Source organism: Bacillus sp. FSL M8-0256, assembly GCF_038005765.1.
Taxonomy (GTDB): Bacteria; Bacillota; Bacilli; order Bacillales; family Bacillaceae; genus Bacillus; species Bacillus safensis.
Map to the genome: position 1 here is coordinate 1,495,703 of NZ_JBBOTU010000001.1, position 57,328 is coordinate 1,553,030.

Consider the following 57,328-nt stretch of genomic DNA (forward strand, 5'->3'; position numbering starts at 1 on the left):
CTATGAGGGCACATATCGTCCAGCTTTTGTCGATGTCAAAATAGGTGATCAAATATATGCAGACTGTTTAACCTTTCTAGTTCTTCAAAAGAGCGATGAAATTGCTCCGCCAGGTCATTACCGCAGTGAAATTGAAAAAGGAGCAGATCTTTACTTAAGTGAAGCGTTCCGCAAAAAAATTCGCTCGCATATGGATTCGTTAATCAAACCGTAGTAAAATGCATGGTAAGTGAGATAAAAGGAGTCTGAACATGAAAAAGGAATATGCAGTCATTGGTCTTGGACGCTTTGGCGGAAGTATTTGCAAGGCGCTGAGCGAAGAAGGACTTGAAGTCATGGCCATGGATATGAATGAAGATCGAGTGAACGAATACGCGAAAATTGCGTCACATGCGGTCATTGGTGATTCGACGGATGAATCTGTTTTAAAAAATCTCGGCATTCGCAATTTTGATCATGTCATCGTTGCGATTGGTGAAAACATTCAGGCCAGTATTTTAACGACGATCATGCTGAAAGAGCTTGGCGTTAAAATGGTCACAGTAAAGGCGCAAAACGACTATCACGAAAAGGTACTAAATAAAATTGGGGCTGATCGCATCGTTCATCCAGAGCGGGACATGGGCAGACGAATTGCACATAAAATCATCTCCAATAACGTATTAGATTATCTTGAGCTGTCAGATGAGTACAGCCTCATTGAAATCGTTGCCAACAGCAGGCTTGCAGGGCATTCTCTTCTAGATCTCGATATTCGAGCGAGATATGGCATTAATATTGTGGCGATTAAGCGTGGAAAAGAAGTGATTGTTTCACCGCTCGCAGATGAAATGATTCAAAAAGAAGATATTCTGATTGTCATTGGGGCAGTAGCCGATATTGGACGCTTTGAAAAACGAGAAATGCAGAACGATTATTAAACACCCTGGGCGGGGTGTTTTTTTATATGATTGTGTACACATGAGGTGGACAGTGAAGAGGGAAGAAGACATTTAAAAGGGCTGTTTTGTTCTGCATAAACAGCTAAAGTCAATCATCATATTATTCATGCAATTATCACTATTCAGAAATAAAAATCAGTCTTTTTATCTGGATGATTTTCTCTAAATGTCATTGACTGGGCAAACAGATTCGTTTACGATAAGAAACATTATATTGTTTACTTGGAGGAGGCAGTGTCGTTGGATAAGGAGCTTTTCAGACATCAAATTGAAGTAGCTGCAAAGAGAAAAAAAGCAGCCCTAGTGATTAAACATGCGAAGGTTATGGACGTGTTTAACCAGGAATGGCTAGACGCTGATGTCGCTGTTGAAAATGGACAAATAGTAGGGATTGGAGAGTACGAGGGAGAACAGGAGCTGGATGCAGCAGGTCAAATGCTTGTACCCGGTTTTATTGATGGCCACGTTCATATCGAGTCCTCTATGGTGACCCCTGCTGAATTCTCCAAAGCTGTCGTCCCGCGCGGTGTGACAACTGTCGTAACAGACCCGCATGAAATTGCCAATGTGTCAGGGATCACAGGCATCCGTTTTATGCTGGAAGAAGCGAGAAAAGCTGCCTTAAATATTTATTTCATGCTGCCATCCTGCGTACCGGCAGTTAGTTTTGAACGATCAGGTGCTGTTTTAAAAGCGAAAGATTTAAAGCCTTTGTATCAAGAGAAAGAGGTACTTGGTCTTGCCGAGGTGATGGATTACGTCGGTGTGGAGCAGGCTGAAGAAGATATGCTTCAAAAACTGCTTGATGCTCAAAATGAGAATAAATTGATTGATGGCCATTTAGCAGGCTTAACGGACCGATTAATAAACGTTTACCGCACAGCTAGTGTCCAAACCGATCACGAGGTAACAACAGCCGGCGAAGCCCTTGAACGTGTAAAACGAGGCATGTATGTCATGCTGAGAGAAGGCTCTGTTGCCAAAAACGTGAAAAACGTTTTACCAGCTGTGAATGAAAAGAATGCGAGACGTTTTTTCTTTTGTACCGATGATAAACATTTAGATGATTTAATGGCTGAAGGAAGTATTGATGAACAAGTACGTATGTCTATAAAAGAAGGGTTAGACCCATTTTTAGCGTATCAAATGGGAAGTTTAAACGCAGCGGAGTGTTTTGGCCTCAAAACAAAGGGAGCCATTGCGCCAGGCTTTGATGCTGATTTTATGCTTGTCTCTGATCTTCATCAAGTAGACATCACCAGCGTATTTATTGCAGGAGAATTGGTGGCGCAGCATGGAGAGTACAAGCCAAGTGTCGAAAAAATTGCACCAAGTCCAGCCTTATTACAATCTGTTCATGCTATAGACGTTCAAGAGCAAGATCTGTCTCTGCCTATCACAGCTCATCAAAAAATGAATGTCATCCGCATTATTCCAAATCAGCTAGAAACAAAATTAGAACGCATCTCTCCATCAGAAACGAACGGACAATTCACTAGTGATACAGAAAGAGATGTATTAAAAATGGTGCTTGTTGAACGCCATCAAGGCTTATCTGAAATGGGGATAGGGGTTGTCAGCGGCTTTGGATTAGAAAAGGGCGCAATTGCAACAACGGTTGCGCATGATTCTCACAATTTAATTGCGGTTGGCACAAATGATGCTGATATCGTGAAAGCCATTGACGCATTAAAAGAAGCAGGGGGCGGTTTGACGGTTGTCAAAGAGGGTCAGTCTCTTCATACGCTGCCATTACCGATCTCTGGTTTACTTTCAGATCAGCCGGCACATCTTGTAAATGAAAGCCTTCATGCACTCCATGAAGCGTTGAAAGAAACAGGCTTTACATTAGATTTTAATCCATTTTTGACGCTGTCCTTCTTGGCACTCCCAGTCATTCCTGATGTGAAAATGACGACAAAGGGTTTGTTTGATGTCAGAAGCTTTCAGCATCTCCCAATTCAATAAAAAATGAGAAACCGCATGTGTACCTTGTATATATGCGCTTTTTTCAATGAATAGTGAAAAAAAGAGACACAGCCAAGCGGCTTGTGTCTCTTTTTATGATTACACTTCCATAATAATCGGTAAGATCATTGGACGGCGTCTTGTTTTTTCATAAAGGAAAGGTGCAAGGGTGTCAGTAATTTCGTTCTTAATTTCAGACCACTGAGTTGTCTTACGTTCCATTACTTTTTCAAGATGCTTTGAAATTAAATCCTGTGCATCGTTGATCAGGTCTCCAGATTCTCTCATGTAGACAAAACCTCTTGAGATCAAATCAGGACCAGCAGAGATTTTGAATTCTTTCATGTCCATGCTCACGACGACAATGACAAGACCTTCTTCAGAAAGAATGCGGCGGTCTCTTAAAACGATGTTTCCGATATCGCCAATACCGCTTCCGTCGATATACACGTTGCCTGATGGAATTTTGCCAGCGACACTTGCTTCGTCACCTTTCAGTGCAAGAACTTCACCGTTATCCATGATAAAGCAGTTTTCCTCAGGGATGCCGCAATCATTCGCAAGCTTGATATGCGTTTTTTGCATGCGGTATTCACCGTGAATCGGCATAAAGAATTTTGGTTTAATTAAACGGAGCATGAGTTTTTGTTCTTCTTGTCCGCCGTGACCAGATGTATGAATATTATTAAGTGAGCCATGAATGACCTCAGCACCTGCACGATAAAGCTGGTTAATGGTGCGGCTTACACTAATATTGTTACCTGGGATCGGTGAAGATGAGAAGACAACAGTGTCTCCAGGGTTAATAGAAATCTGGCGGTGAGTACCGTTGGCAATACGAGAAAGAGCTGCCATCGGTTCACCCTGGCTTCCAGTACAAAGAATGGTCACTTTGTTTGCCGGAAGGCGGTTGATTTCATTATGTTCAATAAACGTGTTTTTTGGACATTTAATATAGCCAAGATCTTGACCAATATCAATGGCAGATTCCATACTGCGTCCAAATACAGCGACTTTTCTGCCGTTGGCAACAGCAGACTCAATCACTTGCTGAAGTCTGTGAATGTTGGAAGCAAACGTGGCAAAGATGATGCGTCCATCGACTTTTCTAAAGATGTCATCAATGCTTTCACCTACGCGTCTTTCAGACATCGTAAATTCTGGGATTTCACTATTTGTACTATCAGATAAAAGACAAAGGACGCCTTCTTTTCCGATCTCAGCCATTTTGGTTAAATTGGCAGGCTCGCCAACAGGAGTAAAGTCAAACTTGAAATCACCTGTATGTACGATGTTACCAGGAGGTGTCTTGACGACAATTCCATAAGAATCTGGAATACTGTGAGTCGTTCTAAAGAAAGACACAGCTGTTTTTCTAAATTTAATGGTATCTTCTTCTTCAAAAATGTGAAGTTTTGTTTGTCTCAAGAGACCGTGCTCTTCCAATTTATTACGAAGTAGGCCGATTGCGAGTTTGCCGCCGTAAACTGGAATATTCACTTGCTTGAGAAGGTAAGGGATACCGCCGATGTGGTCTTCATGTCCGTGAGTGATGAAAAGACCTTTGATTTTATCTTCGTTTTTAACTAAGTACGTATAGTCAGGGATGACGTAGTCAATTCCAAGAAGCTCGTCTTCAGGAAACTTAATACCTGCATCAATTAAAATGATTTCATCTTGAAATTGAACGCCATACGTGTTTTTACCGATCTCGCCTAAACCGCCGAGCGCAAAAACTGCCGCCTGATCGTTTTTAACAAATTTCATTCCTCTCATAGCTCCAATACTTTAAAATTTTCACTTTCTCGTTCATAGTCTAAAAAAGCACCGTCTACAGGCTGAATGAATTCAATGTTGTAGTTATGTTTTTTCAACTTATCGCGTACGTCTCTTTCAGAAACCGCTTCAACGTATAGTGAATCTGTGTGTTCTCTTACAGGTACCTCAGTAGTACTTGCCTGAAAAAATACCTTATATATCATCCAAATCTCTCCTTAAATACCGTATGTTACACTCGCTTATTCTATTATATTAAAAAAACGCGCATAAGAAAAGTCTCTGAGAAAAAAGGACCTTCGGCAAATGTGCGGAAGATCCCTTTAAGCAATCGATTTTTTACGAAGCATGTCCTTCCATTGTCTTCGAATTTTCTTACGCAGACGACGAAGCATCACATGCCGCCTCCTTTCGGGTTGAAGTAAGCTTAACCAGCGTGTTCCGGTCTCTCTATATACTTGTATTATATGATGTTTCTATTGAATGTTACATGGTTATATGTGGGAAATAGGCGCTTTCAAAAGGAATTGGTTTCGAAAGCGGAAATCTTTCTGTATGATGAAAGGGAGTGTGTATACATAACGAAGAGCAGGAGGGCGAGATATGAATAAAAAAGTCATCTTCTTTGATATTGACGGTACTTTATATGACCATGATAAAAATATACCTGAGTCAACGAAGCGAGCGGTTCATTTATTAAAAGAAAAAGGTCATCATCTCTTCATTGCATCTGGGCGTTCACCTTTTTTGATTCGGCCCATTTTAGAAGAATTAGGGCTTGACTCATTCATTGCTTATAACGGTCAGTATGTCATGTATGAGGGAGACGTTATTTACGGCAATCCGCTGAAGCAGGAGCTGATGGAGCGGATTTATGAGACAGCGGATCGTCATGATCATCCGCTTGTTTTTATGGGAGAAGAAACGATGAAGGCGTCTGTGCCGAATCATCCGTTTATCCATGAAGGAATCGGTACTTTAAAAACCGAGCATCCTGAGCACGATGTATCTTTCTTTAAAGAAAACGACATTTTTCAAATGCTGTTATTTTGTAAGGCAGAAGAGGAAGTGGAGTATAAGGCATTCCGCGAAGAAATTGACCTTGTCAGATGGCATGAGCTGTCAACAGACGTTCTGCCAAAAGGCGGATCAAAAGCTGAAGGAATCAAACGAGTCATCGAAAGACTTCCTTACGATCAAAAGGATACCATTGCCTTTGGAGACGGACTGAACGATAGAGAAATGATTTCGTTTGCTGGAACAGGCGTGGCGATGGGAAATGCTGTGAGTGAACTGAAGGCATTGGCTGATTTTGTGACAAAGCCAGTAGATGAGGACGGCATATTCCATGCAGTGACCCAGCTTGGCCTCATTGATGAATAAAAAAGAAGACCCTTAGATCGCCGGGTCTTCTTTTTTATGTTATGATCTGCCGATCGCAACAGAGTTTTCTGGCTCAGCGAACGGCTGATCCTTTTGAATATGATCATAAAACATAATGCCATTTAAATGGTCAATTTCGTGCTGAAAGACAATGGCAGGGAACCCTTTTAGACGGATATCAATGTCCTCTCCTTCAAGCGTAGTGGCCTTGACCCTGATTTTTTGATATCGAGGAACAAATCCAGGGATGGCTTCATCAACTGATAAGCAGCCTTCACCAGTCGCTAAATAAGCTCTTTTGACTGAATGACTGACAATACGCGGGTTGAACAGAGCATAGCTGTATTCTTCTCCGTCTTCATCCTCACAGTGAACAGCGATCATTCGTTTACTAATATTGATTTGCGGAGCTGCCAATCCAACGCCGGGTCTTAGTCCGTATTTTTCAGCAATGTCAGCATCCTGACTGTTTTTGACGAATTCGATCATGTCAGCTAATTGCTGTTTTTCCTCTTCTGTCGGCGGGAGCTCGACCGCTTCAGCTGTTTGTCTTAAGACGGGATGTCCGTCCCTTACGATATCATCCATGGTAATCACAAAACTTCACTCCTATTTCCTTTGTATGTAAAGTATATAAAATGATACACAACATATGCAATGAAATAAAGAAGACCGGTCCTATGAGACCGGTCAGAGGCTTAAACAGCCTTAGCAGCAGCCACCGCCGCCTAAGAATGCTGCGCCAACGATAATTAATAGGATGAAAAGCACAACGATTAAAGCGAATGTACGTCCGCCGCCGTATCCGCATCCGTATCCACCGCCATAGCTTGGGTAACAACAGCCGCCGCCATATCCACCACCGAATCCATACCCGTAACCGCCGTATCCACCATACATACTTCCATGACTATAATTAGACATACTTTTGACCTCCTTTAGAAATACACTTGGCCTCTCATAAGTGAAGGCGAAGCGTGTAATATAAACTATGTATGAATGCACTATTTGTATAGTCATGCGCCTATTGCTTGAAAAAAATCTTCTTTGCCTCATTTGACTGACCTCTTTCCTTGTCACAAACGTCTATAAAAATTATAGTGGTATGTGGAGATGTAAAGGGGGACCTTGTCATGAGACAGATGAAAAGAAGCATGAAAGCAGGTGCTGCTTTAGCGGGGATATGTACCCTTTTGCTGACAGGGTGCGGAGGTCAAAGTCCATTCAATGATATGCAGGACGCAATGACGAAAATGAGTGAAAAAGAAGCATCCTTCGAAAAAGAGCAAGGTACACTGCAAAGCTATGAAGAAAAAGAGCAGAAGCTGTATAAAAAAATGATTCAAACAACAAAGGACCATACAAAAACAGTGGAAAGCCTTTCTGATCAGGCGTTAGCATCGGCAGCGAAACGAGAAGAACATTTAAAAACAGAAAAAGACAGTATGGATGAATCGAAAAAAGAACTGAAAACGGTAAAGGAATCTGCGGCACGATTGCAAGATGCGGAGTTAAAAGAGAAAGCAGATCAAACGGTCAAATCGATTGAGAAACGATATGCGTCATATGATCAGCTTTACAAGGAGTATCAAAAGGCGCTGAAACAAGATCAGCATTTGTATCAATCTTTGAAGAAAAAGGATCTAGGGTATGAAGAGCTGAAGTCAAAGCTGAAGACCGTGAATCGTTCATATAGCAAAGTCAGAAAAGAAAGTAAGGAGTTCAATCGATATACAGATCAATTGAATGATCATAAAAAGGCTTTGTATAAAGCAGCAGATCAAGAGTCGAAAAAGAGCTGAAAAACAGCTCTTTTTTTATTTTTCGACAAAAACAAACATTTTCTATTGTAGTACAGTAGTACACTCTATACTAGTACAGATTAGGTTGTTTGTTAAACAGATTGATACAGTTCACCATAAAAAGTAAAGCGAATACATTTATTTAAATAAAGCCGTTAAATCAATTGACGGACTATTTTTCTTGTTGTAAACTATTCCTTGTTAACAGAAGTTGTATTAGTTTTTTGTGAACTATCGTTAATACAGTTAGAAGGACTCAAAAACGAGTGGTCAACCAATGTTTCGACAACGATCTTAGTGGCTATTATATACAGGAGTCATATGAGTATTTTGGGTTATCCTATATCTGTATGTATAAATGGATTCACGACAAATGGACTGTTAAAAGAAAGGAAGAGGTGACTTTAGAATGGCTGCAAAAACAAAAAAAGCAATTGTTGATAGCAAAAAGCAATTTGATGCCATCAAAAAGCAGTTTGAAACGTTTCAAATTTTAAACGAAAAAGGCGAAGTCGTAAACGAAGCGGCAATGCCGGATCTTTCAGATGACCAATTAAAAGAATTAATGCGCCGTATGGTGTTTACACGAGTATTAGATCAACGTTCAATTTCATTGAACCGTCAAGGACGTCTTGGCTTCTACGCGCCAACAGCTGGACAAGAGGCTTCTCAGCTTGCAACTCACTTTGCACTTGAGAAAGAAGATTTCATTCTTCCAGGATATCGTGACGTACCACAATTAATCTGGCATGGTCTTCCGCTAACAAAAGCATTCTTGTTCTCTCGCGGACACTTTGTTGGTAACCAAATGCCTGAAGATGTGAATGCACTTTCACCGCAAATCATTATCGGTGCTCAAATCATTCAAGCTGCTGGTGTAGCTCTTGGTTTGAAAAAGCGCGGTAAAAAAGCTGTTGCAATCACTTACACTGGTGACGGTGGAGCTTCACAAGGTGATTTCTACGAAGGTATTAACTTTGCAGGGGCTTACAAAGCGCCAGCGATTTTTGTTGTCCAAAACAACAGATATGCGATCTCTACACCTGTTGAAAAGCAGTCTGCTGCACAAACAATTGCGCAAAAAGCAGCTGCAGCTGGTATCGTAGGCGTACAAGTTGACGGTATGGATGCATTAGCTGTTTATGCAGCAACTGCTGAAGCTCGTGAGCGCGCTGTAAATGGTGAAGGTCCAACATTAATCGAAACTCTTACATTCCGTTACGGCCCACATACAATGGCTGGTGACGATCCAACAAGATATCGTACAAAAGAAGATGAAAACGAGTGGGAGCAAAAAGATCCATTGGTACGCTACCGCAAATTCTTGGAAAACAAAGGCCTATGGTCTGAAGAAGAAGAGAATAAAGTCATCGAAGATGCAAAAGAACAAATCAAACAAGCGATCAAAGAAGCTGACGAACAGCCTAAGCAAAAAGTCACTGACTTGATTGAAAACATGTACGATGTAAAACCATTCAACTTAGTTGAACAGCTTGAAATTTACAAACAGAAGGAGTCGAAGTAAGCCATGGCGCAAATGACAATGATTCAAGCGATCACTGATGCGTTACGCACAGAACTGAAAAATGACGAAAACGTTCTCGTTTTCGGAGAAGACGTTGGTAAAAACGGCGGCGTATTCCGTGCGACTGAAGGATTGCAAAAAGAGTTTGGTGAGGATCGTGTATTCGATACTCCACTTGCTGAATCTGGTATTGGCGGTCTTGCTATTGGCCTTGGACTACAAGAATTCCGCCCGGTAATGGAAATTCAATTCTTCGGATTCGTTTACGAAGTATTAGATTCTGTTTCTGGACAAATGGCTCGTATGCGTTACCGTTCTGGCGGACGCTGGCATTCTCCAGTGACAATCCGTTCTCCATTCGGCGGGGGAGTTCACACACCTGAGCTTCACGCTGACAGCTTAGAAGGTCTTATCGCACAACAGCCTGGTATCAAGGTTGTTATTCCTTCAACACCTTACGATGCAAAAGGACTTTTAATTTCTGCAATTCGTGACAACGATCCTGTAGTGTTCCTTGAGCATATGAAACTTTATCGTTCTTTCCGTCAGGAAGTTCCTGAAGAAGAGTACACAATTGAAATCGGTAAAGCTGACGTGAAACGTGAAGGTTCTGACCTTTCAATCATCACTTACGGTGCAATGGTTCACGAATCACTAAAAGCTGCTGAAGAGCTAGAAAAAGAAGGCGTTTCTGCTGAAGTGATCGACCTTCGCACAGTAAGCCCGCTTGATATTGAAACAATCATCGCTTCTGTTGAAAAAACAGGCCGTGCGATCGTTGTTCAAGAAGCACAAAAACAAGCTGGTATTGCTGCAAACGTAGTAGCTGAAATCAATGACAGAGCGATCCTTAGCTTGGAAGCACCAGTACTTCGTGTAGCTGCACCTGATACTGTATTTGCTTTCTCTCAAGCTGAGAGCGTATGGCTTCCAAACCATAAAGATGTACTTGAAACAGCGAAGAAAGTTCTTGAATTTTAATTAAATGACAGAGGGGAAAAGAATTTATTTCTCTTCCCCTTTATCAATTACATGACCGTGTAAATATACACAACAAGGGTTCAACAAAATCTAGGAGGCGAAAAACAGTGGCATTTGAATTTAAACTTCCGGACATCGGAGAAGGTATCCACGAAGGTGAGATCGTTAAGTGGTTTGTTAAACCAAACGACGAAATCAATGAAGATGACGTTTTAGCAGAGGTACAAAATGATAAAGCAGTTGTAGAAATTCCTTCACCTGTTAAAGGAAAAGTATTAGAATTAAAAGTTGAAGAGGGAACAGTTGCAACTGTAGGACAAACAATCATTACGTTTGATGCACCTGGTTACGAAAATCTTCAATTTAAAGGCAGCGAAGAAGAAGGCGAAGCAAAAACTGAAGCTCAAGTACAAGGTACTGCTGAAGCTGGTAACGAGCCAGAGAAGAAAGAAGTTGCACAAGAAGAAGCGGCAGCAGCAACTGGTGCAGGCGCACAAGAGCAAGTAGACGCTGATCCAAACAAACGCGTGATCGCTATGCCATCTGTACGTAAATATGCTCGCGAAAAAGGCGTTGAAATTTACAAAGTTGCAGGTTCTGGTAAAAACGGCCGTGTGTTAAAAGAAGATATCGACAGCTTCGTTAATGGTGGTTCTGCAGCTCAAGAAGCAGCACCTCAAGCAGCTGAAAGTGCGAAAGAAGAAGCAGCTCCTAAAGCGGCAGCAGCTCCAGTTCTTGAAGGAGAATTCCCAGAAACTCGCGAGAAAATGAGCGGAATCCGCAAAGCAATCGCAAAAGCAATGGTGAACTCTAAGCATACAGCTCCTCACGTAACATTAATGGATGAAGTTGATGTAACAAACCTTGTTGCACATCGTAAACAATTCAAACAAGTTGCAGCTGATCAAGGAATCAAGTTAACTTACTTGCCTTACGTTGTAAAAGCTCTAACTTCTGCTTTGAAAAAGTACCCAGTACTTAACACTTCTATCGATGATAAAACAGATGAAGTTGTTCAAAAGCATTACTACAACATCGGAATTGCAGCTGACACTGAAAAAGGCTTGCTCGTTCCAGTTGTAAAAAATGCAGATCGCAAAGCGATTTTCGAAGTTTCTAACGAAATCAATGAGCTTGCAACAAAAGCACGTGATGGTAAATTGGCTCCAGCTGAAATGAAAGGTGCATCTTGCACAATCACAAACATCGGTTCTGCTGGTGGACAATGGTTTACTCCAGTCATCAACCACCCAGAAGTAGCGATCCTTGGTATTGGCCGAATCGCTGAAAAAGCGGTTGTTCGTGATGGCGAAATCGTTGCAGCTCCTGTCTTAGCTCTTTCCCTAAGCTTTGACCACCGTATGATTGACGGAGCTACTGCGCAAAATGCCCTTAACCACATCAAGCGTTTATTGAATGATCCACAATTAATTTTAATGGAGGCGTAATGTCATGGTAGTAGGAGATTTCCCAATCGAAACAGATACTCTTGTCATCGGTGCAGGTCCTGGTGGATATGTAGCTGCTATTCGTGCTGCACAGCTAGGACAAAAAGTAACAATCGTTGAAAAAGGAACACTTGGCGGTGTATGTCTAAACGTTGGCTGTATCCCTTCAAAAGCATTAATCAATGCTGGCCATCGTTTTGAAAATGCTAAGCATTCTGAAGACATGGGTATCAAAGCTGAAAACGTAACAGTTGATTTCACAAAAGTTCAAGAGTGGAAAGCTTCTGTTGTTAATAAGTTAACAGGTGGAGTTCAAGGTCTTCTTAAAGGAAATAAAGTAGACATCGTCAAAGGTGAAGCTTATTTCGTAGACAGCAACTCTGTACGTGTAATGGATGATAATTCAGCACAGACTTACACTTTCAAAAATGCAATTCTTGCAACTGGATCTCGTCCAATTGAATTGCCTACTTTTAAATACACAGACCGCGTGATCAACTCAACTGGTGCTTTAGCGCTTAAAGAAGTACCTAAAAAGTTAGTTGTCATCGGTGGTGGATACATCGGTACTGAGCTTGGTACTGCTTATGCAAACTTTGGAACAGAAGTTGTGATCCTTGAAGGTGGAGACGAAATCCTTCCAGGTTTCGAAAAGCAAATGAGCTCATTGGTTAAACGTAACCTGAAGAAAAAAGGAAACGTTGAAATCCATACAAACGCTCTTGCAAAAGGCGTTGAAGAAAAATCTGATGGTGTCACTGTTACGTTCGAAGTAAAAGGCGAAGAAAAAACAGTTGATGCTGATTACGTACTTGTGACTGTTGGTCGTCGTCCAAACACGGATGAGCTTGGTCTTGAGCAAGTTGGTGTTGAATTGACTGACCGCGGAGTTGTCAAAACAGACAAACAATGCCGTACAAGCGTATCTAACATCTATGCAATTGGTGACATCGTTGATGGACCACCACTTGCTCACAAAGCTTCTTACGAAGGTAAAATTGCAGCTGAAGCAATCGCTGGAGAGCCAGCTGAAATTGATTACCTTGGTATTCCTGCTGTTGTATTCTCTGAGCCAGAACTTGCAACTGTTGGATACACTGAAGCAGAAGCAAAAGCAGAAGGAATCGAAATCGTTGCAGCGAAATTCCCATTCGCAGCGAACGGACGTGCACTTTCTCTTGATGCAACTGATGGCTTCATGAAAATGATCACTCGTAAAGAGGATGGTCTAGTTATCGGTGCTCAAATCGCAGGTGTTGGCGCTTCTGATATGATTTCAGAGCTTAGCCTTGCAATCGAAGCTGGAGTGACTGCTGAAGATATCGCTATGACAATTCACGCTCACCCAACATTAGGTGAAATTACAATGGAAACGGCTGAAGTAGCAATCGGAAGCCCAATCCACATCGTAAAATAATGAAACCTATGAAACCCTCTCCTTGATGGAGAGGGTTTTTTTGGCGCCCTGAACACCATATGAAAAACCCCTCATGAGGTGAGGGGTTTTTTCATATGGATATATATAAGTGCAAGGTACATATCATTAGTTTGTATTGACGCGGTCTAAAGCATGACATAAAGGCGATAAGATCTCCTGTTTACTGCGGACATTTCCTTCCACTTTCACGATCACTTTTTCATCATTGACAAGTAAAATAGCCGGCAGTTCATCAACTTCATTTTTCCACCCTTTACGATCTTCTTTTACAATCATTTTTGACATTTCCTTAGGGTATTCATTTTTTAAATCGAGGACTGCATCATAATATGGGCTTTCTTTATCAAGGTTTTCTGCATCAGTAAAAAAGAGAATTCTCGGTTTTTGAATATGACGGACTTGGTCGGTCTGATTCGGTATGATATACGCAAATGAGCATGAACTAAGTACAAAGAGCATGGGGAATATAATGAGAAGTGTCCTCATAAAGTTCAATCTATTCACCTCAAAATCATTTGGGGTTGTCCCAACATTTTTAGGAGCTTGTTCCCTGTTAGTCACTCTAGTGTATCATGTCCCTTTTGACAATTTTCGATTGTTACTCAATTGTTACAGAATTGATATGAAGCAAAATACAATTGAAACGTTCCCTCAATATGATAAGAAAAAAGCACATATTTATAAAAAATGATTAAATGTGTCATACAATTAACCGTTGACAACTTAAATGTGACATCATATTATAGAAATAAGAAATGGATCAAACGCTTTCAAACTATGAATGAAGAAAAGGGGAATGTACGTGGGTACAATTATTTGTCAAGATTGCAATGAAACCATTGATCAATTTGAAAATGAAAAAGTGACAACGCTATACGGAACGTGTGGTCACTGTCATTGCTGTGATGAAGCCTCTGAATAAATAAAAAAGCATGCAGCTCCATTTGGGGCTGCATGTTTCTTTTTTATAAAATTGGTTTTTGTTCCTTAATCACACGGATCATTTCAAGCGTTGAATCTTCAGGTCCTTGGACAGGGAGACCAATTTCAATATTTTTAAAGATATACGATATATTTTCTTCTGTGATAATTTCACCTGGTATAAAAATCGGAATACCTGGCGGATACACCATCACAAACTCTGCGATAATGCGGCCGACTGCTTCCTTAAATGGAACGACTTCCGTTGTAGCGTAAAAGGCGTCACGCGGCGTCATAGCAAGCGATGGGATCTCAGGCAGCAGCACTTCCGTTACTGCTTGTTTGCCGCTCTCACGAGTAGAGGCTGCGGCAATTTCCTGCATCGCCGTCACGAGCGTATCAATTGTCTCATCTGAATCGCCAGGTGTAACGATACATAAAATGTTGTAAAGGTCAGAGAGCTCTACTTCAATTCGATAGCTTTCTCTCAGCCATTTTTCGACATCATGTCCGTTTAACCCAAGGTCTTTAATGGAGATAATTAATTTCGTTGGGTCATAATCGTAAGTGGAAGCTGAACCGAGTACTTCCTTGCCAATGCAGGTAATGCCTTCAATTTGATTCAAGCGGTCTCTCGCTGATTCAGCTAAACGAATTGCTTCTTGAGCTAGTGCCTTTCCTTCAGTGGCTAATCGTTTTCGAGCGACATCAAGTGACGCTAAGAGCAAATAAGAAGTGGACGTTGTCGTCAGCATACTCAAAATCGATTGCACTCGGTCTTTTGAAACAAGCCCTTCCTTCATATTTAAAATAGAGCTCTGCGTAAGAGAGCCGCCGAGTTTATGGACACTTGTTGCGGCCATGTCGGCACCTGCCTGCATCGCAGAGAGGGGAAGCTCATCGTGAAAATGTATATGCACACCGTGTGCTTCATCGACAAGGACAGGCACATCAAATGAATGGGCAATGTCTACGATTGATTTTAAGTCAGCTGAAATACCAAAATACGTTGGATTAATGACAAGCAAACCTTTCGCATCTGGATGCTCAGTGAGCGCCTTTTTGGCTGATTCAGGTGTAATACCGTGAGAGATGCCAAGTTCTTTGTCTATTTCTGGGTGAATAAAAACAGGAACTGCGCCAGAAAATACAATCGCGGACATAATTGATTTATGGACATTACGCGGAACGATAATTTTATCTCCAGGCCCGCATACCGTCATCACCATTGTCATGATAGCGCCGCTTGTGCCTTGAATGGAGAAAAACGTATGATCAGCACCGAAGGCTTCAGCAGCAAGCTCCTGTGCTTCTTTTATCATCCCTCGAGGTGAATGTAAATCATCGAGAGGTTCTATATTAATGAGGTCAATGCTTAATGCATTGTTGCCAATGAATGCTCTAAATTCAGGATCCATTCCGGCTCCTTTTTTATGGCCTGGAATGTGAAATTGGACTGGATTGGTTGCTGCGTGTTTTTTTAGTCCAGTATATAAGGGTGTATCATGTTGTGACAATTGCTTTCCCACCTTCATCGAAATACCTGCTATTATTGTGCCAATTACAGCAGATTTCATTGCATAAAACAAAAGAATTATATTATGAACTGATCGGAATGTAAAGCATAAATCAATCGGTTTCTGATCAAACAGATGCTATAATAAAAGTTCAAATGAGAAATGAGTGTTAAAGTGAGGGACAAGTAAATGGAATATCAATATCCAATGGATGTCGACTGGACGACAGAGGAAAAAATTGCAGTCATTTCATTTTTTCAGGCTGTTGAAAAAGCCTATGAAAAAGGAATTGCGAAGCAGGAGTTATTAGATGCTTATAAACGATTTAAAGAGGTTGTGCCATCAAAAGCAGAGGAAAAAACGCATTGTGCGGCGTTTGAAAAGGGAAGTGGGTATTCCCCTTATCGTGCAGTGAAAACCGCAAGAGAGGCAGAAGAGACTGCTATTATACGTATGTAAAAAACGAGCCTATAAAGGCTCGTTTCAGCGTGCAGACAAACCCTCGCATTCGGTGTCAGGCCTGCGTGCCGGTGCTCACGAATGTCAAATTCGCTCCGCGCCGGTACTCGTCCTTCCTAGACTTCAAAGGTTTTCTATCACGCTGAAAAAGAAGACAAAGGGCTAAAATCAAAATCATTTTAGCCCTTTGTCAACAATTTGAATCGAGCCTATAAGGGCTCGTTTTTTTATACAGATTCTTTCTGTGTGAAGCGGTATAGATACGTCAGCGTGCGGAAAGCATTTTCGATTTTCGATAGGAATTCTTCATTATTCATTTGAACGACTTCCTCTCTAGGCAGCTGAATGCCGCACAGAAGCTCGGCTTTCTTAACTGTTTGAACACGTTCAAAAAGCGTTTTCAGCTGTTCGGAATCTAGTTCGCTGTGAAGCATGACATCTGGTTTCATATGATCTTTAGACCAAACAAAATCTTGCGGTATTTTCTGCTGGATGGTGTCTAGCTCTTTTTCAAATAGCTGGCCGTACTCACCCTTAACTGGAGATTCATAAATGAGCGCAAACCAGACAAAGACATGTGTTTTCCAAAGCCCAATTTGAAAATGAGGGAGCTTTTTATATCCGCGCTTACTGTTTGCAAAAGCAACCCATGTATCATTTGGCGGGTTGACAGATCTTCTAGCATGCTTTGCGACGTGTACAAACATTTCGTCTCCTGTAATAGAAGAAAGAAGTGGTGCAAAATGTTCGCCAAGTGCCTCAAGCTTTGGACGGACTCTTTCTTTTAATACAGTCATTCGTTCATCTAAACCATCAACTGTGAATGTTTCAAAATCTTCATCTCTAAAACGCATTTCACTCATGTTATGCCTCCTGTATCTTTTCGCTGATCATATTTTATCATAGCTTGGGTCAAGCTCAAAAAAAGATGCACCGGCAGATAAAAGGGCGTGGTGCAGCGTTTAAAACCTTTCATTTTGTGGTACATCATTAATAGGTAAAGACACAATTTTCAGAATGTCGTTGCGGTTATGCGATCGCTTCATACGATATAAGCAAGAACCATTTCTCTTATCGATTGAATTTTTATCAATGAAAACTGACAAGGAATGAATCATTCTCTGGAAGGGGCGTTGACCAATGAAGCAAATCGTGAAGCAGGGCTATAGACAGGAGAAGAAAAATCGCATCGCTGTGTGGAGATTAGAGGTTGATTATGAGCTTTCTACGCTTCATGAAGCCATCGAACAAAAAGATGACATCCAAATCGAACGCAGCAAACGAAAGCTTGAGCGCCTAAGAAAAGAATGGGAGCAGCTTCAAGGGTAAAACAGCGTGAGGTAAAAACGAACCAATTCATCGGTTCGTTTTTGTATGAAGCTGCTTTTTTCTTGCTTTTACGTACATAATATCAGTATGCTATTACAAATAGGTCCTACATAGAAAAGAGGTTTACAATCTGATGACAAACTGGGTGGAAATTGACCGTCTTGCAAAGCTCTGGGTAAAAGAAGCAGGAAGCCGTATTAAAGCGTCCATGCAGGAAGGTCTATCAATTGAAACAAAATCAAATCCAAATGATCTAGTCACGAATATCGATAAAGAAACAGAACGTTTTTTTATTGAAAAAATACAGTCGACATTTTCAGATCATCACATTTTAGGAGAAGAGGGACAAGGGGAAGAGGTGACCTCACTCGATGGAATTGTGTGGATCATTGATCCGATCGATGGCACAATGAACTTTGTCCATCAAAAACGCAACTTTGCCATTTCAATCGGGATATTTGAAAATGGTGTGGGGAAAATCGGTCTTATTTATGACGTCATTCATGACGAGCTCTACCATGCCATTAAAGGAGAAGGAGCCTATATGAACGATATCCTGCTCCCTCCATTAAAAGATGTGGAGATTGAAAAAGCCATTGTGGGGATTAATCCGACATGGGCGATCGAAAGCCCTTATTTTGACGCCAAACCATTTGCCCGTCTTGTGCGTGACGTGAGAGGGACACGAACGATTGGATCAGCTGCCCTTGAGCTTGCTTATATTGCAAGCGGCAGAAGTGACGCATATGTCACCTTAAGGCTTGCGCCGTGGGATTATGCAGCGGGCTGCGTACTGCTTGATGAAGTAGGGGCCGTTTACTCAAATATTCACGGAGAACGTCTTACGTTCCTAGACAAAAACAGCATAGTGGCTGGAAATCGATCCATTTGTGAAAAAATCTTGCATGATTACATAAAAGGAAGCGGAAATAAAAAATAAAACGACATCACTTCATGAGAATGAAGTGATTTTTTGTTTTTCCTGAAACTTTTTGGTAAGGCAGATGTCTATACGAATGAGGCCTTAATTTCATGTAAAGGATTGTGTATCAATGTTTGATTTGTTTAGTGATTTATCGCTCCATTTTGAAAGGTATTTTATTTTAAATGAGTACAGTATCCACATCATTCAATGGTGTGTACTTGGACTATTTGTCCTGTTCGTGACACTCCCCATATGGAAAGAAAAGAAGAGTGGTTATGTATTTTATGCTGGAATCGTATTAAGAGTTGTTCTGCTTGGCGGGATGACAGTTGAAATGATCCACCAAGTTCTGTCTAGACAGTATACGATCGAAACATTCGAGGTGCTGACAGATTTTATGCAATTTCTCATTTATGGGTATGTCTTGCTTGCATCACTGTACTATGTGATTACTCTTCCTTATTTAAAAAATAAAGGTATGTTCTTTGTTTTTGATTTATCTGTATTACTTCTGCCTTTATGTCAAACAGTGTTTATTGTGTTTGCTGAAAGCAAAAAGTTCTTTCTTAGCGGTGATACGGGGCTAGTATGGAGAGATATGATCACCAATTTGCTTATGGCTTGCTTCGCCGCTTTGGTGCTGCACCTTTTCTTTCGCTTGTTTTGGCACCGAAAGTGGAAGGAATTGCTTTTCTTCTATGGCTTAATTTTCGCAGCCTTGCTTTATATATTTTATCCTTCTATCTCGAAGTATGAGCTCCAATCTTCATTTAAATCGATAGTCATTTTAGCGGCAGCAGCAGGAAGCTTTATGACGATTGATTTGTTATCTGCTTTACTACGGGACAAGCTGAGATTAAGGCAGTGGGGCGCTGGTTGTATAGCTGTCTTTTTTCTGCTGTTACTCAACCCGGTTGTCAATATTCCTCATACCATGTTCCAATTTACCAAAACGGAACTGGTAGATACTTTTTCACAAGAATATCGCCCTTTATCAGCAGTGAGTGCAAAAGCATTCGCTTCAAAATTTGTACCAGAGGATCAATCGCTCTATTTAAATGCTAGTCATCAGCCTATCCCTTATCATTACGTGTTTGCAGATGATCAGTATGAAGTGAATATTTCTGCGTTTACAGGTGAATTAAGCGATTTTTCTTATCGAGGTCGTGTAGAGGGAAAGGAGATGACCGATAAAGAATATAGGAAAAAAACCATCGAATTTTTCGAAAGAAGCGGGCGGTCAATCGATCTACAGCGCATTCAATTAGCTGTAAAAAAAGAGGACGGAGAGACGGACGTTCTTCTTCTGCCAAAAATGTCTCAGAATGAAGAGGACAGTTTAGCGTCTGCCACCTGGAAAAAAGGGACGCTTCGACAAGCGCGATACGTAAACGCCATCTTTCAATTAAAGGATATAGACGGAATCCATTTAACAGAAACGGAGATAAAAAACAGGATCAACAGTATTTATAAACATTTAAATTTAAAGCCGCCAGCTTATCAAATCACAGGCATTGATGAATTTTATTTTAATTGGCAGCATGAAGTGAGGGTCACAACTAAAGATCAATCGGAGTTTCTGTTTAATGGCTCAACAAAAGAAGTTATCAGCTTTAAGCTGTCAAAAGCGATTCTTCAACAGAAAAAAGGGAACGTCAGCGATGAAGATTTGTTAAAAATCATAGGGAAAACGCCAAAAGACGTAAGGAAAGAAACAGGTACTAGTGAAAGCAAACAATATACGTTTAACCGTTCCTCTCATGTCGTCAATCTGTTTAAAGGGGATGATGGAATTGAGTTGAGAGTACAATCAGATTCTTCAATCCCGCACGCAGTATCTAATCAAGATCGGGAGGACGTCTATCAGCAAGTACTTAAAAGGTATAAACCATATACGATCTATAAAAAACAAATAAAACCTGTGAAGATGATCGACAAAGAAGGGAACATCGACATTTCATGGCTTGTCATCATACAAACCTTCGGATCAAATGAGCATAAAATCTATGAAGTGAATGGACGAACAAAAGAGGTGCATCGTTTTGACAGATAAAGAAAAACAAGCCATCTTTCAAGACTTATATGAACTGTATCAAGAAGGGGATCTGGGAGCCGAGGCAGCGAGCTGGATGAAGGCACACGAGCAGCAATTTCAGCATGTAGACACGGGTAAAAAGCAGTCTTCATCGCCGATGAAAGGTCAGAATGACTATGACGAGTTAAAACGTATGAAAGGGTTTATTTACTCGTTATATTTCTTTTTTATCGTTTTATCGATTTGGATGACTGTGTGGTTTTATTTTTGATGTCCAGACCAGCAGACCAAATTGAAAAAATCTATGAAGAATATTTTCAGGAAATCACTAAATATTTATATCGCCGGACGGGAAATATGGAAACGGCCAAGGACCTTGCACAGGACGTATTTATGAAGGCACTGCATGGGTTGTCCTCCTTTAAGGGACATTCAAGTATGAAAACATGGCTTTATACCATTGCGTATCACACATTTGTGAATGATTATCGCCGAAAAATAAGATGGACTTTTACGAACGTAGAGGAAATAGATTTCTTAGAGCAGCAGTCGTTCACGACACCAGAAGATCACATTGAAAAACAAGCTGACATCGAAAGGCTGTGGCATCATATTTATCAGCTGAAGGATTCCTACCGGGAGGTCCTTATTTTAAGAGATATTCAAGAATTGTCATATGAAGAAGTAGCTGAAATTTTGAATTGGAGTTTATCTAAAGTCAAAACAACCCTTCATCGAGCCAGATTAGAGCTGAAGCGAAAGCTACATTGTGAGGAGTTCAATAAATGAGCTGTTATTTGATTGAAGAATTGTTACCACTTTATATAGAGGGGGACACAAGTGCAGAAACAAATAAAATTGTTGCAGAGCACTTACAATCCTGCGAGAGCTGCCAACACCTTTATCACGAAATGAAAGAGCCAATAACCTTTATACAAACCCCTGATCTCATGCCATATATAGATGAAAAGGAAGAAAGAAGAAAATTCGAAAAGCGCTACTATGGCAAGCTGTTATATCGAGCAAGTATCGCGTTTTGTATGGGATATGTCGTGATGATCATTCTTTATTGGCTGAAATAAAAAACCCCCATCTGGATAAACCAGGTGGGGGTTTTTCTAGCTTAGCTTAATTTTTCTTTCGCAATTTGAACTGCATCATAGAACGTTTTCAATTGCTCTTGAGGAATTTTCTTAAGCATTTGGTTGAAAACAAGTAATTCAGTAGAGCTGAATCCAAGACCTTTTGCGATTTTTGAATCAATCACAACGTTTCCTTTTTTGTCTAGAACAAGGGCATCACCAGCAAGATCAGCAATTCTGATCACTGATTTGAAAAGCTTTTCGAATTTAGCCGCTTCTTCTTTTGTAAGACCAAGTTCAACAGCTTTTGCTGCATCAAAAACCAATTTCCCTTTTTCGTTTTTAGTGATGCTTTCACTGAAAACGATTGTAAGAACAGCTGCGCGATCTAAGAATTTCTCAGCAGTCGCCGCTTCTTCTTCAGTTAGTCCGAGCTCAACAGCTTTTTTCACATCAAATGTGTAGTTGTTGTCTTCCTCAACAAATGAATTGATGAGAATGTTGATGACACGCTCGTTTTTCTCCAATAATTCTTTAATGATTTGCTGCTGTTCAAAAGGAATTCCTTTGAAAGTTGCAGCGCTTGCTTGCCCAGGAGCTACTGTTGTGAAAGTAAGAATGATAGCTAAAGCGAAAAATACAACAGAGCTGAGCGATTTGCTCAAAAACTTCTTCATGCTTCTTTTCTCTCCCTTTTCTGTTAAATTTTGTTGCAAGAAAAGCATACCATGAGAAACTTTGTGGAAGAATAGGAAAATTGTAACTTTATGTTTGATTTTGGAGAACTATAAAAGTTCTTGTCGAAAAATGGAGGGGTTCAGATTGCTTACTTTTGTCAACTCTTCAAGATACGTTCCGTCTGATGAATGAAGCTTTCATAGGTGATTTGTCTTGTTTTTACTCAAAATAAAAAGCCTTCTACATGTAGAATGTAAAAGGCTTTTAACTAATTTTATGATTGCACGTTTAATTTTCTTTTTAATGTAAATCCTGTACCCATGAAAATCATGGCGAATACAATGCTTAGACATATACCCAGTATGTTTTTTTCTGCAAGAGTTACCCCAATAAACGCCATACTGACAACTGCAAGTAATGCACATAATAATAGAAGCCATTTGATTTGTTTCATATGTCCCCATCCCTTTTTTTAGAGTTAATATAAGTTTACAGAAAAACGATCGGCATTTAAAGGGGATTGTGATATAATATGAAAGTTATCTAATTATTTTAGGAGATGAAAATGTGAAACTTCGAAAAGACCTTCGCAACATCGCAATTATTGCCCACGTTGACCATGGTAAAACGACGCTTGTTGACCAATTGCTCCATCAAGCTGGTACTTTCCGTGCGAATGAAAATATCGCTGAGAGAGCCATGGATTCAAATGATTTAGAGCGAGAGCGCGGTATTACGATTTTAGCTAAAAATACTGCGATAAATTATAAAGATACACGCATTAATATTTTAGATACACCAGGACACGCCGATTTCGGTGGTGAAGTTGAGCGTATCATGAAAATGGTAGATGGTGTACTCCTTGTTGTGGATGCTTATGAAGGCTGTATGCCTCAAACACGCTTTGTGCTGAAAAAAGCACTTGAGCAAAACTTAACACCAATCGTTGTCGTCAATAAAATTGACCGCGACTTTGCTCGTCCGGCTGAAGTAGTCGATGAAGTGATTGACTTGTTCATTGAATTGGATGCAACAGAAGAACAGCTTGAGTTCCCAGTTGTCTATGCATCAGCAATCAATGGTACAGCAAGTAACGATGCGAGCAAGCAAGATGAAAACATGGAATCATTGTTTGAAGCTATTGTGAACCATATTCCTTGCCCGGTCGATAACCATGAAGAGCCGCTTCAATTCCAAGTGGCGCTACTTGATTACAATGATTATGTTGGCAGAATTGGAATTGGCCGTGTATTCAGAGGAACAATGCAAGTAGGACAGCAGGTAGCCTTGATGAAAGTCGACGGCACTGTGAAACAATTCCGCGTGACAAAGATCTTTGGTTTCCAAGGGTTAAAACGAGTGGAAATCAACGAAGCGAAAGCGGGAGATCTTGTCGCTGTATCTGGAATGGAAGACATCAACGTAGGTGAAACGGTTTGTCCGGTAGAACACCAAGAGGCACTTCCAATCCTTCGTATTGATGAGCCGACACTTCAAATGACGTTTGTTGTAAACAACAGCCCATTTGCAGGCCGTGAAGGAAAATACGTGACATCACGTAAAATCGAAGAGCGTTTAGAGCAGCAGCTTCAAACAGACGTCAGTCTTCGTGTGGATCCAACTGATTCACCTGATGCTTGGGTTGTTTCTGGACGCGGAGAGCTTCACTTATCCATTCTCATTGAGAATATGAGACGTGAAGGATTTGAATTACAAGTATCGAAGCCAGAAGTTATTGTAAAAGAAGTTGATGGTGTTCGATGTGAGCCTGTTGAGCGCGTTCAAATTGATGTACCAGAAGAGCATACTGGCTCTGTCATGGAATCAATGGGTGCAAGAAAAGGTGAAATGATTGACATGATCAACAATGGTAACGGTCAAGTTCGCCTGATCTTTACAGTGCCATCACGTGGTTTAATTGGATATACAACTGAATTTCTTTCATTAACTCGTGGTTTTGGTATTTTGAACCATACGTTTGACAGCTACCAGCCAATGCAGTCTGGTCAAGTTGGCGGACGCCGTCAAGGTGTACTTGTTTCAATGGAAACAGGTAAAGCGACTGCTTACGGAATCCAAGGTGTTGAAGAGCGCGGTGTGATCTTCGTTGAGCCAGGTACTGAAGTATACCAAGGGATGATTGTTGGGGAGCATAACCGTGAGAATGACCTTGTTGTAAACGTAAGCCGTATGAAACAACAAACAAACGTACGTTCAGCGACGAAAGATCAAACGGTTAGTATGAAAAAACCTCGTATTATGTCACTTGAGGAATCTCTTGAGTACTTGAATGAAGACGAATACTGTGAGGTTACTCCTGAATCAATTCGTCTTAGAAAGAAAATTTTAGACAAAAACGAACGTGAGAGAGCAGCGAAGAAGAAAAAGCTAGCAGGATTATCTTAATTCCATGAAGAATTAAAAAGATAGAACCCTGAAAGATAAGGGGAGGGAATCTTTTTGAATGATCAGGAAGTAAGTGAAAATCTATCCTTTTTCGCGATGCTGTTTCGTGTCGATGAAAATCCGCAAACAGGGATGTGGCTCCTATATGGCACCATCCTTGTTTTAGCGATTATTGTTTTTAAGCTCGGCTTTGCAAGACGTTTACCGATTTTAAAAGCGCTCGTGATTTATTTGTTTTTGATTTTTGGCTGCACGTTTCTCACATTTCTAGGAATCTTCCTGCCAGTAGCGGAAGGCCTAGTTGTGGCAGCTGCCATTTTGATTATTTATAAAATACGGCTGCATCGTGCGAAAAAAGAAGGAACAGTCAATACGTAAAAAAAGACCTGAACATGTGTCAGGTCTTTTTTTATGTCTTTTGTTCTTTCTTTCCTTTTTTCTTCTTTTTCTCTTTTGTCGCAGGATCCTGATAAAGAGAGAATCTGCCGGTTTTGATGCGAGCTTCTGTCTTTATTTTAATGCGTTCTTGGCAGTCATCGCACATATATGTATGAATTGGCCGGTTTCTTAACCGTTTCGCAACGAGTGTATCATCATCAATGGTTTCAAGCTTTTCACATAATGAGCACTTCACTCTCATCATTTTCACCTCACTTTAATGCATTTATTATAGCATGTTTTCCAGCTACTTAAAATCAGCGTAGAAAAAGGCTTATATCACAGGAGATATAAGCCGTTCTCATTATTTCTTCTGATTCATATGATGGTTTGATTGGTCGTTCTGATTTTTTTCTAACTGTTTTTGATCTCGTTCTTTGAGCTGATTATTCGGATGATTTGTCGGATCCTTTTCGTTACGGTCGATCTCATTTTTCGGCATCTCAGGCATCACGCGGCCGACAATGGCAGCCAGTTCATCCATAATACCGCTTACAGGACGGCCTGCTTGGATTTCTTTGCCCATTTCTTTTAAACGGCTGACTGTATCCGGATCAGCAACCACAACAGCATTTGCACCTTCCGGGTCATTTCTCAGCGCTTTTGCAACTGAATATTTAATGGTTTCTACTTTGCTTCTATCTAAATCATCTTTTACATCAATACCAACAACAGCATAGCGTCCGATGACGATTGCCGTTGCATCATTGACATCTGCTACGTGCTCAGTCACATTGACAAGATGCTCCGCAACATCTGTGGATGGGCGGGCTTGATCTGTCTTTTTCTTCGATGAGTCAGACACCCTTACTAAGTGCTGGCGTCCATCTTGCTCATCCAGTGCTTCTGGCTTTTCCTGCTGCTGGCAAGCGCCTAACAGAATGATCGTTTGAATCATGAATAATGTCAAAAATAGTCGCATCTAAATTCCCTCCTTCACAAACTGCATGATTTATTTTATTGTTGAATTAACCTTCTAACTTTATTCATGAAAACATATATTTTAACAATCGTTTTGGGAAAGACAAGGATGAATGAAACCCCGATCAGGAGGCGAAGGACCTGAGTAAAATCTATGTATTAGACACAAATGTGTTATTACAGGATCCGAATTCAATCTTTTCATTTGAAGACAACGAGGTCGTCATTCCGGCCGTTGTGTTAGAAGAAGTAGACTCGAAAAAGAGATACATGGACGAGGTTGGGCAAAACGCCCGGCGCGTCTCACGTTTAATCGACGGTTTGAGATCGAAAGGGAAACTGCATGAAAAAATTACACTAGAATCAAAAGGGACGCTGCGCATCGAGCTGAATCACCGCTCTTTCCATGAACTTCAAGAAATTTTTATTGAAAAAACGAACGATAATCGGATTTTAGCGGTCGCGAAAAATTTGAGCTTAGAGGAAGAAACAAAGCCTCACGGCCGGCCTGTCATTTTGGTCAGTAAGGATGTCTTAGTCAGGGTAAAGGCAGATGCTATAGGTCTCCAAGCAGAGGACTTCTTAAGTGATCGTGTGCTGCAAAACGAAGACATTGATAACGGCTATCATGAGCTCTATATTCCGACCGAGCAATTGAATACATTTTATAAGCAAAGTCAATTGCCGATAAAAGAAGTCACAAGTGCACCATTAAACCCTCATCAATTTGTCATTATGAAGGGGAATGAAGGCGGTTCTGCTTTAGGAATGCTTGATCAAAAGGCAGAGCATGTGAAACGGCTTATTTATGATCAAGAGCATGTTTGGGGAATCCGTCCGAAAAATGTTCAGCAGACGATGGCCCTAGAGCTGCTATTGCGACGTGATATTCCGCTTGTGACATTGATCGGAAAAGCGGGTACTGGTAAAACACTCCTTGCACTTGCTGCCGGATTAATGCAGACAGAGGATCTCGGCATGTTTAAAAAACTGATCGTAGCCCGTTCCATTGTCCCTGTTGGCAAGGATTTAGGCTACTTGCCGGGTGAAAAGGAAGAGAAACTCAGACCATGGATGCAGCCGATTTATGACAACCTGGAATTTTTATTTAATACAAAAAAACCTGGTGAACTTGATGCCATTTTGGCGGGAATTGGTTCTATTCAAGTGGAAGCTTTAACGTATATCCGTGGAAGAAGTATTCCTGATCAATTTATTATCATTGATGAGGCGCAGAATTTAACGAAACACGAGGTAAAAACATTATTAACGCGCGTCGGAGAGGGAAGTAAAATTGTGCTGATGGGGGACCCGGAGCAGATTGATCATCCTTATTTAGACAGCTTAAATAATGGGCTTACGTATGTCATTGAGCGGTTCAAAGGTCAGCAAATATCTGGACATGTCAAGCTTGTCAAAGGAGAAAGGTCTGGACTTGCACAGCTTGCAGCTGATTTGCTGTAGTCCAGACCCTCTGTCTTATGTAATGATGAGCTCTTTGACACCTTTTATCGGCTGAGTGAGGTTGGACTGATCTGCGAAATAAACGTGGATTGGTCCTTCTTCTGTCATCGGCTTCCCATTTTGGCTGAAGTGTGCAATGCTTTCCATTGCCTGAGAAAGCGGAACAGCAATTGTCTCTGTTTCTGTGACAAATTCGCATGTGTCTGCATGTTCAAGCGGTTCTGCATTTTTCAGCATATCACCCAGCTTCATTCCGAAGCTGCCTGTGATGAGTCTTTCCTTTTCGTACTTCTTCTCTGTTTTTAAAGTGGGTGGAAGTGTTTGTCCTTCTCTGATCACCCGCTCTTGGTCAAGCTCCTGATCCAGCTGACTTTCTTCATTTGCCGTGCTTTTTTCAAAAAATGAATCCATTAAAAATTTGCGGTCATCAAAAATCCATACACTTGGATCAATGGTGATCTTGTACTTTACGTTCCCCTTAATTTGAATGATGCTCATGTTCAAGACAACCCCTTTCCAACATAAATTATAGAAGTTTTCGCCTGCTTTGTCACTTTCATAAACATGCTTTTCCTTGTACACACTAATCGTACATGAAAGATAGGGAGGATGTTGGGCATGGCATGTCGTGACAATGAAGAGCTTCAGCGATTTGTAGAAGAAGCAAAAAAAGTGGCCAAAGATGGCAAAGTAGCATCCTATATTCCGGCTCTCGCCAAAGCGGATCAGACGGATTTATCTGTGGCTGTGTACCATGTGAGTAATACTTGCCACTCGGCAGGAGATGTAGATAAACGCTTTACCCTGCAAAGTATTTCTAAAGTATTAGCTCTTGCGCTCGTGCTTTCAGAAGAAGGGCCAAAAAAAGTCTTTCAATTTGTTGGACAAGAGCCAACAGGTGACCCGTTTAATTCAATGATAAAGCTGGAAACAGCAAGTCCGAATAAGCCGCTGAATCCAATGATTAATGCAGGAGCGCTTGCAGTCACAAGCTTAATAAGAGGAGCGACTCCGCAAGATCAGCTGAACCGCCTGATTGGCTTTATTAGAGAGCTCGCAAATGACAAAAGCATTACATACTGCAAGGAAACAGCCGCATCCGAATTTGAGACATCGATGATTAACCGGGCTATGTGCTATTATATGAAGCAATATCATATTATTAGAGGGAACGTAGAAGAGGTCATGGATGTGTATACGAAACAATGCGCCATCATGATGAACAGCTTAGATTTGGCGAAAATTGCTTGTGTTTTTTCATTAGATGGCAGACATCCAGAGACGGGCAAGCAAATTCTTTCAAAAGATGTCGCTAGAATTTGTAAAACCTTTATGGTGACGTGCGGCATGTATAATGCAAGCGGGGAATTTGCCATTAATATCGGCATACCTGCTAAAAGCGGTGTTTCAGGCGGGATTATGGGAGCGGCACCATATGATTTTGGGATCGGAATTTTCGGTCCTGCCCTGGATGAAAAAGGGAATAGTATTGCTGGGATTAAGCTGCTTGAGCTTATGAGTGAAAAATATGAGATGAGTATCTTTTAATGAGAAATGTCTTCTTTTTATTTTCACAAAGCGAACTGTACAAATCTGCTTGCAATTTTGGGCGTTTCGCTTTATGATAAATAGAAGAATTAGGTACTCGCCTGGGGAACGGAGGGATACTTTTGGCGTCAGAAATTTTAGTCGATCATCGGCAAAAAGCACTGGCTTTATTAAAATTGGATGCAGATAAAATTTTAAAATTGATCCAAGTGCAAATGGACAACTTAACGATGCCGCAATGTCCTCTTTATGAAGAGGTTTTAGATACTCAAATGTTCGGATTATCGAGAGAGATTGATTTTGCTGTCCGGCTTGGATTAGTTGATCAACATGAAGGCAAGAAACTACTCGATAAACTTGAGAGAGAGCTTTCCGCACTTCATGATGCGTTCACAAAAAAATAACGATTGAAAACTCAAACTTCCACAACATAAGTTTGAGTTTTTTTGTCCCCTATTTTCTTTTGATGGATTGACGGCAAACGGACTTGATTCTTTCATGAATGACGAACAATATAAAAGAGGTAAAACGAGATCAAACGGAGAAAATGTAGTAGAATAAGAACAGCTAAGAAGATATCAAGCAGTAGAAACAGACGTTAGGAAGAGGATTATATGTTAAAGAGAATGCTAAAATCGTATGACTACTCATTATTGTTCGCCATTATCTTAATCAGCGCATTTGGTTTGGTTATGGTGTATAGCTCAAGTATGATTACATCTGTTATCAGATACGATGCCGCGCCAGATAACTTTTTTAAGAAACAGCTCTTATTTATGATTGTTGGAGCAGTCATCTTGATCTTTACAGCATTAGTTCCATATCAGCTGTTTTCAAATAAGAAATTCCAGATTGGTATGCTGCTGATTTCAGTTTTTTCCCTCATCTATGTGTACTTTGGCGGTCATATTGCAGGGAACGCAAGAAGCTGGATCAAATTAGGCCCTTTTAGTCTTCAGCCAGCTGAATTTGTAAAGATTGTCGTCATCATCTATCTTGCTGCGGTGTATGCCAAAAAGCAGCATTATATTGATCATATTTTAAGAGGTGTCACGCCTCCAATCGTGATTGTCTCTATCCTGTGCGGATTTATCATTTTGCAGCCAGACTATGGGACAGCCTTTATCATTGGCATGATTGCCCTTGCGATGATTTTATGCTCAGGCTTTAGCGGCAAAACGCTTGCGAAGCTGCTGGCGCTATTTAGTGCAGTAATGGTCGTCGTGACCCCGTTTATTATTCTTTTTTGGGATAAAATTTTCACGCAAAATCGTCTCGGACGTTTTGAGAGTTTCCAAGATCCATTTAAAGATGCAGGGGCTACTGGGCATCAATTGATTAATTCATATTATGCGATTGGATCAGGCGGCTTTTTTGGACTCGGTCTAGGAGAAAGCGTTCAAAAGTACGGGTATCTTCCAGAACCGCACACAGACTTTATCATGGCAATTATCTCAGAAGAGCTTGGCTTTTTCGGCGTGTTTTTTGTTCTCGCTCTTCTTGGTTTCATCGTCGTGAAAGGTTTTTATATTGCGAGAAAGTGTGAAGATCCGTTTGGAAGTTTGCTTGCAATAGGAATTTCCTCCATGATTGCGATCCAAACTTGTATCAATTTAGGCGGTGTTTCAGGTCTTATTCCAATTACTGGGGTGACACTTCCGTTTATCAGCTACGGGGGATCGTCTATCATTTTACTTAGCATCTGTATGGGAATGCTGCTGAATATCAGCATGTTTACTGAATATAAAGAGCGTTACAAAAAGAAAAAATCAATGAGCAAACCAGCGGTTGAAAAAAATGGATTGCAGAAAACTTTGAATCTTTAGAAAACAAAAGTGTACAGTTTTCATTTCTTCCTTTATTATAGAGTACATATAAAATTTTAAGGGATATGGAGGAGTGAGAATGTCACAGAGAACAATTCAAAAGGTTCTAGTTGCAAACAGAGGGGAAATCGCTATCAGAGTCTTCAGGGCCTGTACGGAGCTCAATTTACGTACAGTGGCCATTTATTCCAAAGAAGACTCGGGCTCTTATCATCGCTATAAAGCTGATGAAGCATATCTAGTTGGAGAAGGGAAGAAACCGATTGATGCCTACCTCGATATCGAGGGGATCATCGAAATTGCAAAACGAAATGACGTGGATGCGATTCATCCAGGCTACGGATTTTTATCCGAAAATATTCATTTTGCAAGACGATGCGAAGAGGAAGGCATTCAATTTATCGGTCCAACTTCTCAGCATTTAGATATGTTTGGAGATAAAGTAAAGGCGAGAGATGAAGCGAAAAAAGCTGGTATTCCAGTCATTCCAGGAAGTGACGGACCAGTTGATTCGGTCGAAGAAGTCGAAAAATTCGGTGAAGAATACGGTTACCCGTTTATTATTAAAGCTTCACTAGGCGGCGGCGGCCGGGGTATGCGGATTGTCAGATCAAAAGAAGAGCTGAAGGAAGCCTATGACCGTGCGAAGTCAGAGGCCAAAGCTGCTTTTGGAAATGACGAAGTATACGTTGAAAAGCTGATTGAAAATCCAAAACATATTGAAGTGCAGGTGATTGGAGACAATCACGGCAATATCATTCATTTATATGAGCGTGACTGCTCTGTTCAAAGGCGGCATCAAAAGGTCATTGAAGTGGCGCCAAGTGTGTCTCTAACAGATCAATTGCGTGAAGATATTTGCGAAGCGGCTGTCCAGCTGGCCCAGAATGTATCGTACATTAATGCAGGGACTGTAGAATTTCTAGTTGCAAATGGAGAGTTTTACTTTATTGAAGTCAATCCAAGGGTACAGGTAGAACACACGATCACAGAAATGATCACAGGTGTCGATATCGTTCAAACCCAAATTCTTGTTGCAAAGGGGCATAACCTTCACAGCAAAGAAGTTGGTATTCCAAAGCAAGAAGATATCTTTACACACGGCTTTGCCATTCAATCAAGGGTCACAACAGAAGATCCTTTAAATGACTTTATGCCAGACACAGGAAAAATTATGGCCTACCGCTCAGGTGGGGGATTTGGTGTACGTCTTGATACAGGGAACAGCTTCCAAGGTGCGGTCATTACACCTTATTACGACTCACTATTGGTCAAGCTGTCTACATGGGCGCTCACGTTTGATCAAGCGGCTGCTAAAATGGTTCGAAATTTACAAGAATTCAGGATTCGCGGAATTAAAACTAACATCCCATTTCTTGAAAATGTGGCTAAGCATGAGAAGTTCCTAAAAGGGGAATACGATACATCGTTTATCGACTCAACGCCAGAGCTATTTAATTTCCCTAAGCAAAAAGACCGCGGAACGAAGATGTTGACTTATATTGGTAACGTTACCATTAATGGGTTCCCAGGTATTGCGGAGAAAAAGAAGCCTCATTTTGACAAGCCAGACGTACCGAAGCTTCCTCTCAATCAAGAGATTCCGTCTGGGACAAAACAATTGTTAGATACGCATGGACCTGAGGGGCTTGCCAACTGGGTGAAAGAACAAAATAACGTCCTTTTAACTGACACAACCTTTAGAGATGCGCATCAGTCTCTGCTTGCGACACGCTTCAGAACACATGATTTAAAGAAAGTTGCCCAGCCGACAGCAGGTTTATGGCCAGAGCTGTTTAGTATGGAAATGTGGGGCGGGGCTACATTTGATGTTGCGTACCGTTTCTTAAAAGAAGATCCTTGGGAACGATTGAAAGAGCTTCGTCAAGAAGTGCCAAACACGCTGTTCCAAATGCTATTAAGATCATCAAACGCTGTCGGATATACAAACTATCCAGATAATGTGATCAAAGCATTTGTAAAAGAATCAGCCGAGGCAGGCATTGATGTGTTCCGTATTTTCGACAGCTTAAACTGGGTCAAAGGCATGACGCTTGCTATTGATTCTGTTCGGGAATCAGGCAAAGTGGCAGAGGCGGCGATTTGTTATACGGGGGATATTCTTGATCCATCTCGTCCAAAATATGATCTTGGGTACTATGTATCTCTTGCAAAAGAGCTTGAATCTGCCGGCGCACATATTTTAGGTATTAAAGATATGGCGGGGCTATTAAAACCGCAGGCAGCCTACGAGCTAGTCTCTGCTTTAAAAGATGAGCTTACGATCCCAATCCATCTTCATACGCATGACACGAGTGGAAATGGACTGTTCACCTATGCAAGAGCGATTGATGCAGGTGTTGATATTGTGGATGTTGCCGTCAGCTCTATGGCAGGACTCACATCGCAGCCAAGTGCAAGCTCACTTTATTATGCTTTAGATGGACATGAAAGAAAGCCAGACATGAATGTCCAATCTGTCGAACGCCTTTCTCAATACTGGGATTCCGTCAGAAAATACTATCATGAATTTGAAAGCGGCATGAATTCGCCTCATACAGAAATTTATGAGCATGAAATGCCTGGCGGTCAATATAGTAACTTGCAGCAGCAGGCGAAAGGTGTCGGTCTTGGCGAGCGCTGGAATGAAGTAAAGGAAATGTACAGACGTGTGAATGACATGTTTGGTGATATTGTAAAGGTGACACCATCCTCTAAAGTAGTTGGAGATATGGCACTTTATATGGTGCAAAATGATCTAACAGAAGAAGATGTTTATGAAAAAGGCGCAACACTAGACTTCCCGGATTCTGTTGTGGAATTATTTAAAGGCTATTTAGGCCAGCCGCATGGCGGATTCCCAGAAAAGCTACAAAAGCTGATTTTAAAAGGGGAAGAGCCTCTTACTGTCAGACCTGGTGAGAAGCTGAAGCCAGTGGACTTTGAAGACATTAAGAAGCAGTTCAAAGAATCTCATGACCTGACGTTAACAGAGCAAGACGCAATTGCGTATGCCTTATATCCGAAAGTCTTTTCTGAATTTGTCCAAACAGCAGAAAGCTATGGTGACATCTCTGTTCTTGATACACCAACGTTCTTCTACGGGATGAGACTCGGAGAAGAGATTGAGGTAGAAATCGAAAAAGGAAAAACCCTGATTGTCAAACTCGTATCAATTGGTGAACCGAATCCAGATGCCACAAGAGTTCTTTACTTTGAGTTAAATGGCCAGCCGCGTGAAGTGGTGATTAAGGATGAAAGCATCAAATCCTCCGTTCAAGAAAAAATGAAGGCGGACCGTTCAAATCCAAATCACATCGCCGCATCGATGCCAGGCACTGTCATCAAAGTACTCGTCGAAAAAGGGCAGAAAATTTCACAAGGTGAGCATTTGATGATCAATGAAGCCATGAAAATGGAAACGACTGTACAAGCTCCATTTTCTGCGGTCGTAGATGAAATACATGTGACAAATGGAGAACCGATTCAAACCGGTGATCTTTTAATTGTATTAAAGCCTGAATAAGAAGCGAGACACATCCACCGTGATGTGTCTTTTTTTTTGAGCGCATTAAAATGTGCAGCAGCAAGTGAGAGTGATTACACTATAGAGTGAGGTGAAGAAGGTTGGACAACATTGTTGTGATTTGGTTTCGCCGGGATATGCGATTAGATGATCATATCGCCTTATCAAAAGCGATCACATATGCAAAAAAACACGAGTGCAAATTATTTGCTCTTTATCATCTAGATCCATTTTTTACTGAAATGGACCTCGATTTAAACAACGAACATTTTTTTCAAAACTTGGCGCATTTCGTCAAGGTAGCAAGAGAATCTCAAATGTATATTCATCTTCTCTATGGAGATGTCTTGCGTGCCTTTCAGCAAGTTATCGATGTGTATGACATCAAAGCTGTCTTTTTTAATGAAGATCAAGTGGGAATCGGTCAAAAGCGTGACCATCAAGTAACCGCTTTTTTAGAAAAGAAGGGCATTCATGTGTCAAAATGGCAAGATACACACCTTCACGGGGCGCAAGATATTTTAAAAGCGGATGGCACTCATTATCAAGTGTTTACTCCATACTATCAATCATGGCGAAAGCAAGAGAAGCAGCCTGTGATAAAAGTTGACAAATCATTTCTCAATAGCGCTCATACGATTTGTGATGAGTCACTTTCACACAAAGGGAATGACAAACTGCGCAGTATAATCATGAGATGCTCAAGAAAATTTGATCAAATCGGCTCACGCAAAGCGATGAACACGCTGCATGACTTTATCCAAAAAAGACTAACACGTTACCATGAAAAACGAGATATTCCATCTGTTTTTGGAACGAGTAAGCTGTCACGGTTCTTAAAAACAGGGACCATCTCAATTCGAACGATCTTTCATGCGGTACATGAGGAAGCACTGTTTGAAGACGAGGGCAGAGAAACCTTTATCAAAGAGCTGGCGTGGCGAGATTTTTACCATATGATTTATGCTCATTATCCAGAGATGAAAGAAAAAGAAATCAATTCAGCGTTTCAAGGGGTGAAATGGAATGAAGATGAGTCGCTGTTTGAAGCATGGTGTAAAGGTGAAACAGGCTTTCCTCTCGTTGATGCAGGGATGAGACAGTTAAATGAGGAAGGCTGGATGCATAACCGTTTAAGGATGGTCACCGCCTCATTTTTAACAAAAGATTATTTGATTGATTGGAGAAAGGGAGAAGCGTATTTTGCAAAAAAGCTTGTGGATTATGATGAGGCTTCGAATATCGGAGGATTTCAGTGGGCAGCTTCTGTTGGGACAGATGCCGTGCCGTACTTCCGTATTTTTAACCCAACGACCCAGTCGAAGCGGTTTGATCCAAGCGGGGAATATATTAGAAAATATGTACCAGAGCTAGAGCATGTCGATGAAAAATGGATTCATGAACCAAGTAAAATGCCGACCGATGAACAACTGGAATCGAGCTGTGTGCTAGGTGATACATACCCGCTGCCAACAGTTGATCACCAGGAAAGACGCAAAAAGGCTATCTCGCTATTCGAAGAAGCAAAACAACAATAAAAAATCCCCCTCTCCACATGAAAGGGGGATACAATTCTTATCTAAATGACTCTTTGTTTTCATATTTAAACCGGGCAATGAGTAAGCAGAAGTAGCATAGTACCCCAAACAAACAAGAAATAAAGAATGAATGAGCTAGCGCGTAACCAAGTGCAAGCTGAGAATAAACAGACATCACACCTGAAATGGCTTGAAGTGTAATCAGAATGGCTGAAATGATCCATCCATAATACAGCTGCTTCTGTTCTTTATAATGTTTCATGGCATGGAACATTGCGACAAATATCCAGACGAATAAAAGAAGTGCTGCTGCTCGGTGAGACATTTGAACCCACTGATTAAAATACGTTGGAAGCGCACCGTCTTTTGAACAAAACGGGAAGACAGAACAAGCAAGGCTTGACTTTGTATGTCTCACATAAGCGCCCGTATATACCACGATATACGTATAGGTGATCAACCCATAAATATGGAACTGCATTTTTTTGCCGATATGAAGCGGCTTCACAAGCTTTGTTTCAGATCTGGTTGCTTCAAAGACAAGAAGTGCAAGCAGTAATACTGAAGCAAATGAAATGAGTGAAATACCGAAGTGCAGTGCCATCACAAGTGCGTTAGAACCAAATACGACGGCAAGAGCTCCTAACAGCGCTTGAAGCATTAAGAAGATAATGGACATGATGACCAAAAATTTGGTTTCACGGAATACTGGACTAATTTTTTTCCAGCATAAGACCGCCAGTGCCAGAACAAGAATGGTGGAAACCCCTGTTGACATGCGGTGACTCCATTCGATGATGGAAGCGGGGTTCATTTCAGGAAAGAAACGACCGTGGCAAAGGGGCCACTGTCTACCGCAGCCAAGACCCGAACCGGTTTTCGTCACAAGCGCACCGCCAATCAGTACGATCAGCATCACAAACGTTGTGATCACGCTCAATAGCCTTAAAGCAAATTTCATCAAATTATTTCACCTTCTCTAAAAAACTTCTGATGTAAATGAAAACCTCACATGCTCTCAAGTTTAAGCCAAATGCGTGTTCTGTTGCAATTCATAATGACCAAAGTTCACAAAAAAATGATATGTTAGTTCACAAAGTTTACAGATTTAGAGTGCTTGATCTTTCTTTGACAGTCTGATAGAAATAGAGGAGAGAATATTTCATTTTGCACCGCCTTCTGAAACACACATATATCCTAATAAATTCACGAAAAGTTCACAAATAACTTCAAGTTTGTCGTTTATTATTTAATAGGATGTTTTTTTACAGCTGTTTATCTTGTATGATAGAGTTGTAATGATTTTACGTGTCATTCGTTCGTTTGAAGGTTTGGGCAAGGGAGGTTATACACATTGGCAAATTCCAAAACAGCCGCGGAAGCAGCTATTCATGGACAAATAGAAGAAACAACAGCGTGGAAAGATTTTCTTGCTCTGATTAAAATGGGCATCGTCAATTCCAATTTCATTACGACATTTACTGGAATGTGGCTTGCTTTTTATTTTACAGATATGAGTTTTCTTGGAAATCTTGATATTGTGCTGTTAACAATGATTGGTTCTTCTCTTATTATTGCCGGTTCATGCGCAATTAATAATGCGTTTGACCGTGATATTGATATATTAATGGAAAGAACAAAAACAAGACCGACGGTTACAGGTAAAATTCAGCCGGGGCAAGCGTATGCATTTGGCATTCTGCTTGTTGTATTAGGACTCATTATGCTTCTGATGACAACCATTACATCAGCAGTGATTGGATTTATTGGAGTCTTTACTTATGCGGTTCTTTACACCATGTGGTCTAAACGCCACTACACCATCAATACAGTTATCGGAAGTGTATCTGGCGCGGTTCCGCCATTAATCGGCTGGACAGCTGTCACAGGTACAATCGACACAACAGCTTGGGTTTTGTTTATGATTATGTTCATTTGGCAAATCCCGCACTTCCTGTCACTTGCGATTAAGAAAACGGAAGATTACCGTAAGGCGGGCATTCCAATGCTGCCAGTTGTTTACGGCTTTGAAGTCACAAAACGCCAGATCATCATTTGGACAGCATGTCTTCTTCCGCTTCCATTTTTCTTAGGTGGATTAGGATGGCCGATTGTCGCACTTGGTACATTGCTTAATATTGGATGGCTTGTTATTGGCCTTATGGGCTTTAAAATGAAAGACATCATGAAGTGGTCAACGCTCATGTTCGTTTATTCATTAAACTACTTAACCATCTTTTTCGTAGCGATGATTATTATTACACTATTCTAGAGTGAAATACACTTTGATCACATCAAAACAATGGCTATATCTTATAACACAACATTTTCTAACAACTATGAAAGCCGCCTGATATTCAGTTCTATTTAGGCGGCTTTCTGTTTATACATAGATGGTATTTTGAGTAAAAACATCATTTTTTTATGAAAAGAGGAAATGTAAGTGCTTTTATAAGAGGCGGGGGTTATGCATGGGTGAGAAGTGATTTTATAAATAAGAGGTAAAAAGCGAAAGGCAAAGGAGATCAAGCAAAAGGGGTTGGGACAAATTATGATAAGAAAATGGCGTGTTTATTCACTGTTTCTCTTACTGACGCTCGTTTTGGCGGGCTGTGGTGAACCATACTTATCAACACTCAAGCCTGTTGGGGAAGTAGCAGATAAACAGTTTTTCCTAACGGTACTGAGTACACTCATTATGGTTCTTGTCGTCATTGTTGTATCGATCATTTTCTTTTACGTCATCATTAAATTCAAACGTTCTAAAGTGGGAGAAGATACGATTCCAAAGCAGGTGGAAGGGAACCGCAACCTGGAAATCACATGGACAGCGATTCCGATTCTTCTACTCATTATTCTCGTTGTACCTGTTGTGGCATACACGCTTGAACTAGGGGATACAAGCGCTATGGATAAGAAAAAACGAGATCCTGAAAAGACACTTGTTGTTAATGTAAGAGCCAGCTTATATTGGTGGGAATTTGAATACCCTGATTATGGGATTGTCACAAGTCAGGAATTGATCGTACCAACAGATCAGAAGGTATATTTTAAGCTGAAAGCGTCCGATGTCAAACACTCATTCTGGGTTCCATCGGCTGGCGGTAAAATTGATACAAACACAGATAATGAAAACAAATTTTATTTAACCTTTGACTCGAAACGAACGAAAGATGCAGGGGAATATTTCTACGGGAAATGTGCGGAGCTGTGCGGGCCGTCACATGCTTTAATGGACTTTAAAGTTAAAACGCTTTCTCAAGATGAGTTTTTAGGATGGACGAAAAAAATGGCTGATTACAAGAAGCCTGAATCCACAAAGGATCTCGCTTTAGAGGGTGAAAAGCTATTTAAAGAGAAAAATTGCTTAAGCTGTCACGCAGTAGAGCCTGGTGACGAACGGCCGGAAGCAGCAAGAACTGCACCAAACCTTGCGACCTTCGGAGAGCGGACGAAAGTAGCTGGAATTAAAGACATGAACAAAGAAAATGTGAAAGCATGGCTGAAAGATCCAGAAAGCTTTAAACCAGGTAATAAGATGACAGGAACGTACCCTAAATTAAATGACTCAGAAGCAGATGCACTTTACGAGTATTTAAAAGGTCTTAAAATCGAGTAACAACTAGAGCAAATATTCAAGAGGGTATGTGATCGATGTGAAGTTTTTGTTAAGAGCTCCCGAATATGTCTCTACAACCGAGAAGTCGTCATCTGTCAGACATAGTCTGCTTAAAGGATCGTGAAGAAAGACATCTATATGAAAAGGGGCAAATGGGAGATAAGAGGGGGATTTCATGGTGAGTACAATAGCTAAAAAGCGGGGGTTTGGCGCTGTCTTATGGGATTACTTGACAACGGTTGACCACAAAAAAATTGCCATATTATATTTAGTGGCAGGGGGATTTTTCTTTTTGGTTGGCGGCCTAGAAGCGATGTTTATCCGTATTCAGCTAGCCATCCCTGAAAATGATTTTGTCAGTGCAGGGGTTTACAATGAAATCATGACGATGCATGGAACGACAATGATTTTCCTTGCAGCTATGCCGCTGTTATTTGCATTAATGAATGCGGTAGTACCAATTCAAATTGGTGCACGTGACGTAGCATTTCCGTTTGTGAATTCACTTGGTTTTTGGTTATTCTTTTTCGGAGGAATTTTCTTAAACCTTGGATGGTTTATGGGCGGAGCACCTGATGCAGGCTGGACTGCATACGCTTCGCTCACGCTGAATTCAGAAGGTCATGGAATGGATTTCTACATTTTAGGTTTACAGATCGCGGGTATTGGTACGCTGATCGCAGGAATTAACTTTCTTGCAACGATTATTAATATGAGAGCGCCTGGTATGACGTATATGAGAATGCCGCTCTTTACTTGGACGACATTTGTCGCCTCCGCACTTATTTTATTCGCATTCCCTCCGCTGACAGCAGGGCTTGCGATGCTGATGCTTGATAGAATGTTTGACACGAGCTTTTTCAATCCAGAGCTTGGAGGAAATACAATCATCTGGGAGCATTTGTTCTGGATTTTCGGACACCCGGAAGTATATATCTTGATCCTGCCGGCATTCGGAATCTTCTCTGAGATCATTCCGGTGTTTGCAAGAAAAAGATTGTTTGGTTACTCGTCCATGGTGTTCGCTACTGTATTGATTGGTTTCCTTGGATTCATGGTGTGGGCGCATCACATGTTCACTACGGGGCTTGGACCTATCGCCAATGCGATCTTTGCTGTAGCGACCATGGCAATTGCGGTGCCAACAGGAATTAAAGTATTCAACTGGCTGCTCACGATATGGGGCGGTAATGTGAAGTTTACAACGCCGATGCTTTATTCTGTTGCCTTTATTCCGTCGTTCTTACTTGGCGGGGTAACTGGGGTCATGCTTGCAGCAGCTGCAGCGGATTATCAGTTCCATGATACGTATTTTGTTGTGGCGCATTTCCATTACGTCATTATCGGCGGGGTTGTATTCGGTATTCTAGCAGGTGTGCATTACTGGTGGCCGAAGATGTTTGGAAAAATACTGAATGAGAAGCTTGGGAAAATTGGCTTTGTGCTGTTTTTCATCGGTTTCCATTTAACTTTCTTTATCCAGCATTTTCTCGGTTTATGGGGCATGCCGCGCCGGGTCTTTACATTCCTGCCAGGTCAGGGTCTAGAGCTTGGGAACTTAGTCAGTACGATTGGGGCACTGTTTATGTTTGTAGCTGTTGTGATCATGCTGATTAACATCATCTGGACAACAGCAAAAGGAGAGCGGGTATCGAGTGATCCTTGGGGAGATGGAAGAACACTTGAATGGGCAGTTTCTTCGCCTCCGCCAGAATACAACTTTAAACAGCTGCCGCTTGTGAGAGGACTAGATCCATTATGGATTGAAAAAATGGATGGTAAAAAAGGAATGACAGCATCTGAACCGCTCGATGATATTCACATGCCGAATAACTCCATTTTGCCTGTCATTATCTCATTCGGTCTATTTGTGTCAGCGTTTGGTTTCATGTATCGTCAAGAGCACAGCTGGGGGCTTCCGGTGATCTTCATTGGTCTTGGTATTACGTTTGCGACCATGCTGGTTAGGTCTTTGAAAGATGATCATGGATACCATATTCACAAAGAAGATTTGACTGACGACGATGATAAAGGGGTGAAAGCATAATGGAACCACAAAAAATGACGGCGGAAACCTTTCCGGCTTCTCCTGAGAAGGCCACGTTAGAAGGGAAGAATAAGTTTGTCGGGTTCTGGCTGTTTCTTGGAGGAGAAACCGTTCTGTTTGCATCGCTTTTTGCCACTTATTTGGCGCTGAAAAACTCAAATGCAGGCGGAGCAAAAACAACTGATATGTTTGACCTCACACTTGTCTTTATTGCCACAATGCTTCTATTAACGAGCAGTTTAACGAGTGTGTATGCCATGTATCATATGAAAAACTTTGCCTTTAAAAAAATGCAGCTTTGGCTTGGTATCACGGTCCTTTTAGGTGCTGGATTTTTAGGGGTTGAGATATATGAGTTTTATCACTATGTGCATGCGTATGAATTTACGATTACCAGCTCTGCTCTTGGTTCTTCCTTCTATACACTTGTAGGAACTCACGGAGCTCACGTCGCCTTCGGACTTTGCTGGATTACCGCTCTTATGATTCGAAATATGAGACGCGGACTCGATTTATACAATGCGCCGAAATATTATGTGGCTAGTCTCTATTGGCACTTCATTGATGTTGTGTGGGTCTTCATCTTTACCGTTGTATATTTAATGGGAATGGTGGGATAAGAATGGGAAATAAAAACACAAATCAGTCTAAAGTCGACCTTGTATATCGTAAAAAGAAAAATGCCGAAGAAATGAAGCATCAGCTCATTTCTTTCGGCTTGATGATTGGATTAACATTTGTTGCGTTTTTAACGATCGCCTCAGAAGACGTTGGAAATTGGTTCGCAGTACCATTTATTTTACTGCTTGCAGGCATTCAGGTAGCTTTTCAGCTTTATTATTTTATGCACATGAACCAAAAAGGGCATGAAACACCCGCCTTGTTTCTATACTCAGGTGTGTTTGTTGCGTTTATTACCGTATTAGCCTTTTTGACCATTATATGGTGGTAAACCCGCTTTGCCCTTGAAGGAGGCGCAGCAATGGAGAACTTAGAAATTTTCGGATTTCGGGCTTTATGGAGCCCTTATTATTTGACTTGTATTGTGATAGCAGCTGCTCTTTATCTGCTTCTTGTGACAAAGGGAAAGCACCGTGCGACGGTGAAAGAGAAGACGTTGTTTCTGACAGGGCTTGTTCTGTTATATGCTGTGAAAGGAAGCCCAATTGATTTAATGGGGCATATTATGTTTAGTGCACATATGGCGCAAATGGCGGTGCTGTACTTAGTCATCCCGCCTCTCCTTATTACAGGATTGCCTCCAGCCATTTGGGAGCGGATCATTCAAACACCAGGTATTCAAGCTGTTTTCCGTTTGTTTTCCAAACCTTTAATTGCACTGCTTGGGTTTAACGGCTTGTTTTCGCTGTATCACATTCCGCTTGTGTTTGATTTTGTGAAAACAGATCCGTTTTACCACGCAGTGATGACGGTGGTTATTTTTATCGCTGCCTTTTTCATGTGGTGGCCGCTTGTCCATAAAGTTCAAAGTCAGCCGCAGATCACAGGCATTTTGAAGCTTGGATATATCATGGCAGACGGGATATTGATGACACCGGCCTGTGCACTCATCATGTTTAGTGAAGCACCGATCTATGCAACCTATTCAGATGCCGGCGCATGGATACAAGCACTGCATTTATGTGTGCCAAGTGATATGCTGGCAGGCCTTGCCCTCACTGGCCCTGATATGTTCCACACCTTGCCACTGCTAGAGGACCAGCAGCTAGGTGCGATTTTGATGAAAATTATTCAGGAGATTGTGTACGGCTCTATTCTTGCTGTTGTCTTCTTTGACTGGGCAAGAAAAGAAAGAGCAAAAGATGCCGTACCAGATGCGCTTATTCCGAAATATGAATAAAAAAAGCACAGCCATCTGGCTGTGCTTTAATCTTAGAAAAAGGGCTAAAATTAAGATCATTTTAGCCCATAGTTTTTATGCTTCAGCCGTCATGGCTTCTAGTTTTTCCTTCAGCTGTGCAAGTGTTTTTTTGCTTGATTGGATGAGAGAGTTAGGGAATTCTTCGCCTTCGCCGTATTCAACGCCATGTGGATAATAGTGTTTTCCTAGTAACGGTGTTAGAAGCTGAATGTGTGCTTTTTTGGAACCGACATCTCCTTCAGTAGCGTAGCCGGAAATCCGTAAATAAAAGGTTCCCTCTACCATGCTGTACTTTCTGTCGTATGTCACACGCTCATAATCCCATTGATCGGCTCGTACAAATCCTTCACTTTCCATAATGAAATCTAATTTATTTAAGTCAGCTGATACCTTTTCAATCCCCGTACCTTCAAACTTCACCCAAAACCCCTCCTTATAAAATTTCCCTTTACTGACAATCATAGTATGAAAGCGTTAAACTTTCAACTGTGAAAGGTATGTTCTTTTATAAGCTGGTTACAGTAATAAAGAAAATAACGGATGGAGGAATCAACGTGAAAACGAAAAAAATCAAAGATATTATGACCAAAAAAGTAGTGACATGTAATCAAGATGACAATACGTATGAAGCAGCAGTCAAAATGAGAGATGCTGATATTGGTGCCATTCCAGTGGTTGACGGAGATCAGCTCGTTGGGATAGTGACAGACCGTGACCTTGTGCTTAGAGGCATTGCAGAAAAAAAGCCAAACTCACAGGAAGTGGGCTCGCTGATGACAAAGGAAGTATTAACAGCTGAAGAAGATGCAACACTTGAAGAAATTGTCCGGCTCATGTCAGAGCATCAGCTCCGCCGCATTCCCGTTGTGAAAAACGGCGCATTAACAGGGATTGTCGCTCTTGGAGATTTATCAGTCGAAGATTTATCAAATGATCGCGCGGGAGAGGCACTGACAGAAATCTCTCAACAGGATCAAGATCATGGACAAGGATTTCTTCATTAAGAGGGGCATATTTTAAATTCGTGTTAAATAGGCTGTATTGTCGTTGATAAATGGAGCAAGTTTTGTTTAAATGACAGTAGAAGGTACTTTTTGTACCTTGCCAATTTAACGGAGGTGTTTATTTGAAAACTGTGCTTAAAACACTCCTCATCCTCCTGATTATATCTGGAACGTACGTTCTGTTTATTCAATATGGATCTTCACCAGAAAAAGAAAACAGCAATGAACCGAAGGTGTCTAATGAAGAAACATCTAGCGATAAGCCGATCAACATCCCAAAAAAAGGGCTCATGTCCTTTATGGGGAAATCTTCAAACGAAGTGCTTAAACAGCTGGGAGAACCAGATCGAATTGATCCTTCCGCATATGATTATGACTGGTGGATTTACAACCAATCGAAGAAGCACTATATTCAAGTAGGGGTAAAGGATAGTAAAGTGGTGACCTTGTTTGCCACAGGAGACGGTCTGAATGTAGAACCGTTTAAAATCGGTCAAGCCACGAGTGAAGTATTTAAGAAAACACAAATTGCACCTTACATTCATGTGGAGGATGAACAAAATTCATACCGCTTTGAATTCTCAGAAGATGATATGAATACAAGACCTACTGTGAAAGTGGGAGATGATGTGTATGTTCAGCTTTACATGGATAAGTTTGAAAGCACCCTTTCAAGTATCAGGGCCTTCAACGCAGATACATTTGTGAAACAAAAGCCGTATGAGGTGGTCTACCGAGGTCAATTGGTAGAACCTGAGGCGATATCAGGCGAAAAGTGGAAAGATATCGAAGCTTCCAGTCAAAAACAAATTTTTGATATGACCAATATTATCCGCCATAAGTACAACCTGCCGATCTTAAAGTGGGATGATGAAACCTCTGAAGTGGCATTCATGCATAGTGAGGACATGAAAGAGAATCATTATTTCTCCCATGAATCTAAAAAATACGGTACGCTGAAAGACCGGTTAGAAAGAGGCGAGGTGGGCTTTCAGCTCGCAGGTGAAAACATTGCCTATAACTATGTCGATGGACCTGCAGCGGTAGAGGGCTGGCTCAATAGTGAAGGTCACAGGAAGGCGTTATTAAATAAAGATTACACGCATCTTGGCGTAGGGGTGAAAGAAAAATATTACACCCAAAATTTCATCAAGAAAACTTCTTAAACGAAAGCAGCTGCATGGTCGCAGCTGTTTTTTTGATGGTTAAAAAGAGGCTCACCAAAACAGATGCTGGTGTATATAGTATAGTAGGCATTTGTATGGGGGGTGAGGATATGACAAACAAGCATAAACAAACATCCATTGATGAATTTAAACAATTCGTCAGACGCCATCCGAAGTTAATTCAAGAAGTGCAAACGCAAGAAAAAAGCTGGCAAAGTGTATACGAGAATTGGGTCATGTTTGGTGAGGAAGATGAGATGTGGTCACCTTACCGGCAATCGAAATCTGAAGATGCGAAAGAAGAAAAAGCCTCTAAGCCAAGTGAAGCAGGAAAAGCAGATTTTATGTCTAAAATGGTTTCTGCTGTGAAAAAAATGGACGCTGATCAAATGAATGAACAGATTAACAAAATGAGCCAGTCTATTTCCTCTTTACAAAGCTTGCTCGGCCAATTTTCATCCAATGGTTCAAAGAAAGGTTCATCTGGAGGCAGTCAGCACCCATTCTCCTTCAGGAAAGATTAAGTGAAAGGGGATGCTTCTGGTGCGAAAAGAAGTACAGGAATTTGTCATGGCCGAAGAGGAGCGAATCAAATTCATAAGGCAGCGTCCTATCTGGTACAGACAGCTGACGCGACATCCTGAAAATCTAACGTCCTTTGAATTAGATAAAATGAACTTTTACGAAAAAACCATTCCTCATCGTGTGAGTCAGTTGAGCAATAGCGTCCAAATGGCTGAAATGATGATTCAAATGTTCCAAGCAATGCGCAATCAAAATGGAGCCGGTTGAGGCTTTTTTTGAGTTGATTAAGATGTCTATTTCCTGAGCATCCTATAAAAGTAGATGAAAGGAGAATCAGATGATGAAATGGATGCTGTCAATAGGCGCATTGCTTTTTCTTGTCACCGGGTGTCAAAGTCAACATGGAGAAGAGCAAGTGATTAAGCAAGATCCAGCAGTACCAGTCATGCAGCAAGCACAAAGCGAAATGAAGCAGCAAGGCTTTTTGAAATACAAAGTGCAAGGGTCGTCTGTCTATATAGAAAGTACACTTCAAGATTTTCATCTTCAGCCAGAGCGTCTGAAAAAGAACGAGAAGGCGGGATATTTCACAGTGTATGTAGACGGGAAACGTGCAGGGAATGAGTATACTGCGGCATTTGTGGTCAAGCATCTTTCAAAAGGAAAGCATAAAATGACTGTTGTGCTGAATTCCCGTCATCCAGAATATAAACAGAAAAGAGAAACATGGGATGTATTTGTCACGTAAAAGCATTTTCTGATCCATAGGTTTCGTGGTAAACTATGAATTGGAGGTGCAACATTTATGTATGCGACAATCGAATCTGTGGAGCTCCAAGAGGAAGCAAATCAATTGGCTGCCATGATTCTTCAGTCGGAGGAGGCTGAACATTACCGCAACTGCTTTAAGCGTCTCCAGCAAGACGAAGAAGCCCAACAAATTATTGCCCATTTTACAAAAGTAAAAGAGCAGTATGAGGATGTGCAGCGGTTCGGCAAATATCATCCGGACTATAGAACGATCTCAAAGGAAATGCGTGAGGTCAAAAGAAAGCTAGATCTTCACGATACAGTGGTTGATTTCAAAAAAGCAGAAACAGCGATTCAATCCATCTTAGATGAGATTAGTATTGAAATCGGTCAAGCTGTATCAGCATATATTAAAGTTCCAACAGGGAACCCATATTTTGATGGTCTATCATCATGCGGCGGTGGCTGTGGATCAGGTGGCAGCTGCGGCTGTAAAGTATCTTGACGAGACTTGAATGTCTCGTCTTTTACATAATGAATGAAAAGAATTGAAAAGCGGCAGGTGAAAAGATGGAAACCAAACGTCAAGGGATGGTCGTCTGGCTGCATTCGTTAAAGCAGTCAAAAGCGCTAAGAAAATTCGGGAATGTTCACTATATTTCAAGGAAAATGAAATATGCTGTGATCTATTGTGATATGGATGATCTTGAGCGCCATATGGCTAAACTCAGCTCGTTACCATTTGTGAAACGTGTTGAGCCTTCATATAAACCTTTTATTAAATTAGAGTACGAATCCAAATTGGACAAAGCAAAAGAGTATGATTATAAGGTGGGCTTTTAAAGACACAAAAAAATCCCCGCGGCATCACCCGCGGGGTCCTTCTATTCTTAATGATTCATTAAGGAGAAGGCAAAGGGAGAGGAGAAACCGGAGGAAGAACTTATGGGGAAACGTAAGTCTTCTCCGCGGTTGGCAACAGCACCACATCAGATGCTGTTATAAATAGTATGACCCCGTATTTCTTGATCTATACATAGAAAATGAATGAATATCATTGCATTGTTCCTTGAGGAGTGATGTGGTAAGATAATGTTGAATTTTTTGTCATAAACAATGACCAATAGAAGCAAGTAGAAAAAGTGGTGGAAAAATGAGAGTCATCTCTGGAACGAAAAAAGGCCGCACACTTAAAGCGGTACCAGGTCAATCAACAAGACCGACGACAGATAAAGTAAAAGAATCAATATTTAATATGATCGGCCCGTATTTTGATGGCGGATGGGCTCTTGATTTATTTGCAGGAAGCGGTGGTTTAGGGATTGAAGCGCTTTCTAGAGGATTCGATCATTGCATATTTGTTGATCGAGATATAAAGGCGATTCAGACGATTAAAGGAAACCTGAATCAATTGTCGCTAATGGATCAAAGTGAAGTGTTTCGAAATGAAGCAAAGCGTGCACTTGCAGCTGTTGTGAAACGAGAGGAATCCTTTCAAGCCATTTTCCTTGATCCGCCCTATAAAGATCAACAGCTAAAAGCACTTCTTGAAATGATTGACGAGCACGCCTTGTTAACAGATGACGGCGTGATCGTGTGTGAGCATGATAAAGATGTGAAGCTGCCAGAAGAAGCAGGGCAGCTCCACATCACAAGACAGGAACTGTACGGATTGACTGGTATTACGATCTATAGAAAGCGGGGAAATTAGCATGGGGAACATAGCCGTTTGTCCGGGCAGTTTCGATCCAGTTACATTGGGGCATTTGGATATCATCAAAAGAGGTGCAAAGATTTTTGATGAAGTGTATGTATGTGTACTAAATAATTCATCTAAAAAACCGTTATTTACTGTTGAAGAACGGTGTGAGCTTATTCGCCAAGCAACGAAGGAGCTGCCAAATATCAAAGTTGAATCGTTTCACGGTCTGCTTGTTGATTATGCGAAGCAAAAAGAAGCCAAAGTCATTTTACGCGGACTAAGAGCTGTGACGGACTTTGAGTATGAGATGCAAGGCACCTCAATGAACAAAGTGTTAGACGATGAAATTGAAACGTTTTTTATGATGACCAACAATCAATATTCATTCTTAAGCTCCAGCATTGTCAAAGAAGTAGCGAAATATCATGGGGCAGTCAACGATCTTGTACCAAAAGAGGTAGAAGCAGCGCTGAAGGAAAAATTTAATGGATGAGTGCCACCCGGCACTCATCCATTTTTTAATTTCCGATAGTATAGCGCGATATACACTATCATACTGCAAAGTGTGATGAAGGGACCGGCTTTCACAAGCTGATTCCAAAGCACGCTGCTGAACATGACGACCTGCTGGCTTGCATCAAAGGCACCCGCTGGGAGAGCCATGTCTGATCGAGAGACATAAAGAGGCTTGAATAATAAAAAGGCAAAAACAGCTGCATAAATTCCGTGAAGCAAACGGGCGAAGAAAAACGGTTTAAAGCGGATATCGGTTGCCGCTAAAATGCCGGCGACTTGGGCTTGAACAGAAAACCCGCTGAATCCTAAAATAAAGCTGACGACAATGGTTTTAGCGAGAAGGGTGACTTCCTGTGACCCCGTCATCTGGCTTCCTAATGTGATTTCAAATAAACCGGCAATCATGGCAAGGTCTAATTCTGGCGGAAGATGCATCGTTTGCAGCATATATCCGAGCCCGATGGATAAAAGGTCTGTCACATGGACAACTGACAGCATTTTGCTAAACACAGAAAATAAGATAATAAAGCCGCCAATCATAAAGAGTGTTTGGACTGATGACATGACTGCATCACTTAAAATTTGGCCGAGCGGTCTTTTCTCTGCGAGTCTTGCTGTATGAAGAGCATTGAATGCCTCTTTAAACGGCGGGAATAAAAACTTCTTTCGGCTTCTTAGGTGTGCATCATGCCGCGCTTTATATGTCCGCATCGTCACACCAACAGCGAGATTCCCTAAATAATGAGCGCTGGCCAATACAATGCCTAAAGCTGGATGATGAAAAAAACCAACAGCCACTGCACCGAAAATAAACAATGGATTCGATGAATTTGTAAAGGAAACGAGACGCTCTGCTTCGATCCGCGTCAGCTGCCTTTCCTGCCTCAGTCTTGTCGTTAATTTCGCACCAGAAGGAAACCCTGAAGCCATTCCCATAGCCAGTACAAATCCCCCTACACCCGGCACCCGGAAGATGGGGCGCATAAATGGCTCTAATAATACCCCGACAAATCTGACAATCCCAAAACTAATTAATAGCTCGGACAAAATAAAAAAAGGAAGCAATGATGGAAATACAACCTCCCACCACATTGCAAGTCCATTTTTCGATGCTTGCAAAGAGGCTTGTGGGTGTGTAATCACAGTGGCTGTTAAGAAAATAAAAAAAGCAGCGATGAACAGAGTGTTCCATTTTTTCATGGAGATTTCGCCCCTTGCCGTTATGATCTATTGGTGAGCTCGTGATTATAGAAAAAGAAACTAGCCGAGCCTGTCTTCTATTACTATACGAGCAGTAGGGGCATGTTTAGACCTATAGATTCGTATATATGCATAGAAAGAGGAGGGTGGATTTTCATGAAGCGACCGATCATCGGGCTTGCACTAGGCTCCGGGGGTGCGAGGGGAATGGCGCATATCGGGGTTTTGTCTAGTCTTGAGAAGCAAGGGATACAGGTAGATATGATCGCTGGAAGCAGTATTGGCGCACTTGTTGGGAGCTTTTATGCGGCAGGACAAGACGTAGAAAAAATGAAAAAACTTGCACTTGTCTTCAGAAGAAAGTATTATGCTGACTATACACTGCCAAAAATCGGTCTTTTAAAAGGAAATCGAATTTTGCAGCTGATTCACACGTTTACATATGGGAAAAAATTCGAAGAATTAAGAATGCCCCTTGCGGTGGTTGCCTGTGACCTCGAGACAGGGGAAAAGGTTGTGTTTAAAGAAGGGTCTGTCTCACAAGCAGTCAGAGCAAGCATCAGCATTCCAGGCGTGTTTGTTCCTCATGAAATGGGCGGCAGACAGCTAGTGGATGGAGCGGTTGTTGACCGCATTCCTGTGTCTGTTTTAAAAGAAATGGGCGCAGACCTTATTATCGCCTCTGATGTATCTAGGGTGAAAAAAACAGAAAAGGCGACGAGATTATCGGATGTGATTATGCAAAGTTTGGACATCCTTCAAAATGAATTGGTCCGTCATCAAACCATTCATGCAGATCTCATGATTCGGCCGAGGCTTGAAACATTCAGCTCCAGTTCATTCACTCAGGTTCAGGAGATGATTGAAGCTGGTGAGCTCGCCGCAGACCAATTAGCAGGTGAACTGAAAGATGTCATTGATAAATGGGAGTGTTAATCGAATGAAAAAATTGAATATTCGCTGGCTCAGCTTTTTTGTTATTGTTCTTGTCTTATTTGGCTTAACTTTTGTTAAACTGCCGTATTACGTGACAAAGCCGGGTGATGCAACAGAGATTGCCCCTCACATTCAAGTGGATGGTGGATACGGCGAGAAGGGCAGCTTCTCTCTTATGACGATAAAAGTAGGTCCAGCCAATCCGTATACGTATTTGCTTGCGAAAATGAATAAATATGACGAAATCGTCCCAGAAGAAAATATTAAAGCGGACGGAGAGTCGGATGAAGATTATATGAAAAGACAGCTTCAGCTGATGAAAAGCTCTCAAGAAAATGCCATGATTGCAGCGTATACAAAAGCAGGCAAAAAAGTAGATTATACGTTTAATGGGGTATATGCGAGCTACGTCATGAAAGGCATGCCTGCTTACGGCAAAATTGAAGTGGGCGACCGGATTAAAAGCGTTGATGGCAAGACGTATGATTCTGCTGATAAAATGGTGTCGTATATCAGCCGTCAAAAAGCTGGTACATCTGTCCGTTTTGTCCTTGAACGCAACGGCAAGGATATCACGCAGAAAGTGAAGTTGAAGCCTTTTAAAGAAGAGCCGAATCGAGTCGGAATTGGCGTATCTTTATTTACAGACCGAAATGTGAAAGTGTCGCCTTCTATTAAAGTGGATATTGAAAATATCGGCGGCCCGTCGGCAGGTTTAATGATGTCACTTGAAATTTATAATCAGCTGACAAAAGAAGACGAAACACATGGCTATGCGATTGCAGGGACTGGAACGATAGACGCTGATGGTACGGTCGGGCCAATTGGCGGAATAGATCAAAAGGTTGTTGCAGCAGATAAAGCAGGAAAAGATATCTTCTTTGCACCAAATGATAAAGGTGATCCAAATTCAGACTACAAAAATGCAGTGAAAACAGCGAAAGATATTAAAAGTAAGATGAAAATCGTTCCTGTGGACACTATGCAGGACGCACTGAACTATTTAAACAAGTTAAAAGAGAAAGCATCTTAAGTGAAAAAAGAGCAGCCTTAGGCTGCTCTCAGCGTGTAGACAAACCCTCGCATTCGGTGTCAGGTCTCTGCGCCGGTACTCACGAATGTCAAATTCGCTCCGTTCCGGTGCTCGCCCTTCCTAGACTTCAAAGGTTTTCTATCACGCTGAAAAGAAGACAAAGGGATAAAATAAAGATCATTTTAGCCCTTTGTCAACAATCAGAGAGCAGCCTTCATCAAAGGCTGCTCTTTTTATCGAGATTGGAAGAGACCAGTCTCTTCATCATAGCGGATCGGTGAGGTTTTAAATTCTGCTTCTGTTAACTTTGTTTGCATTGGTTCGCTGATGGGAAGGCTGAAGACGCGGGAAGCGCGAATGTCAAGATCAAGGGCAGGATGTGAAAAGGAAGACAGCTTGCTGACAAGCGGTACGTCCAATTCCTTTTTGACAAGAGATAAGTATTGCTGACCTTTCTTTGACATACCAAGTAAACGAATGTATGGCGCGTGTTTCTCCTTTAGCAGCTCATGCATAACAGTTTTCTTCACCCTCATTAAAAGGTGCGTATTCATCCGCTGCAGCCTTGTCCACGTATATCGTTTTGTTTTCACAAGTGATAGATATTCCTCGTAGGTGGACGCATGTGTGATCGCCTTTTGCATGCGGTGTTCGATGCCTTCTTCAATTTCATAGATGCCTTCTAATTCTGCTGTATCCATTGTGTGAAACACATGTTTTAAGAAGCTGAAATAGTCTTCTTGCGTATGTAAAAGACCATAAGAAGAAGAATAGTCATGTAATTGCTTAAGCGAAGCTTCCGGGAGATAAGAGGCGACAGTTTCAAATGACCCGTTCTCTTTTAAGGCTTTTCGGATGCTTGTCGCGCTTGCGATTTTCTGATGTTTAGGAAGCTCTTGATCATGATAACCGGATGCAATTCTTTGAGAGGTAAAGGGCTCTATGTGAGGAGATCTCTCTAAGATGGCTTTGACATAGTGGAAGCCTAAAATGTTATTGGGCTTAGACAGATCCAGTAAGTGTTTAGGATCAATGATCTTTTGAAACGCAGCGGCAGAGGCTGCCGGATAACTAAGCCCTTCTTTGACCTTTGCTTTTGTGAAAAGGTCAATTTCTTCTTTTTTTTCATGCCAAGCGTGCGCTGTTCGCTCAAATGCTTTAATGTCCCCATCCTCGCTTCCGAAAAAAAGGGAGCGGCATTTTAAAGCGTCTAAAATAGACACAGCGCCATTTGCAAAGGTTTCTGCCTTTTGCACTGCATAGATGTATGGAAGCTCACATACGATGTCTACACCGTTTTGCAATGCCATTTTTGTACGTGCCCATTTGGAGACGATAGCAGGCTCTCCGCGCTGGAGAAAGGATCCGCTCATGACGGCAATGGCTACATCTGAGGAGGTATGTGTTTTCGCCTGGCGAACATGATAGGCATGCCCATAATGAAATGGATTGTACTCGACAACGACTCCTGTTGCTTTCAATAGATGTTCCGCCTTTCTTGCTATGGTTAAATGGTCTATGCTACAGTAGCATAAGGGAAAAATGAAGCCCATTTTTTTCAGTGTAGGCATTCCGTGAACTGATGTCAAACAACGCTCTGACATCACAAAGGACTGTAAAGAAAAAATATTGACAAATAGCATGATGAAAGCTATAATCATGTTTGTTGCTCTTAGAGGTGATACAATTGAAATGGACAGTTTATCAGTTACATCAAAAAGCTAAAAACAGCTTCGATTTTCATGAGACGGTTGACTTAAATGAACTTACTAGCCTTCATTCAGATATACGTCGCATTTCACCAGTAGAGGTGAAAGGGACTGGAGTGATCGAATCAAAGCAAGTCGCATTTGATTTAACCATCACAGGTGAAATGACATTGCCTTGTTCAAGAACGCTTGTTGATGTAAATTATCCATTTGCGATTTCAACGAAAGAACTATTTGTACTTCATAAGACAGACGATATAGAAGATGAAGACGTATCTGTTGTAGAAGACGATATCATCGACTTAACGCCTATAGTCAAGGAAGAAATTCTTCTTGAAGTGCCGATGCAAATCTTTTGCGACCAAACAGACGTAAAAGGTGCTGCACCACAGGAAGGGAATGACTGGGCGGTCATTTCGGAAGATGCACATCAAAACCGAATTGATCCGCGTCTGGAAGGCTTGAAGAAGCTCTTAGAAGAAAATAATGAATCTTAACTCTTTAAGGAGGTGGGAATAATGGCTGTACCTTTTAGAAGAACTTCTAAAATGAAAAAAAGATTGCGTCGTACGCATTTCAAACTACAAGTACCTGGTATGGTAGCTTGCCCAGAATGCGGTGAAATGAAAATTTCTCATCGTGTCTGCAAATCTTGCGGAACATACAAAGGCAAAGACGTAAAAAGCAACTAATGCTTGATAAAAAAGCGTAAGGGAATCTTCCCTTGCGTTTTTTTATTTGTCTATTTTTTAGGTTTCTCTCCTGCAAATAGTCTATCTACTCTAGTAAGCGCATATGATGTGGTATTCAGATTCAGGGGGGATGATCAATTGACGATTACAAGGCAGGACGCATGGACGCAAGATGAAGATTTACTTTTAGCAGAAGTCGTCTTAAGACACATTCGAGATGGAGGAACGCAGCTTTCCGCATTTGAAGAAGTCGGAAAAGCGTTGTCAAGAACGGCTGCAGCATGTGGATTCAGGTGGAATTCATACGTCAGAAAACAATATCAGGCAGGCATTGAGCTGGCGAAAAAACAGCGGAAAGAACTGCGTAAAAAGATTGGGATTCATTCCTCGGGTTTACCACAAAATACGTTAACGATAGAAGAAAAGGCAACCTCAGTTCAGGCTGAATTGACCTTGCGAGAAGTAATTCAGTTCTTAGAGCAGCTTGAAAAAGAACCTGCTGGCTCTGCTGATTTACGCGAAGAACTAGCGGACACGCAGCATCAACTGAAGTCGCTCACGGAAGAAAATGAACACTTGAAGCGGCAATTAAAAATGACAGAAGAAGATTACCGGGCACTCATTGGGATTGTTGAAAGAGTCAAACAGAATATCAACTTAAAAGAATATGCTAAATAAGAAAACGCCCCTCACAGAGAAAGGAGGGGCGTTTTGGCATCAGTATTAAGCAGATTCACCTGTATTTTTTTGGATATGGGCAGGTTCCCAGATGAGTGGATTTTCACCTTTGTCGCGTTCCATATCATATTTGACCGCTTCAAAGCCCATTTTATCCCAAAAACCGGCAGATTTGACGCGAGGATTGGTCCGGATTGGCAACCCGAAAGATTTAGCGAAATCAACAAGTGCCTCGCCGTACCCTTTACGCTGATACCCAGGAAGCACTTCCAGCTTCCACAGCTCTAAATAATCATGATTGTGGTCAAAATACGTTGTCGTCGAGCCGTCCACTTGATAAAGGCTCATACGTGCAACCAGCTTATCTCCAAAATAAATCCCGTAAAATGGAGAGTTGCTGTCATTTTCTATCATATTACTTTCAAGGTCTTCAAGCATGGATAGTTCTTGTATGCCATATTCCTTAAATTGTTTAAATTCCTCTAAAGTTTTGTAATTGATTAGAAGTCGCTTTACTTGTGTCATATGATCTTCCCCCTTACACACATAATGTTGACAGTGATGTCGTTGAAGGCGTTTTCATCCCATCCGCCTCAAAAAGTTTTTACACTTATTATTATAGTTTTTAAATTAAAAAAATTCAATCACGGCGCGCCATCTGCTTTTTGCATCGCGGCATGAAACTGTTAAAATGGTTGATATGATGAAGTAAACAGAAAAAGGGAAGTGCGGCAGTTGAACATTGGAATCATTGGCGGCGGTGCGATTGGTCTGCTTTGTGCCAGTTATTTATCACAGCATCATGACATCACTGTTTTGACAAGAAGAAAAGAACAAGCAGAGGAGATTCGAACATCAGGAATTAAGCGAACGGTAAAAGGAAAGACATTCCGGGCGTCTGTGGAGGCAAGGGCAGGGATTACAGGAGTATTTGATCTGCTGATTGTGACAGTGAAATATCACCATCTGCAAGAGGTGCTTGATGAACTATCAACATTACCTCGTCAGCGAATCTTATTTTTACAAAATGGCATGGCACACTTATTAGATTTAGAAAAATGGGACACGTCGCATTCGATATATATAGGTGTCGTAGAGCACGGCGCCATGAAGGTATCAGACCATGCAGTGAACCATACAGGGATCGGTGTCATCAAGTGGGGAGCTTTTCATCCTGAGGATACAGATGATGTGAGAAATGCTTTGAATGAAACGCCAGCCCGTTTTCAGATGATTTATACGGATGAATGGAAAAAAGTGCTGGAGGAAAAACTGCTAGTCAATGTATGCATTAACCCCCTCACGGCTTTATTGCATGTGAAAAATGGAGAATTGATCGCAAATCCTGCATATGAATACATGATGAAATGTGCATTTGAAGAAGCATTGTCCATTTTAGGTCTGCCTGAAGAAGAGCGTCTCTGGTCACATGTCGTTTCAATTTGTAAAAAAACGGCCGCCAATCAATCGTCAATGCTTCAAGATATCGTCAAAGGCCGTGAAACCGAAAGAAAAGCCATCGTTGGCTATCTTTTAAAAAAGGCTCAAGCTCAAGAGATTCTGGCGCCACATCTTACTTTCTTTAATCGAAGCTTGGAAGTATTGGAAAAAAAGCAAACAAAATCTTTTGAGTGAGCTCATTTACATGCTATACTTTTTTCGGGAAACTAACTATTTATTGAAGAAAGGAAGTTCTAAACATGCAATTGACTGAACTTTCCATCCGAAGTCAGAATTTATTCATACGTGATTATATAGAAGAAAAAAAAGAGATGACTGCTTTTTTTGATTATGATATACATTCTGAGCACACATGGAAAAAAAGATACGACGATCTCATGGAAATGAGCTTCCCGCGCGAGGCTTTAGCGGATTATATGAGCGCATACCACGCAAAGTTTGAATCGGCAGCGATGCGTCAGAACATTGAAAAGATCCGTGACGAACGGAGTGTCATGGTGGTTGGAGGACAGCAGGCAGGCCTACTTTCAGGA

At 41.3% G+C, this 57,328-nt stretch carries 64 protein-coding genes (2 of these 64 cut by a window edge); 47 read left to right on the forward strand and 17 right to left on the reverse strand.

What is annotated here, in order from left to right; genetic code table 11:
* From NSQ76_RS07545 to ade, 3 genes are all read left to right on the forward strand, one after another.
* On the forward strand, positions 1-214 hold the final stretch of the coding sequence (locus NSQ76_RS07545; protein WP_034623312.1) for a gamma-glutamylcyclotransferase. The gene continues 623 nt to the left of window position 1, outside the view; only the last 214 of its 837 coding nucleotides appear in the window; its start codon lies off the left edge, out of view; the stop codon is at positions 212-214.
* 37 nt (positions 215-251) lie between these two features.
* A complete protein-coding gene (locus NSQ76_RS07550) occupies positions 252-920 on the forward strand; it encodes a potassium channel family protein (protein ID WP_008345123.1) in 669 nt (222 codons plus the stop codon).
* A 261-nt stretch (positions 921-1,181) separates the two neighbouring features.
* Entirely contained in the window at positions 1,182-2,909 is a 1,728-nt protein-coding gene (gene ade, locus NSQ76_RS07555) for an adenine deaminase (RefSeq protein ID WP_034623311.1), read from the forward strand.
* 99 nt (positions 2,910-3,008) lie between these two features.
* Here ade and rnjA read toward each other — a convergent pair whose 3' ends face one another.
* The gene (rnjA, locus tag NSQ76_RS07560; protein ID WP_012009818.1) at positions 3,009-4,676 is read right to left on the reverse strand and encodes a ribonuclease J1; all 1,668 of its coding nucleotides are present in this window, start codon (positions 4,674-4,676) and stop codon (positions 3,009-3,011) included.
* 5 nt (positions 4,677-4,681) lie between these two features.
* Complete coding sequence (locus tag NSQ76_RS07565; protein WP_008345114.1) at positions 4,682-4,891, reverse strand: DNA-dependent RNA polymerase subunit epsilon; 210 nt, start codon at positions 4,889-4,891, stop codon at positions 4,682-4,684.
* Between the two features lie 397 nt (positions 4,892-5,288).
* Between NSQ76_RS07565 and NSQ76_RS07570 the strand changes: the two genes are divergently transcribed.
* Complete coding sequence (locus NSQ76_RS07570; protein ID WP_034623309.1) at positions 5,289-6,068, forward strand: Cof-type HAD-IIB family hydrolase; 780 nt, start codon at positions 5,289-5,291, stop codon at positions 6,066-6,068.
* 39 nt (positions 6,069-6,107) lie between these two features.
* Here the strand turns inward: NSQ76_RS07570 and def are convergent, their stop codons facing one another.
* The gene (def, locus tag NSQ76_RS07575; RefSeq protein ID WP_024424751.1) at positions 6,108-6,665 is read right to left on the reverse strand and encodes a peptide deformylase; all 558 of its coding nucleotides are present in this window, start codon (positions 6,663-6,665) and stop codon (positions 6,108-6,110) included.
* Between the two features lie 111 nt (positions 6,666-6,776).
* Positions 6,777-6,968 (reverse strand): YjcZ family sporulation protein, encoded by a 192-nt coding sequence (locus NSQ76_RS07580; protein WP_029706718.1) that lies wholly within the window; start codon positions 6,966-6,968, stop codon positions 6,777-6,779.
* 233 nt (positions 6,969-7,201) lie between these two features.
* Here NSQ76_RS07580 and NSQ76_RS07585 point away from each other — a divergent pair, with 233 nt between their 5' ends.
* The 5 genes from NSQ76_RS07585 (at position 7,202) to lpdA (ending at position 13,241) form a co-directional block, all read left to right on the forward strand.
* Positions 7,202-7,870 (forward strand): YkyA family protein, encoded by a 669-nt coding sequence (locus tag NSQ76_RS07585; RefSeq protein ID WP_171464197.1) that lies wholly within the window; start codon positions 7,202-7,204, stop codon positions 7,868-7,870.
* A 409-nt stretch (positions 7,871-8,279) separates the two neighbouring features.
* The gene (gene pdhA, locus NSQ76_RS07590) at positions 8,280-9,395 is read left to right on the forward strand and encodes a pyruvate dehydrogenase (acetyl-transferring) E1 component subunit alpha (RefSeq protein ID WP_024424754.1); all 1,116 of its coding nucleotides are present in this window, start codon (positions 8,280-8,282) and stop codon (positions 9,393-9,395) included.
* A gap of 3 nt (positions 9,396-9,398) precedes the next feature.
* Positions 9,399-10,376 carry a pyruvate dehydrogenase complex E1 component subunit beta gene (gene pdhB / locus NSQ76_RS07595; protein ID WP_012009824.1) on the forward strand — a complete coding sequence of 326 codons (978 nt, stop codon included), beginning with the start codon at positions 9,399-9,401 and terminating at the stop codon, positions 10,374-10,376.
* Between the two features lie 107 nt (positions 10,377-10,483).
* Positions 10,484-11,824 (forward strand): dihydrolipoamide acetyltransferase family protein, encoded by a 1,341-nt coding sequence (locus NSQ76_RS07600; RefSeq protein ID WP_024426891.1) that lies wholly within the window; start codon positions 10,484-10,486, stop codon positions 11,822-11,824.
* Positions 11,825-11,828: 4 nt separating this feature from the next.
* Complete coding sequence (gene lpdA, locus NSQ76_RS07605; RefSeq protein ID WP_024426892.1) at positions 11,829-13,241, forward strand: dihydrolipoyl dehydrogenase; 1,413 nt, start codon at positions 11,829-11,831, stop codon at positions 13,239-13,241.
* A 126-nt stretch (positions 13,242-13,367) separates the two neighbouring features.
* On the opposite strand, the gene NSQ76_RS07610 is transcribed toward lpdA, so the two are convergent.
* Positions 13,368-13,748, reverse strand: coding sequence for a hypothetical protein (locus NSQ76_RS07610; RefSeq protein ID WP_223250976.1), 381 nt, complete (start codon positions 13,746-13,748; stop codon positions 13,368-13,370).
* A gap of 316 nt (positions 13,749-14,064) precedes the next feature.
* Here NSQ76_RS07610 and NSQ76_RS07615 point away from each other — a divergent pair, with 316 nt between their 5' ends.
* Positions 14,065-14,184 (forward strand): GapA-binding peptide SR1P, encoded by a 120-nt coding sequence (locus tag NSQ76_RS07615; RefSeq protein ID WP_003212464.1) that lies wholly within the window; start codon positions 14,065-14,067, stop codon positions 14,182-14,184.
* 43 nt (positions 14,185-14,227) lie between these two features.
* Here the strand turns inward: NSQ76_RS07615 and NSQ76_RS07620 are convergent, their stop codons facing one another.
* On the reverse strand, positions 14,228-15,700 hold the full coding sequence (locus tag NSQ76_RS07620; protein WP_341053254.1) for an aminotransferase class I/II-fold pyridoxal phosphate-dependent enzyme: 1,473 nt from the start codon (positions 15,698-15,700) through the stop codon (positions 14,228-14,230).
* Between the two features lie 189 nt (positions 15,701-15,889).
* Here NSQ76_RS07620 and NSQ76_RS07625 point away from each other — a divergent pair, with 189 nt between their 5' ends.
* Entirely contained in the window at positions 15,890-16,159 is a 270-nt protein-coding gene (locus NSQ76_RS07625) for a UPF0223 family protein (RefSeq protein ID WP_024424759.1), read from the forward strand.
* Between the two features lie 227 nt (positions 16,160-16,386).
* Here the strand turns inward: NSQ76_RS07625 and NSQ76_RS07630 are convergent, their stop codons facing one another.
* Complete coding sequence (locus tag NSQ76_RS07630; protein WP_171464198.1) at positions 16,387-17,022, reverse strand: DUF1054 domain-containing protein; 636 nt, start codon at positions 17,020-17,022, stop codon at positions 16,387-16,389.
* Positions 17,023-17,299: 277 nt separating this feature from the next.
* On the opposite strand from NSQ76_RS07630, the gene NSQ76_RS07635 reads away from it, so the two are divergent.
* From NSQ76_RS07635 to NSQ76_RS07660, 6 genes are all read left to right on the forward strand, one after another.
* Complete coding sequence (locus NSQ76_RS07635; protein WP_024424761.1) at positions 17,300-17,488, forward strand: hypothetical protein; 189 nt, start codon at positions 17,300-17,302, stop codon at positions 17,486-17,488.
* Positions 17,489-17,621: 133 nt separating this feature from the next.
* Positions 17,622-18,428, forward strand: a complete 807-nt coding sequence (locus NSQ76_RS07640; RefSeq protein WP_024426895.1) for an inositol monophosphatase family protein — start codon at positions 17,622-17,624, stop codon at positions 18,426-18,428.
* Positions 18,429-18,540: 112 nt separating this feature from the next.
* Positions 18,541-20,466, forward strand: a complete 1,926-nt coding sequence (locus NSQ76_RS07645; RefSeq protein ID WP_341053258.1) for a hypothetical protein — start codon at positions 18,541-18,543, stop codon at positions 20,464-20,466.
* Positions 20,456-20,719, forward strand: a complete 264-nt coding sequence (locus NSQ76_RS07650) for a hypothetical protein (protein WP_034623302.1) — start codon at positions 20,456-20,458, stop codon at positions 20,717-20,719. Before NSQ76_RS07645 ends, NSQ76_RS07650 begins: the two co-directional genes overlap by 11 nt.
* Positions 20,719-21,237 carry a sigma-70 family RNA polymerase sigma factor gene (locus NSQ76_RS07655; RefSeq protein WP_029707654.1) on the forward strand — a complete coding sequence of 173 codons (519 nt, stop codon included), beginning with the start codon at positions 20,719-20,721 and terminating at the stop codon, positions 21,235-21,237. Before NSQ76_RS07650 ends, NSQ76_RS07655 begins: the two co-directional genes overlap by 1 nt.
* On the forward strand, positions 21,234-21,530 hold the full coding sequence (locus NSQ76_RS07660; RefSeq protein ID WP_024426899.1) for an anti-sigma factor family protein: 297 nt from the start codon (positions 21,234-21,236) through the stop codon (positions 21,528-21,530). The genes NSQ76_RS07655 and NSQ76_RS07660 overlap by 4 nt, the downstream gene beginning before the upstream one ends.
* A gap of 41 nt (positions 21,531-21,571) precedes the next feature.
* On the opposite strand, the gene NSQ76_RS07665 is transcribed toward NSQ76_RS07660, so the two are convergent.
* The gene (locus NSQ76_RS07665) at positions 21,572-22,207 is read right to left on the reverse strand and encodes a hypothetical protein (RefSeq protein WP_024424766.1); all 636 of its coding nucleotides are present in this window, start codon (positions 22,205-22,207) and stop codon (positions 21,572-21,574) included.
* 275 nt (positions 22,208-22,482) lie between these two features.
* Positions 22,483-22,662, reverse strand: coding sequence for a DUF5325 family protein (locus NSQ76_RS07670; RefSeq protein WP_024426900.1), 180 nt, complete (start codon positions 22,660-22,662; stop codon positions 22,483-22,485).
* Between the two features lie 113 nt (positions 22,663-22,775).
* Between NSQ76_RS07670 and typA the strand changes: the two genes are divergently transcribed.
* Complete coding sequence (typA, locus tag NSQ76_RS07675; RefSeq protein ID WP_048238847.1) at positions 22,776-24,614, forward strand: translational GTPase TypA; 1,839 nt, start codon at positions 22,776-22,778, stop codon at positions 24,612-24,614.
* 96 nt (positions 24,615-24,710) lie between these two features.
* Entirely contained in the window at positions 24,711-24,992 is a 282-nt protein-coding gene (locus tag NSQ76_RS07680; RefSeq protein WP_044334035.1) for a YlaH-like family protein, read from the forward strand.
* 31 nt (positions 24,993-25,023) lie between these two features.
* On the opposite strand, the gene NSQ76_RS07685 is transcribed toward NSQ76_RS07680, so the two are convergent.
* Together NSQ76_RS07685 and NSQ76_RS07690 are read right to left on the reverse strand one after the other, a co-directional pair.
* Complete coding sequence (locus NSQ76_RS07685) at positions 25,024-25,254, reverse strand: YlaI family protein (RefSeq protein ID WP_024424769.1); 231 nt, start codon at positions 25,252-25,254, stop codon at positions 25,024-25,026.
* A 102-nt stretch (positions 25,255-25,356) separates the two neighbouring features.
* Entirely contained in the window at positions 25,357-25,974 is a 618-nt protein-coding gene (locus NSQ76_RS07690; protein ID WP_149125679.1) for a YhcN/YlaJ family sporulation lipoprotein, read from the reverse strand.
* 140 nt (positions 25,975-26,114) lie between these two features.
* Between NSQ76_RS07690 and NSQ76_RS07695 the strand changes: the two genes are divergently transcribed.
* Complete coding sequence (locus NSQ76_RS07695; RefSeq protein WP_025092370.1) at positions 26,115-27,437, forward strand: PhoH family protein; 1,323 nt, start codon at positions 26,115-26,117, stop codon at positions 27,435-27,437.
* 15 nt (positions 27,438-27,452) lie between these two features.
* On the opposite strand, the gene NSQ76_RS07700 is transcribed toward NSQ76_RS07695, so the two are convergent.
* Complete coding sequence (locus NSQ76_RS07700; protein WP_024426903.1) at positions 27,453-27,935, reverse strand: hypothetical protein; 483 nt, start codon at positions 27,933-27,935, stop codon at positions 27,453-27,455.
* 120 nt (positions 27,936-28,055) lie between these two features.
* Here NSQ76_RS07700 and glsA point away from each other — a divergent pair, with 120 nt between their 5' ends.
* From glsA to NSQ76_RS07725, 5 genes are all read left to right on the forward strand, one after another.
* Positions 28,056-28,985: a glutaminase A gene (gene glsA, locus NSQ76_RS07705; RefSeq protein ID WP_158166060.1), complete on the forward strand. Its 930-nt coding sequence runs from the start codon at positions 28,056-28,058 to the stop codon at positions 28,983-28,985.
* A 122-nt stretch (positions 28,986-29,107) separates the two neighbouring features.
* Entirely contained in the window at positions 29,108-29,389 is a 282-nt protein-coding gene (locus NSQ76_RS07710; protein WP_003212509.1) for a YlaN family protein, read from the forward strand.
* A gap of 210 nt (positions 29,390-29,599) precedes the next feature.
* Positions 29,600-30,811, forward strand: coding sequence for a putative lipid II flippase FtsW (ftsW, locus tag NSQ76_RS07715; protein ID WP_025092373.1), 1,212 nt, complete (start codon positions 29,600-29,602; stop codon positions 30,809-30,811).
* A 79-nt stretch (positions 30,812-30,890) separates the two neighbouring features.
* The gene (gene pyc, locus NSQ76_RS07720; RefSeq protein WP_025092374.1) at positions 30,891-34,337 is read left to right on the forward strand and encodes a pyruvate carboxylase; all 3,447 of its coding nucleotides are present in this window, start codon (positions 30,891-30,893) and stop codon (positions 34,335-34,337) included.
* A 101-nt stretch (positions 34,338-34,438) separates the two neighbouring features.
* Positions 34,439-35,875, forward strand: a complete 1,437-nt coding sequence (locus tag NSQ76_RS07725; protein ID WP_276569574.1) for a cryptochrome/photolyase family protein — start codon at positions 34,439-34,441, stop codon at positions 35,873-35,875.
* Between the two features lie 37 nt (positions 35,876-35,912).
* Here the strand turns inward: NSQ76_RS07725 and NSQ76_RS07730 are convergent, their stop codons facing one another.
* A complete protein-coding gene (locus NSQ76_RS07730; RefSeq protein ID WP_341053270.1) occupies positions 35,913-36,836 on the reverse strand; it encodes a COX15/CtaA family protein in 924 nt (307 codons plus the stop codon).
* Positions 36,837-37,229: 393 nt separating this feature from the next.
* Between NSQ76_RS07730 and cyoE the strand changes: the two genes are divergently transcribed.
* The 6 genes from cyoE (at position 37,230) to ctaG (ending at position 43,402) form a co-directional block, all read left to right on the forward strand.
* Positions 37,230-38,147 carry a heme o synthase gene (gene cyoE / locus NSQ76_RS07735; RefSeq protein ID WP_024424777.1) on the forward strand — a complete coding sequence of 306 codons (918 nt, stop codon included), beginning with the start codon at positions 37,230-37,232 and terminating at the stop codon, positions 38,145-38,147.
* Between the two features lie 279 nt (positions 38,148-38,426).
* On the forward strand, positions 38,427-39,494 hold the full coding sequence (coxB, locus tag NSQ76_RS07740; RefSeq protein ID WP_024426909.1) for a cytochrome c oxidase subunit II: 1,068 nt from the start codon (positions 38,427-38,429) through the stop codon (positions 39,492-39,494).
* Positions 39,495-39,669: 175 nt separating this feature from the next.
* The gene (gene ctaD, locus NSQ76_RS07745) at positions 39,670-41,541 is read left to right on the forward strand and encodes a cytochrome c oxidase subunit I (RefSeq protein ID WP_024424779.1); all 1,872 of its coding nucleotides are present in this window, start codon (positions 39,670-39,672) and stop codon (positions 41,539-41,541) included.
* Positions 41,541-42,161, forward strand: a complete 621-nt coding sequence (gene ctaE / locus NSQ76_RS07750; protein ID WP_024424780.1) for a cytochrome c oxidase subunit III — start codon at positions 41,541-41,543, stop codon at positions 42,159-42,161. The genes ctaD and ctaE overlap by 1 nt, the downstream gene beginning before the upstream one ends.
* 2 nt (positions 42,162-42,163) lie before the next feature.
* Positions 42,164-42,493: a cytochrome c oxidase subunit IVB gene (gene ctaF / locus NSQ76_RS07755; RefSeq protein ID WP_024426910.1), complete on the forward strand. Its 330-nt coding sequence runs from the start codon at positions 42,164-42,166 to the stop codon at positions 42,491-42,493.
* Positions 42,494-42,523: 30 nt separating this feature from the next.
* Positions 42,524-43,402 (forward strand): cytochrome c oxidase assembly factor CtaG, encoded by an 879-nt coding sequence (ctaG, locus tag NSQ76_RS07760; protein ID WP_024424782.1) that lies wholly within the window; start codon positions 42,524-42,526, stop codon positions 43,400-43,402.
* Between the two features lie 75 nt (positions 43,403-43,477).
* Here ctaG and NSQ76_RS07765 read toward each other — a convergent pair whose 3' ends face one another.
* Entirely contained in the window at positions 43,478-43,843 is a 366-nt protein-coding gene (locus NSQ76_RS07765; protein WP_198456733.1) for a YugN family protein, read from the reverse strand.
* A gap of 161 nt (positions 43,844-44,004) precedes the next feature.
* On the opposite strand from NSQ76_RS07765, the gene NSQ76_RS07770 reads away from it, so the two are divergent.
* The 9 genes from NSQ76_RS07770 to coaD all read left to right on the forward strand — a co-directional run bounded on the left by NSQ76_RS07770 (position 44,005) and on the right by coaD (position 49,063).
* Complete coding sequence (locus tag NSQ76_RS07770) at positions 44,005-44,427, forward strand: CBS domain-containing protein (protein WP_029706548.1); 423 nt, start codon at positions 44,005-44,007, stop codon at positions 44,425-44,427.
* Between the two features lie 122 nt (positions 44,428-44,549).
* A complete protein-coding gene (locus NSQ76_RS07775; RefSeq protein WP_024424280.1) occupies positions 44,550-45,593 on the forward strand; it encodes a CAP domain-containing protein in 1,044 nt (347 codons plus the stop codon).
* 110 nt (positions 45,594-45,703) lie between these two features.
* A complete protein-coding gene (locus NSQ76_RS07780) occupies positions 45,704-46,117 on the forward strand; it encodes a YlbD family protein (protein WP_034623703.1) in 414 nt (137 codons plus the stop codon).
* 19 nt (positions 46,118-46,136) lie between these two features.
* A complete protein-coding gene (locus tag NSQ76_RS07785; protein ID WP_024424278.1) occupies positions 46,137-46,385 on the forward strand; it encodes a YlbE-like family protein in 249 nt (82 codons plus the stop codon).
* Positions 46,386-46,458: 73 nt separating this feature from the next.
* A complete protein-coding gene (locus tag NSQ76_RS07790; RefSeq protein WP_024426915.1) occupies positions 46,459-46,866 on the forward strand; it encodes a hypothetical protein in 408 nt (135 codons plus the stop codon).
* A gap of 57 nt (positions 46,867-46,923) precedes the next feature.
* Complete coding sequence (locus NSQ76_RS07795) at positions 46,924-47,373, forward strand: YlbF family regulator (protein ID WP_007499807.1); 450 nt, start codon at positions 46,924-46,926, stop codon at positions 47,371-47,373.
* 65 nt (positions 47,374-47,438) lie between these two features.
* A complete protein-coding gene (locus tag NSQ76_RS07800) occupies positions 47,439-47,711 on the forward strand; it encodes a YlbG family protein (protein WP_024424276.1) in 273 nt (90 codons plus the stop codon).
* 310 nt (positions 47,712-48,021) lie between these two features.
* Entirely contained in the window at positions 48,022-48,579 is a 558-nt protein-coding gene (gene rsmD, locus NSQ76_RS07805) for a 16S rRNA (guanine(966)-N(2))-methyltransferase RsmD (protein ID WP_034623702.1), read from the forward strand.
* A 1-nt stretch (position 48,580) separates the two neighbouring features.
* The gene (gene coaD / locus NSQ76_RS07810) at positions 48,581-49,063 is read left to right on the forward strand and encodes a pantetheine-phosphate adenylyltransferase (protein ID WP_024424274.1); all 483 of its coding nucleotides are present in this window, start codon (positions 48,581-48,583) and stop codon (positions 49,061-49,063) included.
* Between the two features lie 14 nt (positions 49,064-49,077).
* Here the strand turns inward: coaD and ylbJ are convergent, their stop codons facing one another.
* Entirely contained in the window at positions 49,078-50,286 is a 1,209-nt protein-coding gene (gene ylbJ, locus NSQ76_RS07815) for a sporulation integral membrane protein YlbJ (RefSeq protein ID WP_034623700.1), read from the reverse strand.
* A 156-nt stretch (positions 50,287-50,442) separates the two neighbouring features.
* On the opposite strand from ylbJ, the gene NSQ76_RS07820 reads away from it, so the two are divergent.
* Complete coding sequence (locus tag NSQ76_RS07820; protein ID WP_024424272.1) at positions 50,443-51,222, forward strand: patatin-like phospholipase family protein; 780 nt, start codon at positions 50,443-50,445, stop codon at positions 51,220-51,222.
* A 4-nt stretch (positions 51,223-51,226) separates the two neighbouring features.
* Positions 51,227-52,255 carry a SepM family pheromone-processing serine protease gene (locus tag NSQ76_RS07825; RefSeq protein ID WP_025092533.1) on the forward strand — a complete coding sequence of 343 codons (1,029 nt, stop codon included), beginning with the start codon at positions 51,227-51,229 and terminating at the stop codon, positions 52,253-52,255.
* A gap of 233 nt (positions 52,256-52,488) precedes the next feature.
* On the opposite strand, the gene NSQ76_RS07830 is transcribed toward NSQ76_RS07825, so the two are convergent.
* Entirely contained in the window at positions 52,489-53,736 is a 1,248-nt protein-coding gene (locus NSQ76_RS07830; RefSeq protein ID WP_034623712.1) for a nucleotidyltransferase, read from the reverse strand.
* Between the two features lie 206 nt (positions 53,737-53,942).
* Here NSQ76_RS07830 and NSQ76_RS07835 point away from each other — a divergent pair, with 206 nt between their 5' ends.
* From NSQ76_RS07835 to gerR, 3 genes are all read left to right on the forward strand, one after another.
* On the forward strand, positions 53,943-54,461 hold the full coding sequence (locus NSQ76_RS07835; protein WP_019743276.1) for a YceD family protein: 519 nt from the start codon (positions 53,943-53,945) through the stop codon (positions 54,459-54,461).
* Positions 54,462-54,482: 21 nt separating this feature from the next.
* Positions 54,483-54,656, forward strand: coding sequence for a 50S ribosomal protein L32 (gene rpmF / locus NSQ76_RS07840; RefSeq protein ID WP_008354700.1), 174 nt, complete (start codon positions 54,483-54,485; stop codon positions 54,654-54,656).
* 138 nt (positions 54,657-54,794) lie between these two features.
* Positions 54,795-55,334 carry a sporulation-specific transcriptional regulator GerR gene (gene gerR / locus NSQ76_RS07845; RefSeq protein WP_024426922.1) on the forward strand — a complete coding sequence of 180 codons (540 nt, stop codon included), beginning with the start codon at positions 54,795-54,797 and terminating at the stop codon, positions 55,332-55,334.
* A gap of 45 nt (positions 55,335-55,379) precedes the next feature.
* Here gerR and NSQ76_RS07850 read toward each other — a convergent pair whose 3' ends face one another.
* Positions 55,380-55,859: an N-acetyltransferase gene (locus tag NSQ76_RS07850; protein ID WP_007499784.1), complete on the reverse strand. Its 480-nt coding sequence runs from the start codon at positions 55,857-55,859 to the stop codon at positions 55,380-55,382.
* 210 nt (positions 55,860-56,069) lie between these two features.
* On the opposite strand from NSQ76_RS07850, the gene NSQ76_RS07855 reads away from it, so the two are divergent.
* Entirely contained in the window at positions 56,070-56,969 is a 900-nt protein-coding gene (locus NSQ76_RS07855) for a 2-dehydropantoate 2-reductase (protein WP_034623698.1), read from the forward strand.
* 65 nt (positions 56,970-57,034) lie between these two features.
* A protein-coding gene (gene bshC / locus NSQ76_RS07860) for a bacillithiol biosynthesis cysteine-adding enzyme BshC (RefSeq protein WP_034623696.1) crosses the window boundary here: on the forward strand, positions 57,035-57,328 show its start. 1,326 nt of this gene lie beyond the right edge of the window; only the first 294 of its 1,620 coding nucleotides appear in the window; it begins with the start codon at positions 57,035-57,037; its stop codon lies off the right edge, out of view.

Excerpts from the sequence above, each read along its gene's own strand:
- coaD (WP_024424274.1), top strand. The coding sequence starts at position 48,581 with ATGGGGAACATAGCCGTTTGTCCGGGCAGTTTCGATCCAGTTACATTG.
- pdhA (WP_024424754.1), top strand. The coding sequence starts at position 8,280 with ATGGCTGCAAAAACAAAAAAAGCAATTGTTGATAGCAAAAAGCAATTT.
- NSQ76_RS07565 (WP_008345114.1), bottom strand. The coding sequence starts at position 4,891 with ATGATATATAAGGTATTTTTTCAGGCAAGTACTACTGAGGTACCTGTA.
- ftsW (WP_025092373.1), top strand. The coding sequence starts at position 29,600 with ATGTTAAAGAGAATGCTAAAATCGTATGACTACTCATTATTGTTCGCC.
- NSQ76_RS07665 (WP_024424766.1), bottom strand. The coding sequence starts at position 22,207 with ATGAAGAAGTTTTTGAGCAAATCGCTCAGCTCTGTTGTATTTTTCGCT.
- coxB (WP_024426909.1), top strand. The coding sequence starts at position 38,427 with ATGATAAGAAAATGGCGTGTTTATTCACTGTTTCTCTTACTGACGCTC.
- rsmD (WP_034623702.1), top strand. The coding sequence starts at position 48,022 with ATGAGAGTCATCTCTGGAACGAAAAAAGGCCGCACACTTAAAGCGGTA.
- pdhB (WP_012009824.1), top strand. The coding sequence starts at position 9,399 with ATGGCGCAAATGACAATGATTCAAGCGATCACTGATGCGTTACGCACA.
- NSQ76_RS07570 (WP_034623309.1), top strand. The coding sequence starts at position 5,289 with ATGAATAAAAAAGTCATCTTCTTTGATATTGACGGTACTTTATATGAC.
- NSQ76_RS07640 (WP_024426895.1), top strand. The coding sequence starts at position 17,622 with ATGACAAACTGGGTGGAAATTGACCGTCTTGCAAAGCTCTGGGTAAAA.
- NSQ76_RS07770 (WP_029706548.1), top strand. The coding sequence starts at position 44,005 with ATGACCAAAAAAGTAGTGACATGTAATCAAGATGACAATACGTATGAA.
- NSQ76_RS07850 (WP_007499784.1), bottom strand. The coding sequence starts at position 55,859 with ATGACACAAGTAAAGCGACTTCTAATCAATTACAAAACTTTAGAGGAA.
- NSQ76_RS07550 (WP_008345123.1), top strand. The coding sequence starts at position 252 with ATGAAAAAGGAATATGCAGTCATTGGTCTTGGACGCTTTGGCGGAAGT.
- NSQ76_RS07585 (WP_171464197.1), top strand. The coding sequence starts at position 7,202 with ATGAGACAGATGAAAAGAAGCATGAAAGCAGGTGCTGCTTTAGCGGGG.
- ylbJ (WP_034623700.1), bottom strand. The coding sequence starts at position 50,286 with ATGAAAAAATGGAACACTCTGTTCATCGCTGCTTTTTTTATTTTCTTA.
- NSQ76_RS07790 (WP_024426915.1), top strand. The coding sequence starts at position 46,459 with ATGAAATGGATGCTGTCAATAGGCGCATTGCTTTTTCTTGTCACCGGG.
- ctaG (WP_024424782.1), top strand. The coding sequence starts at position 42,524 with ATGGAGAACTTAGAAATTTTCGGATTTCGGGCTTTATGGAGCCCTTAT.
- NSQ76_RS07580 (WP_029706718.1), bottom strand. The coding sequence starts at position 6,968 with ATGTATGGTGGATACGGCGGTTACGGGTATGGATTCGGTGGTGGATAT.
- NSQ76_RS07645 (WP_341053258.1), top strand. The coding sequence starts at position 18,541 with ATGTTTGATTTGTTTAGTGATTTATCGCTCCATTTTGAAAGGTATTTT.
- ctaF (WP_024426910.1), top strand. The coding sequence starts at position 42,164 with ATGGGAAATAAAAACACAAATCAGTCTAAAGTCGACCTTGTATATCGT.
- glsA (WP_158166060.1), top strand. The coding sequence starts at position 28,056 with ATGGCATGTCGTGACAATGAAGAGCTTCAGCGATTTGTAGAAGAAGCA.
- NSQ76_RS07800 (WP_024424276.1), top strand. The coding sequence starts at position 47,439 with ATGGAAACCAAACGTCAAGGGATGGTCGTCTGGCTGCATTCGTTAAAG.
- NSQ76_RS07610 (WP_223250976.1), bottom strand. The coding sequence starts at position 13,748 with ATGAGGACACTTCTCATTATATTCCCCATGCTCTTTGTACTTAGTTCA.
- lpdA (WP_024426892.1), top strand. The coding sequence starts at position 11,829 with ATGGTAGTAGGAGATTTCCCAATCGAAACAGATACTCTTGTCATCGGT.
- NSQ76_RS07670 (WP_024426900.1), bottom strand. The coding sequence starts at position 22,662 with ATGAAACAAATCAAATGGCTTCTATTATTATGTGCATTACTTGCAGTT.
- ctaE (WP_024424780.1), top strand. The coding sequence starts at position 41,541 with ATGGAACCACAAAAAATGACGGCGGAAACCTTTCCGGCTTCTCCTGAG.
- NSQ76_RS07795 (WP_007499807.1), top strand. The coding sequence starts at position 46,924 with ATGTATGCGACAATCGAATCTGTGGAGCTCCAAGAGGAAGCAAATCAA.
- NSQ76_RS07690 (WP_149125679.1), bottom strand. The coding sequence starts at position 25,974 with ATGCGACTATTTTTGACATTATTCATGATTCAAACGATCATTCTGTTA.
- NSQ76_RS07635 (WP_024424761.1), top strand. The coding sequence starts at position 17,300 with ATGAAGCAAATCGTGAAGCAGGGCTATAGACAGGAGAAGAAAAATCGC.
- NSQ76_RS07700 (WP_024426903.1), bottom strand. The coding sequence starts at position 27,935 with ATGAGCATCATTCAAATTAAGGGGAACGTAAAGTACAAGATCACCATT.
- pyc (WP_025092374.1), top strand. The coding sequence starts at position 30,891 with ATGTCACAGAGAACAATTCAAAAGGTTCTAGTTGCAAACAGAGGGGAA.
- NSQ76_RS07825 (WP_025092533.1), top strand. The coding sequence starts at position 51,227 with ATGAAAAAATTGAATATTCGCTGGCTCAGCTTTTTTGTTATTGTTCTT.
- NSQ76_RS07730 (WP_341053270.1), bottom strand. The coding sequence starts at position 36,836 with ATGAAATTTGCTTTAAGGCTATTGAGCGTGATCACAACGTTTGTGATG.
- NSQ76_RS07655 (WP_029707654.1), top strand. The coding sequence starts at position 20,719 with ATGTCCAGACCAGCAGACCAAATTGAAAAAATCTATGAAGAATATTTT.
- NSQ76_RS07685 (WP_024424769.1), bottom strand. The coding sequence starts at position 25,254 with ATGAGAGTGAAGTGCTCATTATGTGAAAAGCTTGAAACCATTGATGAT.
- NSQ76_RS07680 (WP_044334035.1), top strand. The coding sequence starts at position 24,711 with ATGCTGTTTCGTGTCGATGAAAATCCGCAAACAGGGATGTGGCTCCTA.
- NSQ76_RS07780 (WP_034623703.1), top strand. The coding sequence starts at position 45,704 with ATGACAAACAAGCATAAACAAACATCCATTGATGAATTTAAACAATTC.
- NSQ76_RS07820 (WP_024424272.1), top strand. The coding sequence starts at position 50,443 with ATGAAGCGACCGATCATCGGGCTTGCACTAGGCTCCGGGGGTGCGAGG.
- NSQ76_RS07625 (WP_024424759.1), top strand. The coding sequence starts at position 15,890 with ATGGAATATCAATATCCAATGGATGTCGACTGGACGACAGAGGAAAAA.
- NSQ76_RS07660 (WP_024426899.1), top strand. The coding sequence starts at position 21,234 with ATGAGCTGTTATTTGATTGAAGAATTGTTACCACTTTATATAGAGGGG.
- ctaD (WP_024424779.1), top strand. The coding sequence starts at position 39,670 with ATGGTGAGTACAATAGCTAAAAAGCGGGGGTTTGGCGCTGTCTTATGG.
- NSQ76_RS07630 (WP_171464198.1), bottom strand. The coding sequence starts at position 17,022 with ATGAGTGAAATGCGTTTTAGAGATGAAGATTTTGAAACATTCACAGTT.
- rnjA (WP_012009818.1), bottom strand. The coding sequence starts at position 4,676 with ATGAAATTTGTTAAAAACGATCAGGCGGCAGTTTTTGCGCTCGGCGGT.
- rpmF (WP_008354700.1), top strand. The coding sequence starts at position 54,483 with ATGGCTGTACCTTTTAGAAGAACTTCTAAAATGAAAAAAAGATTGCGT.